The 56,767-nt window shown below is 72.9% G+C and carries 52 protein-coding genes and 1 tRNA gene (2 of these 53 running past the window's edge); 23 read left to right on the top strand and 30 right to left on the bottom strand.

The genetic code is table 11. The features are described from left to right. A protein-coding gene (locus tag AB0G11_RS04405) for a sensor histidine kinase (protein ID WP_219511238.1) crosses the window boundary here: on the bottom strand, positions 1-24 show its 5' portion. The gene continues 1,086 nt to the left of window position 1, outside the view; 24 of the gene's 1,110 nt are visible here — the first part of the coding sequence; it begins with the start codon at positions 22-24; its stop codon lies off the left edge, out of view. Positions 25-118: 94 nt separating this feature from the next. Between AB0G11_RS04405 and AB0G11_RS04400 the strand changes: the two genes are divergently transcribed. Then, positions 119-1,861 (top strand): gamma-glutamyltransferase family protein, encoded by a 1,743-nt coding sequence (locus AB0G11_RS04400; RefSeq protein WP_357583931.1) that lies wholly within the window; start codon positions 119-121, stop codon positions 1,859-1,861. Positions 1,862-1,930: 69 nt separating this feature from the next. On the opposite strand, the gene AB0G11_RS04395 is transcribed toward AB0G11_RS04400, so the two are convergent. After that, positions 1,931-2,101, bottom strand: coding sequence for a hypothetical protein (locus AB0G11_RS04395; RefSeq protein WP_219511226.1), 171 nt, complete (start codon positions 2,099-2,101; stop codon positions 1,931-1,933). A 103-nt stretch (positions 2,102-2,204) separates the two neighbouring features. Between AB0G11_RS04395 and AB0G11_RS04390 the strand changes: the two genes are divergently transcribed. Beyond that, entirely contained in the window at positions 2,205-2,990 is a 786-nt protein-coding gene (locus AB0G11_RS04390) for an SURF1 family protein (RefSeq protein WP_219511225.1), read from the top strand. A 2-nt stretch (positions 2,991-2,992) separates the two neighbouring features. Then, the gene (locus tag AB0G11_RS04385; RefSeq protein WP_357583929.1) at positions 2,993-3,310 is read left to right on the top strand and encodes a DUF3817 domain-containing protein; all 318 of its coding nucleotides are present in this window, start codon (positions 2,993-2,995) and stop codon (positions 3,308-3,310) included. A gap of 25 nt (positions 3,311-3,335) precedes the next feature. Here AB0G11_RS04385 and AB0G11_RS04380 read toward each other — a convergent pair whose 3' ends face one another. From AB0G11_RS04380 to AB0G11_RS04370, 3 genes are all read right to left on the bottom strand, one after another. Then, the gene (locus AB0G11_RS04380) at positions 3,336-3,530 is read right to left on the bottom strand and encodes a hypothetical protein (RefSeq protein WP_219511221.1); all 195 of its coding nucleotides are present in this window, start codon (positions 3,528-3,530) and stop codon (positions 3,336-3,338) included. Positions 3,531-3,635: 105 nt separating this feature from the next. Beyond that, complete coding sequence (locus AB0G11_RS04375; RefSeq protein ID WP_357583927.1) at positions 3,636-5,135, bottom strand: protein kinase; 1,500 nt, start codon at positions 5,133-5,135, stop codon at positions 3,636-3,638. 55 nt (positions 5,136-5,190) lie between these two features. After that, complete coding sequence (locus tag AB0G11_RS04370; RefSeq protein WP_357583925.1) at positions 5,191-6,030, bottom strand: arylamine N-acetyltransferase; 840 nt, start codon at positions 6,028-6,030, stop codon at positions 5,191-5,193. Between the two features lie 73 nt (positions 6,031-6,103). On the opposite strand from AB0G11_RS04370, the gene AB0G11_RS04365 reads away from it, so the two are divergent. The 6 genes from AB0G11_RS04365 to AB0G11_RS04340 are packed head-to-tail and all read left to right on the top strand — an operon-like array spanning position 6,104 to position 14,022. Further along, complete coding sequence (locus AB0G11_RS04365) at positions 6,104-6,790, top strand: response regulator transcription factor (protein WP_219508354.1); 687 nt, start codon at positions 6,104-6,106, stop codon at positions 6,788-6,790. Further along, the gene (locus AB0G11_RS04360) at positions 6,787-9,750 is read left to right on the top strand and encodes a DUF4153 domain-containing protein (RefSeq protein ID WP_357583923.1); all 2,964 of its coding nucleotides are present in this window, start codon (positions 6,787-6,789) and stop codon (positions 9,748-9,750) included. The genes AB0G11_RS04365 and AB0G11_RS04360 overlap by 4 nt, the downstream gene beginning before the upstream one ends. An 18-nt stretch (positions 9,751-9,768) precedes the next feature. Beyond that, entirely contained in the window at positions 9,769-11,295 is a 1,527-nt protein-coding gene (locus AB0G11_RS04355; protein ID WP_357583921.1) for an amidohydrolase family protein, read from the top strand. Between the two features lie 58 nt (positions 11,296-11,353). After that, entirely contained in the window at positions 11,354-12,433 is a 1,080-nt protein-coding gene (locus AB0G11_RS04350) for an alanine racemase (RefSeq protein WP_219508357.1), read from the top strand. Then, entirely contained in the window at positions 12,430-12,813 is a 384-nt protein-coding gene (locus AB0G11_RS04345; RefSeq protein ID WP_219508358.1) for a Rid family detoxifying hydrolase, read from the top strand. Before AB0G11_RS04350 ends, AB0G11_RS04345 begins: the two co-directional genes overlap by 4 nt. A gap of 9 nt (positions 12,814-12,822) precedes the next feature. Continuing rightward, complete coding sequence (locus AB0G11_RS04340) at positions 12,823-14,022, top strand: hypothetical protein (protein ID WP_357583919.1); 1,200 nt, start codon at positions 12,823-12,825, stop codon at positions 14,020-14,022. On the opposite strand, the gene AB0G11_RS04335 is transcribed toward AB0G11_RS04340, so the two are convergent. Next, positions 14,012-14,557: a TetR/AcrR family transcriptional regulator gene (locus AB0G11_RS04335; RefSeq protein ID WP_219508360.1), complete on the bottom strand. Its 546-nt coding sequence runs from the start codon at positions 14,555-14,557 to the stop codon at positions 14,012-14,014. The genes AB0G11_RS04340 and AB0G11_RS04335 overlap by 11 nt on opposite strands. A gap of 4 nt (positions 14,558-14,561) precedes the next feature. Beyond that, positions 14,562-15,179 (bottom strand): LysE family translocator, encoded by a 618-nt coding sequence (locus AB0G11_RS04330; protein WP_219508361.1) that lies wholly within the window; start codon positions 15,177-15,179, stop codon positions 14,562-14,564. Positions 15,180-15,270: 91 nt separating this feature from the next. On the opposite strand from AB0G11_RS04330, the gene AB0G11_RS04325 reads away from it, so the two are divergent. Next, a complete protein-coding gene (locus tag AB0G11_RS04325; RefSeq protein ID WP_357583917.1) occupies positions 15,271-18,021 on the top strand; it encodes an AAA family ATPase in 2,751 nt (916 codons plus the stop codon). On the opposite strand, the gene AB0G11_RS04320 is transcribed toward AB0G11_RS04325, so the two are convergent. Beyond that, entirely contained in the window at positions 18,018-18,398 is a 381-nt protein-coding gene (locus tag AB0G11_RS04320) for a response regulator (RefSeq protein WP_357583915.1), read from the bottom strand. The genes AB0G11_RS04325 and AB0G11_RS04320 overlap by 4 nt on opposite strands. A 115-nt stretch (positions 18,399-18,513) precedes the next feature. Here AB0G11_RS04320 and AB0G11_RS04315 point away from each other — a divergent pair. After that, a tRNA-Arg gene (locus tag AB0G11_RS04315) sits at positions 18,514-18,585 on the top strand. A 132-nt stretch (positions 18,586-18,717) separates the two neighbouring features. Here AB0G11_RS04315 and AB0G11_RS04310 read toward each other — a convergent pair. The 8 genes from AB0G11_RS04310 to AB0G11_RS04275 form a co-directional block, all read right to left on the bottom strand. Continuing rightward, a complete protein-coding gene (locus AB0G11_RS04310) occupies positions 18,718-18,930 on the bottom strand; it encodes a hypothetical protein (RefSeq protein WP_357583913.1) in 213 nt (70 codons plus the stop codon). A gap of 454 nt (positions 18,931-19,384) precedes the next feature. Beyond that, complete coding sequence (locus AB0G11_RS04305) at positions 19,385-20,068, bottom strand: hypothetical protein (RefSeq protein WP_357583911.1); 684 nt, start codon at positions 20,066-20,068, stop codon at positions 19,385-19,387. A gap of 223 nt (positions 20,069-20,291) precedes the next feature. Further along, positions 20,292-21,152: a polysaccharide deacetylase family protein gene (locus AB0G11_RS04300; RefSeq protein ID WP_357583909.1), complete on the bottom strand. Its 861-nt coding sequence runs from the start codon at positions 21,150-21,152 to the stop codon at positions 20,292-20,294. A 13-nt stretch (positions 21,153-21,165) separates the two neighbouring features. Continuing rightward, entirely contained in the window at positions 21,166-21,372 is a 207-nt protein-coding gene (locus AB0G11_RS04295) for a hypothetical protein (RefSeq protein ID WP_219508366.1), read from the bottom strand. Next, a complete protein-coding gene (locus AB0G11_RS04290; RefSeq protein ID WP_357583907.1) occupies positions 21,369-22,916 on the bottom strand; it encodes an MFS transporter in 1,548 nt (515 codons plus the stop codon). The genes AB0G11_RS04295 and AB0G11_RS04290 overlap by 4 nt, the downstream gene beginning before the upstream one ends. Before the next feature lie 48 nt (positions 22,917-22,964). Further along, positions 22,965-23,981: a helix-turn-helix domain-containing protein gene (locus AB0G11_RS04285; RefSeq protein ID WP_357583905.1), complete on the bottom strand. Its 1,017-nt coding sequence runs from the start codon at positions 23,979-23,981 to the stop codon at positions 22,965-22,967. A 362-nt stretch (positions 23,982-24,343) separates the two neighbouring features. Beyond that, the gene (locus AB0G11_RS04280) at positions 24,344-24,661 is read right to left on the bottom strand and encodes a hypothetical protein (RefSeq protein WP_219508369.1); all 318 of its coding nucleotides are present in this window, start codon (positions 24,659-24,661) and stop codon (positions 24,344-24,346) included. A 39-nt stretch (positions 24,662-24,700) separates the two neighbouring features. Next, the gene (locus AB0G11_RS04275) at positions 24,701-26,482 is read right to left on the bottom strand and encodes a SulP family inorganic anion transporter (RefSeq protein ID WP_357583903.1); all 1,782 of its coding nucleotides are present in this window, start codon (positions 26,480-26,482) and stop codon (positions 24,701-24,703) included. A 105-nt stretch (positions 26,483-26,587) separates the two neighbouring features. On the opposite strand from AB0G11_RS04275, the gene AB0G11_RS04270 reads away from it, so the two are divergent. Genes AB0G11_RS04270 through AB0G11_RS04260 form a run of 3 tightly spaced genes read left to right on the top strand, consistent with a single transcriptional unit; the run spans position 26,588 to position 30,095 of the window. Further along, the gene (locus tag AB0G11_RS04270; RefSeq protein ID WP_357583902.1) at positions 26,588-27,247 is read left to right on the top strand and encodes a GAP family protein; all 660 of its coding nucleotides are present in this window, start codon (positions 26,588-26,590) and stop codon (positions 27,245-27,247) included. After that, positions 27,244-28,884 (top strand): SulP family inorganic anion transporter, encoded by a 1,641-nt coding sequence (locus tag AB0G11_RS04265; protein WP_357583900.1) that lies wholly within the window; start codon positions 27,244-27,246, stop codon positions 28,882-28,884. Before AB0G11_RS04270 ends, AB0G11_RS04265 begins: the two co-directional genes overlap by 4 nt. Before the next feature lie 20 nt (positions 28,885-28,904). Further along, a complete protein-coding gene (locus AB0G11_RS04260; RefSeq protein WP_357583898.1) occupies positions 28,905-30,095 on the top strand; it encodes a DUF2254 family protein in 1,191 nt (396 codons plus the stop codon). 3 nt (positions 30,096-30,098) lie between these two features. Here AB0G11_RS04260 and AB0G11_RS04255 read toward each other — a convergent pair whose 3' ends face one another. From AB0G11_RS04255 to AB0G11_RS04245, 3 genes are all read right to left on the bottom strand, one after another. Then, positions 30,099-31,898, bottom strand: coding sequence for an alkyl sulfatase dimerization domain-containing protein (locus AB0G11_RS04255; RefSeq protein WP_357583896.1), 1,800 nt, complete (start codon positions 31,896-31,898; stop codon positions 30,099-30,101). A 51-nt stretch (positions 31,899-31,949) separates the two neighbouring features. Continuing rightward, complete coding sequence (locus AB0G11_RS04250; RefSeq protein WP_246645645.1) at positions 31,950-33,065, bottom strand: AI-2E family transporter; 1,116 nt, start codon at positions 33,063-33,065, stop codon at positions 31,950-31,952. 98 nt (positions 33,066-33,163) lie between these two features. Then, positions 33,164-34,171 (bottom strand): DUF389 domain-containing protein, encoded by a 1,008-nt coding sequence (locus AB0G11_RS04245; RefSeq protein ID WP_357583894.1) that lies wholly within the window; start codon positions 34,169-34,171, stop codon positions 33,164-33,166. A 63-nt stretch (positions 34,172-34,234) separates the two neighbouring features. Here AB0G11_RS04245 and AB0G11_RS04240 point away from each other — a divergent pair, with 63 nt between their 5' ends. Continuing rightward, complete coding sequence (locus AB0G11_RS04240) at positions 34,235-34,525, top strand: hypothetical protein (protein ID WP_357583892.1); 291 nt, start codon at positions 34,235-34,237, stop codon at positions 34,523-34,525. 47 nt (positions 34,526-34,572) lie between these two features. Next, on the top strand, positions 34,573-37,326 hold the full coding sequence (locus AB0G11_RS04235; RefSeq protein WP_357583890.1) for an FAD-binding and (Fe-S)-binding domain-containing protein: 2,754 nt from the start codon (positions 34,573-34,575) through the stop codon (positions 37,324-37,326). 160 nt (positions 37,327-37,486) lie between these two features. Here the strand turns inward: AB0G11_RS04235 and AB0G11_RS04230 are convergent, their stop codons facing one another. Both AB0G11_RS04230 and AB0G11_RS04225 read right to left on the bottom strand, forming a co-directional pair. Continuing rightward, a complete protein-coding gene (locus AB0G11_RS04230; protein WP_357583889.1) occupies positions 37,487-38,659 on the bottom strand; it encodes an alpha/beta hydrolase in 1,173 nt (390 codons plus the stop codon). Between the two features lie 96 nt (positions 38,660-38,755). After that, positions 38,756-39,397, bottom strand: coding sequence for a TetR-like C-terminal domain-containing protein (locus AB0G11_RS04225; protein WP_357583887.1), 642 nt, complete (start codon positions 39,395-39,397; stop codon positions 38,756-38,758). 83 nt (positions 39,398-39,480) lie between these two features. Between AB0G11_RS04225 and AB0G11_RS04220 the strand changes: the two genes are divergently transcribed. Continuing rightward, positions 39,481-40,659: a DUF418 domain-containing protein gene (locus AB0G11_RS04220; protein ID WP_357583885.1), complete on the top strand. Its 1,179-nt coding sequence runs from the start codon at positions 39,481-39,483 to the stop codon at positions 40,657-40,659. A gap of 56 nt (positions 40,660-40,715) precedes the next feature. Here AB0G11_RS04220 and AB0G11_RS04215 read toward each other — a convergent pair whose 3' ends face one another. Both AB0G11_RS04215 and AB0G11_RS04210 read right to left on the bottom strand, forming a co-directional pair. Continuing rightward, positions 40,716-42,257, bottom strand: a complete 1,542-nt coding sequence (locus AB0G11_RS04215; RefSeq protein WP_357583883.1) for a beta-N-acetylhexosaminidase — start codon at positions 42,255-42,257, stop codon at positions 40,716-40,718. Between the two features lie 98 nt (positions 42,258-42,355). Beyond that, positions 42,356-43,660 (bottom strand): MFS transporter, encoded by a 1,305-nt coding sequence (locus AB0G11_RS04210; protein WP_357583881.1) that lies wholly within the window; start codon positions 43,658-43,660, stop codon positions 42,356-42,358. A 69-nt stretch (positions 43,661-43,729) separates the two neighbouring features. Here AB0G11_RS04210 and AB0G11_RS04205 point away from each other — a divergent pair, with 69 nt between their 5' ends. Next, the gene (locus AB0G11_RS04205; RefSeq protein ID WP_357583879.1) at positions 43,730-44,962 is read left to right on the top strand and encodes a hypothetical protein; all 1,233 of its coding nucleotides are present in this window, start codon (positions 43,730-43,732) and stop codon (positions 44,960-44,962) included. Between the two features lie 48 nt (positions 44,963-45,010). Here the strand turns inward: AB0G11_RS04205 and AB0G11_RS04200 are convergent, their stop codons facing one another. Continuing rightward, positions 45,011-45,841 carry an MBL fold metallo-hydrolase gene (locus tag AB0G11_RS04200; RefSeq protein WP_357583877.1) on the bottom strand — a complete coding sequence of 277 codons (831 nt, stop codon included), beginning with the start codon at positions 45,839-45,841 and terminating at the stop codon, positions 45,011-45,013. A 46-nt stretch (positions 45,842-45,887) separates the two neighbouring features. Here AB0G11_RS04200 and AB0G11_RS04195 point away from each other — a divergent pair, with 46 nt between their 5' ends. After that, positions 45,888-46,316 carry a MerR family transcriptional regulator gene (locus AB0G11_RS04195; RefSeq protein WP_357583875.1) on the top strand — a complete coding sequence of 143 codons (429 nt, stop codon included), beginning with the start codon at positions 45,888-45,890 and terminating at the stop codon, positions 46,314-46,316. Here the strand turns inward: AB0G11_RS04195 and AB0G11_RS04190 are convergent. Continuing rightward, positions 46,283-47,407 (bottom strand): siderophore-interacting protein, encoded by a 1,125-nt coding sequence (locus AB0G11_RS04190; protein WP_357583873.1) that lies wholly within the window; start codon positions 47,405-47,407, stop codon positions 46,283-46,285. The genes AB0G11_RS04195 and AB0G11_RS04190 overlap by 34 nt on opposite strands. A gap of 267 nt (positions 47,408-47,674) precedes the next feature. Between AB0G11_RS04190 and AB0G11_RS04185 the strand changes: the two genes are divergently transcribed. Genes AB0G11_RS04185 through AB0G11_RS04170 form a run of 4 tightly spaced genes read left to right on the top strand, consistent with a single transcriptional unit; the run spans position 47,675 to position 51,052 of the window. Continuing rightward, positions 47,675-48,907 (top strand): serine hydrolase domain-containing protein, encoded by a 1,233-nt coding sequence (locus tag AB0G11_RS04185; protein WP_357583871.1) that lies wholly within the window; start codon positions 47,675-47,677, stop codon positions 48,905-48,907. 9 nt (positions 48,908-48,916) lie between these two features. Then, entirely contained in the window at positions 48,917-49,654 is a 738-nt protein-coding gene (locus AB0G11_RS04180) for a class I SAM-dependent methyltransferase (protein ID WP_357583869.1), read from the top strand. Positions 49,655-49,712: 58 nt separating this feature from the next. Next, on the top strand, positions 49,713-50,447 hold the full coding sequence (locus tag AB0G11_RS04175; protein WP_219508391.1) for a MerR family transcriptional regulator: 735 nt from the start codon (positions 49,713-49,715) through the stop codon (positions 50,445-50,447). Next, positions 50,447-51,052: a hypothetical protein gene (locus AB0G11_RS04170; RefSeq protein WP_219508392.1), complete on the top strand. Its 606-nt coding sequence runs from the start codon at positions 50,447-50,449 to the stop codon at positions 51,050-51,052. The genes AB0G11_RS04175 and AB0G11_RS04170 overlap by 1 nt, the downstream gene beginning before the upstream one ends. On the opposite strand, the gene AB0G11_RS04165 is transcribed toward AB0G11_RS04170, so the two are convergent. The 5 genes from AB0G11_RS04165 to AB0G11_RS04145 form a co-directional block, all read right to left on the bottom strand. Beyond that, positions 51,049-53,574: a glycoside hydrolase family 9 protein gene (locus tag AB0G11_RS04165; RefSeq protein WP_357583867.1), complete on the bottom strand. Its 2,526-nt coding sequence runs from the start codon at positions 53,572-53,574 to the stop codon at positions 51,049-51,051. The two genes, AB0G11_RS04170 and AB0G11_RS04165, sit on opposite strands and share 4 nt — an antisense overlap. 139 nt (positions 53,575-53,713) lie before the next feature. Next, positions 53,714-54,865 carry a macrolide family glycosyltransferase gene (locus tag AB0G11_RS04160; protein WP_357583865.1) on the bottom strand — a complete coding sequence of 384 codons (1,152 nt, stop codon included), beginning with the start codon at positions 54,863-54,865 and terminating at the stop codon, positions 53,714-53,716. 51 nt (positions 54,866-54,916) lie between these two features. Further along, complete coding sequence (locus tag AB0G11_RS04155; protein ID WP_219508394.1) at positions 54,917-55,417, bottom strand: hypothetical protein; 501 nt, start codon at positions 55,415-55,417, stop codon at positions 54,917-54,919. Between the two features lie 52 nt (positions 55,418-55,469). Further along, complete coding sequence (locus AB0G11_RS04150) at positions 55,470-56,693, bottom strand: acyl-CoA dehydrogenase family protein (RefSeq protein ID WP_219508395.1); 1,224 nt, start codon at positions 56,691-56,693, stop codon at positions 55,470-55,472. A gap of 9 nt (positions 56,694-56,702) precedes the next feature. Further along, positions 56,703-56,767 carry the 3' end of an oligopeptide/dipeptide ABC transporter ATP-binding protein gene (locus AB0G11_RS04145; protein WP_219508396.1) on the bottom strand. The gene runs 913 nt beyond the window's last position, so the window shows 65 of its 978 coding nt (coding positions 914-978); the start codon falls outside the window, past its right edge — the gene reads right to left on this strand; the stop codon is at positions 56,703-56,705.

Genomic DNA, 56,767 nt, shown 5'->3' with positions numbered 1-56,767 from the left:
ATCGAACCCGGACTTCTTGCCCACACCCCCACGCTAGGCCCCGCGCATGACCATCGCATCCTCCGGTTGTGGCACGGGGCCCTACCACGACAGGCGTAGCTGGGTCATCGTGGACACCATGCGCCGAGTGATCGTTCCCGCAGCAGCAGTCCTCGTCTCACTGGCCCCCGCCGCCCCGGCCGTGGCCGCGCACCACCCGCCCCCGCAGAAGGTCCCCGTCGCCGAAGGCCACGGCGGCGCCGTCGCCACCGTCGACCTCGACGCCAGCCGGGCGGCCGTCGCCGTGCTCAGGCGCGGCGGCAACGCCATGGACGCCGCCGTCGCCGCCGGCGCCGTGCTCGGCGTCACCGAGCCCTACTCCGCCGGGCTGGCCGGCGGCGGCTTCATGGTCTACTACGACGCCAGGAGACGCCAGGTCCACACCATCGACGGCCGCGAGACCGCCCCGCGCGCCATGACCTCGACCAGCCTCGAAGGCATCCCGTTCGAGGAGGCCGTCACCAGCGGCCTGTCGGCGGGCGTCCCCGGCGCCGTCGCCCAGTGGGACCTCGCGCTGCGCCGGTTCGGCACGCTCTCGCTGCGCCAGGCGCTCCAGCCCGCGATCGAGGTCGCGTCCAAGGGCTTCGTCGTCGACCAGACCTTCCACGACCAGACCGCCCAGAACGCCGCCCGGTTCAAGGACTTCACCTCCACCGCCGCCCTCTACCTGCCCGGCGGCGCGCCCCCGGCGGTCGGCTCCGTCTTCCGCAACCCCGACCTCGCCGCCACCTACCGCGAGCTGGCCCGGCGCGGCCCCGGCTGGCTGTACGGCGGGCGGCTCGGCAGCGAGATCGTGGAAACGGTCAAACGGCCCCCCGTGACCCCCGGCTCGACGCGCAACGTCCGGCCCGGCCTGATGGAGCTCGGCGACCTGCGCGCCTACCGGGCCCTCATGCGGGAGCCCACGCGCGTCGGCTACCGGGGCCTGACCGTCTACGGCATGGCGCCCCCGTCGTCCGGCGGCTCGACCGTGGGGGAGGCGCTCAACATCCTCGACGCGCTGCCCCGCGTCGGCGTGCACGAATACCTGGAGGCGTCCCGGCTCGCCTTCGCCGACCGCAACGCCTACGTCGGCGACATCCCCGGCGTCCCGCTGCGCGAGCTCCTGTCGGACGGCTTCGCCAAGGAACGCGCCTGCCTGATCGGCGAGCGCGCCGTCAAGCACCCGGCCCCGCCCGGCGCCCCCGACGGCGACTACGGGCCCTGCGCCCCGCCTTCGGACACCGCACCCGCCACCCCCACCGCCGCCGAAGGCCCCGAGACCACCCACCTCGTCGTCGCCGACCGGTGGGGCAACGTCGTCGCCTACAACCTCACCATCGAGTCCACGGGCGGCAACGGCATCGTCGTCCCCGGCCGGGGCTTCCTGCTCAACAACGAGCTGACCGACTTCACCTTCGGCCCCGCCCCCGGCGACCCGAACCTGCCCGCCCCCGGCAAGCGGCCCCGCTCGTCGATGGCGCCCACCCTCGTGTTCGACGACGGCAGGCCCGTGATGGCGCTCGGCTCGCCCGGCGGCTCCACGATCATCACGACCGTGCTGCAGATCCTGGTCAACCGGTACGAGTTCGGCATGCGGCTGCCGGAAGCGCTCGCCGCGCCGCGCGCCACCCAGCGCAACACCGCCCAGACGCAGGCCGAGCAGGCGTTCCTCGACGCGTACGAGACCGAACTGGAGGCGAGAGGGCACGACCTGGTGCTGAACCCGGAGATCGGGGCGGCCACGGCGCTGGAGTTCCTCGGCCGAGGCCGGATCCAGGCGGTCGCCGAGCCGGTCAGGCGCGGCGGCGGCAGCGCGATGGTGGCCGGCTCACACCGCTGAGCGGCGCGGCCCCGGGGCACGACGAGAACCCGCCACGGCGCGTGGCGGGGAGGGTCCGGCCCCGGGGCGCTAGCGCAGGAGCAGGAACGCGGCGACGCCGATGGCGGCGACCACCACGACGACGGCGACGATCGGCAGGACCGGCGACTTCTTCACCGTCTTGGACTCCTGCTCGGACCGCTGCGCGAACGCGCGGAACTGCTGAGTGTTGCCCGCAGGGTCGATATGCTGGTCAGACATGCGCAGCAGCCTAGCGGGATCGCCTGCCGCTTTTGCGCCTTTTCGCGTGATCCACGGGTGGGTTGGTTACGAGACCGGCCCCCCGGGCGGATAGCTTGGAACCATGCTCAAGACCCTGTTCTCGCTGCGCGTCATGGGGTTGCACCTGCTCACGATCGCGGTCGTCACCGCGTTCATCCTGCTCGGGCGCTGGCAACTCGGCGTGTTCCAGGACTCGGGCAAGCCGCAGGCCACCACCGACCCCGCGCCGGTGAGCGTAACCACGCTCTCCGACGTCGGCGGCCACATGCTCACCGCAGCGGTCGGGCGCAGGGTCACCGCCGAAGGCGTCTACGACGCCGACCGGCAGCTCCTCGTCGCCGACCGGCCGCCGCACGTCGACGCGCCCGGCGGCAACGTCTCACGCGGCGAGGGCTACTGGGTCCTCACACCGCTCCGGCTCGACGACGGCACCCTCATGCCCGTCGTCCGGGGCTGGGTCGCCCAGGCCGGCGACCCCGGCACCGCCGTGCCCGCCGGACGCGCCACCGTCGAAGGCAGGCTGCGCCCCCCGCAGGGCACCGACAGCGTCCAGCGCCGCCCCGAAGGCGTGCCCGCGGGCCAGGTGCAGACCGTGTCGACCGGCGAGCTGATCAACCTGTGGAGCGGGCAGAAGGTGCGCAACGGCTTCGTCGTCGCCCAGCCCGCCGCCGGCGCCGCCCTCACCCCCGTCGAGGTGTCACCGCCCGTGGTCGGAGGCACGCTCACGTGGCGTAACCTGGCTTACGCCGCCAACTGGTGGATCTTCGCCGGATTCGCCGTGTTCATGTGGTTCCACTTCGTACGCGACGCCGTACGGAGTGACCGGGACCGGGCAGCCGGGTCCCCCGAGATGGTTCTGGAAGGTTAACGGTGGAATCGGCTCTCAAGCCCTTCCGGGTGCTCGCCTACATTGTCGGCGTCATGCTCCTGATCCTCTGCGTCGCCATGGTGATGCGCTACGGCTTCGGCGTCGACGGGCTGTCGAAGGTCATCGCGCCCATCCACGGCGGCCTCTACATGCTCTACCTCGTCGCCGTGATGAACCTGGGCATGAAAGCCCGCTGGTCCTGGCCGTACATGCTGGGCGTGATGCTCGGCGGCACCGTGCCGTTCCTGTCGTTCTACGTCGAGCGCCGCGTCACCGTGCGCGTCGCCGTGCAGGTGGACGGCCGGACGGCGGAGGCCTGACGCCCCCGCCGCCCGCCGCGCCCCGTCAACGGCCGATGCCGCGCCTGCGCGCCCGCTTCAACCGCTCACGCTGCGACGGGTCCAGCATCATGTAGCCGACCACCGGGGCCGCGACCACGCCGAGGATGACGAGCAGGGTGATGAACCCGGGGCCGAAGAACCACAGCGAGAGCAAGACGGCGGCGCCTGCGCCGATGGCGTACTTCGTGATTGGCGACATCCTCAGCTTCCTCCGAACGCGGGGCCCACGCCCCGCCTCTCCCACATTGTGCGTCGCCCGTCCAACGATTGGAGCCACCGGCGTGGTTCCAATTCGCGACCTATCTCAACCGGCGTGCGCCAGCGCGGCCAGCAACTCCCGCCGCAGCACCCCGTGCGCCGGGCGCCGCGCCGGGTCCCCGGACAGCAAACCCACCAGGACCGGCGCCATCACCCCCGCCCTGGCGAGCGCCGCCCCCGGCACCGGCGGCCGCCCCTCCACGGCCGCGAACAGCACCGCCCCGAGCGACCACAGGTCCCCCGCGGCACTCACCACCCCCTCCGGCGGCGCGTACACACTGCCCTGAAACCCGCCGTACGGGGGCGCCCCCTGGGTTGGGGTATGCCCGTCACCCCGCTCCGCGGGCGCGCCTTCCCGGAGGGAGGCCGGGGGCGCCTGGGACGCGGCTTCCCCGGGGGCGCGGCTGCCGGCCCACCCGGGTGGGGCGGCTCCCGGTGGTACGGCCACCCCGCCGTACGGGGGTGCGCCTTCCCGGGGAGTTCCCTGCGCGGGGTCCCGCCCGTTGGGGACGGCCCCGCTGCCGTACGGGGGTGCGCCTTCCTGGAGGGAGGGCGAAGGGCTCTGGAGGGGCGTGCGCCCGTCCGGCGGGGCGGGTTGGGGCCAGTCGGGGGGCGCGGCGCCGGGGGGCGGGGTGGTGGGGCCGGACGGCGGGGCGGGTGGCGGAAGGGCGTGGCGGCCGAGGGCCGGGCCCGGGGGGAGCGCGTGGCGGGCGGGGGCGAGGCTGGGCATGAGCGTCGCCCGGCCGGCCGCGTCGAGGAGGATGGCGCCCGGGTGGACGGCCCCGTGGCAGGCGCCGCCGGTGTGCAGGGCGGTGAGCTGGTCGAGGACGGCGAGCCCGATGGCGGCGACCTCGCCGGGCGGCAGCGGCCCGCGGGCGGCGAGGACGTGGTCGAGCGGGGTGTCGACGGCCAGCCGGGCGAGCGTGGCGGCGACGAGCGGCGTGGGCGGTGTCCCGGCGGGCCGCAGCATGGCCCGGATGAGCGTCCGCAGCGGGTCGGCGCCGGTGGCGGGGGCCTGCCCGGGCGGGCGGCCTTCGACGGCGAAGTGCAGGGTGGCGGCGAGTGACCACAGGTCGGCCGACTCCCGCATGCCGGGCGCGGGCATCCCGAACCCGGTGAGCAGCGCCCGCCCGGTCCCGGTCAGCAGCACGTTGGCCGGGTTGACCCGCCCGTGCACGATCCCGGCCGCGTGCGCCGCCTCCAGCGCCGACAGGACGCACACCCCGATGCGCGCCGCCTGCTGGACGGCCAGCGGCCGCCGCGCCCGTACGCTCTGCTCCAGTGACGCCCCGGAGACGAACTCCATGACCAGCCACGCCTCGCCGGAGTCGACGAGCACGTCGAGCAGCGGCACCGCCGAGGGGTGGGCGAACCCGGCGGCCCGCCGCGCCTCGATCACGGCGAGTTCGCGGGACTCGGCGGGGACGCGCAGCATCCGCACGACGACGTCGCGGTGCTCGTGCTCGTCGAACGCCAGCAGCAGCGTTCCGCCGCCGAGGGGGTTCAGCAGCCGGTAGCGCCCGCCGAGCTTCCTGGTCTGTGTCATGGCCGGCTTCTCGCCTCCGGGACCGGGGGGCCGTTGCAGGGGATGGTGTACCCGGTCAGGTGCTCGTCAGCCACGCCTCGTGCGCCGCGTGCACCTTGATCCAGAGCTTCTCCTTCTCGGCCGCGCTCACGTCGTCGAGGGGCAGCTCGAAGATGTCGGCCAGGGCGGCGTAGTAGTCGCGGGCCGAGTCGAGCGTCACGGTGAGCACCTTGCCGCCGGTGCGCGACAGCACCAGCCCGCGCAGCGTGTCGACGCCGAGCGCGTCGCGCCGCTGCACGACGGCCGTCCGCACGAACCCGGAGTCGGGCGAGGTGGTCAGATGCCGGTGCATCGCCTCGAAGGCGCTCATCTCCGCCGGGGCGAGGCCGAAGTCCATGCCGATGAACGAACCGGCCGGGTCATGGTCGAACCGCCACCCGCCGGGCGCGACCTGCGACGGACGCAGCCCGTACGTGAAGGGTCCTTGCCGGTACGTGCTCGCGACCAGCGGGAGCGGCTCGTGCAGGCCGTCGCCGAGCCCGGCGTCGACCAGCCACGCGCCGCCGGGGTTGTCCGGCGCGGGAAGGCCGCGCACGGTGAGGACGAGGTGGTTGGCGGTGATGCCGGCCTCGCCGCCCCGGTTCTGGACGCCGCCCACGTGGCGGGTGACGTCGTAGCCGAGCGCCGCGAGCAGCGCCGCGAACGCGCCGTTGAGGTGGTAGCAGTAGCCGCCGCGCCCGGCCGCGATCCGCGCCGCCGACTCGTCCGGGTCGATCGTGGTCGGCCGGCCCAGCCAGACCTCCAGAGCCTCGTACGCGACCCGTTCGACGTGGGCGGCGTGCAGCGCGCGCAGGGCGTCGGCGGAGGGCGGGGCGGCGGGCTGGCGGAGGCGGTTCAGGTACGCGGGCACGTTCACCTGCCCAAGTCTGCACCGGATGTGCACGAATTGGGGAGTGCCCTCTGCACAGCCCCCTTCTAGGCTTTCCGGCGTGACAGAGCAGCGACGCATCCTCGTCGTCGAGGACGACGCCACCATCGCCCGCGCCGTGCGCGACCGGCTCGCCGCCGAGGGGTTCGACGTGCGGGTCGCCGCCGACGGGCACGCCGCGCTGGCCGAGTACGGCAGGGCGGAGCCGGAGCTGGTCATCCTGGACCGGCTGCTGCCGGGGCTCGACGGGCTGGAGGTGTGCCGCCGGATGCAGGCGGCCCGCCCGGTGCCGGTGCTCATGCTGACCGCGCTGGGCGAGGAGACAGACGTGCTCGTGGGGCTCGGCGTCGGCGCGGACGACTACCTGGCCAAGCCGTTCAGCATGCGGGAGCTGGTCGCCCGCATCCACGCGCTGCTGCGGCGGGTGGAGCGCGCCGGGCAGCTCGCCACCACGGAGGACGCCGTGGTCCGGGTCGGCGAGGTGGAGATCGACACGGCGGCGCGGCGGGTGTTCGTGGGCGGCACGGAGGCGCAGCTCACGCGGACCGAGTTCGACCTGCTGCGCCGGCTGGCGGAGCGGCCTGGCCAGGTGTTCGAGCGGGAGCGGCTGCTGTCGGACGTGTGGGGGTTCTCGGAGGCTGCCGCCACCAGGACCGTCGACAGTCACGTACGGGCGCTGCGCCGCAAGCTCGGCCCGGACGTGGTGCGCACCGTCCACGGCGTCGGCTACGCGCTGGTGCGCCGATGAGGCCGCTGGACTTCCTCGGCCGCATCAAGGTGAAGCTCGGCATCGTCATCGTGCTGGCCGTCGGCACGGCGTTCGTGGTGAACGAGGTCGGCATCAACGCCGGTTTCTCCAGGGACGTCCGGATCGCGGTCGCCGTGGTGCTCGCCCTCATCATGGTGCAGCTCCTGGCGATGGGCATGACCAAGCCGCTGCGCGAGATGGCCAGGGCGGCCCAGACGATCGCCCAGGGCCGCTACACGCTGCGCGTGCGGGCCACCTCCCGCGACGAGGTGGGCGAGCTGGCCAGGGCGTTCAACGCGATGGCCGACGACCTGGGCGAGGTCGACAGGCAGCGCCGCGAGCTCGTCGCCAACGTCAGCCACGAGCTGCGCACCCCCATCACCGGCCTGCGCGCCGTCCTGGAGAACGTCGTCGACGGCGTCTCCACGCCCGACCCCGTCACCATGCGCACCGCGCTCGCCCAGACCGAGCGGCTCGGGCGGCTGGTGGCGCAGCTCCTGGACCTGTCGCGGTTCGACTCGGGCTCACGGCTCATCGAGCCGGAGGTCGTCGAGCTCGCGCCGCTCGCCGAGCAGGCGGTGCTGGAGGCGTCGCTGGCGCGCGAGGACGTCCGGCTGCGCGCGGCGGTCCCCGCCGGGCTGGCGGTCAGCGCCGACCCCGACCTGCTGGCGCAGGTCCTGGCCAACCTGCTCGACAACGCCGTACGCCACAGCCCCTCCGGCGGGTCGGTCACCGTGACCGCCTCGGCGTCGGCGGCCGGGGTGACGCTCTCGGTCGCCGACCAGGGGCCGGGCATCCCACCGGACGCCCGGGGGCGGGTGTTCGAGCGTTTCTCCCGCCTCGACGCCGGCCGCACCGCCGACGCGGGCGGCGCGGGGCTGGGGCTGGCCATCGTCAAGGAGATCGTCGAACTGCACGGCGGCTCCATCCGCATCGACGACTGCGCGGGGTGCCGCATGGTCGTCGATCTGCCCGGGAGGATCACCATGCCCGCCGACCGTCCCTCGGACGCCGCCCCCGTGACCGCGAGGGAGGCCGGCGAGCGTCCCCCCGTCCCCGCCGCGCTCGTCGGGGCGTCGGTGACCGGCGACGCGGCAGCCGAGGCCCCTCAGGCCGCCCCTGCGGCGCCCGCCGAGGGCCCGCCGGTCGCCCCGACCCCGAAGGAGCCCGTACGCATGCCGGAGAGGCCCGCCGTGGCGAAGGGGATCGGGGCGGCGGAGGGGCTGGCGCGGGTCCTGGTGGGGCTCGTCCTCGGCGTGATGGCGGGGTTCGTCGGGGGTCTGTTCCTCGCCGTGTTCGCGTCCATGGTGTTCGGTGACGGGGCCGGGCTGCTGGTGTGGGTGGCGGGGACGACGCTGGTGCTCGGGGCGGCGGGCGCGTCGATGGGCGCCGCCTCGGCCCGCCGCGCCGCGGACAGGGCACGCGCCACGGCCGTCCCGTACCAGGGCGAGCGGGGTGCGCAGCCGCAGCACGGCGGCGGGCCGCCCGCGTACGTGCCGCCGCCCGTGTTCCCGAGGCCGGAGGTGCCGGAGACGCCGCGCTGGCTGCTGCCGGCGGCGGCGGGGGCGGGAGTGTTCGCGGCGGTGGCGCTGCCCGACGCGCACGTCGGGCTGGGGATCGTGCTGGTCGCGGTGATGATCGGGGCGGCGGCGCTGCCCGCGGTGATGCGGCGGATGACGCCGTGGACGGTCGCGTTCGGGCTGGCGGCGTACTGGCTGATCGCGATGGCGGCCGTGCGGGACGCCGACTGGCTGGTGGGTCTCCTGCTGGTGGCGGGCGCGGGGCTGGTGGCGCTGGCGGTGTCGGGGGCCGGGCTGGGCTGGCTGGGCGTGATCAGGGGCGGCGCGTCGGTGCTGCTGGCGCTGGGGCCGCTGCCGTGGTTCGTGGCCAGGCCGCTGAAGGGGCTGGCGGCGCGGCGGCGGGTGCTGCCGACGCTGGCGGGGCTGGGCATCACGGCGGTGCTGCTGCTGGTGTTCGGGCTGCTGTTCGCCTCGGCGGACCCGGTGTTCGCCGGTTACGTGGACCGGTTGACGGCGGCGCCGGAGTGGGCGGAGTCGCTGCCGTTGCGGATCTTCCTGGCCGGGGTGTTCGCGGTGCTGCTGGCGGCGGTGGTGCTGGTGGCGCTGCGGCCGGTGGTGGACCCGATCGCCCCTGAGGTGCGGGTGCGGGTCAGCAAGGCCGTCTGGCTGGTGCCGCTGACGGCGGTGAACCTGCTGTTCGCGGCGTTCGTCGCGGTCCAGATCACGGCGCTGTTCGGCGGCGACGCGTGGGTGCTGGAGACGGCCGGGCTCACCTACGCCGAGTACGCCAGGCAGGGCTTCTTCCAGCTCGTCGTGGCCAGCGTGGCGGTGCTGGGCATCGTGGCGTTCGCGGTGGGGACGGTCCGGGCCGAGCGGGGCGAGCGGTGGCTGCTGTCGGCGCCGCTCGGCCTGCTGTGCGGGCTGACGCTGGTGATCCTGGTCTCGGCGCTGCACCGGATGGAGCTCTACACGGACGCGTACGGGCTGTCGCGGCTGCGGCTGTCGGTGGAGGCGACGGTGTGGTGGCTGGGCGCGGTGTTCGCGCTGGTGCTGCTGGCCGGGGCGGTCCGGCTGGCGGGGCGCGGCACGGGCTGGCTGCCGCGCACGATCGTGCTGGTGACCGCGGTCGGGCTGGGCGTCTTCGGGATGGCGAACCCGGATCTGCGGGTCGCCGAGTCGCAGGCCACGCTGCGCGGCGTGCAGAACCTCGACGCCGACTACCTGGGCGATCTGGGCGCGGAGGCGGTCCCGGCGCTGGACCGGCTGCCCGAGCCGCAGCGCAGTTGCGTGCTCGCCGACGTGGTCAGGGCCAACGGCCTGGACGAGCCGGATTCGTGGAACGGCTGGAACCTGGACAGGTCACGGGCCCGCGCCCTGCTGGCGGAACGCCCGGTGATCGCGCAGTCGTCCTGTCAGGCCGTGTCCGGCCGCGGTTCCTGATGGTTGAATCTTGGGGTGATGTTCGACGTAGTCATCAGCGGCGGCCGGGTGCTCGACGGCACCGGAGCGCCGGCGTACCGGGCCGACGTGGCGATCTCCGGCGACAGGATCGCGGCGGTGGGCCGCCTCGACGGGGCCGGCGCGGCGGCGGTGATCGACGCGGCCGGGCGGCTGGTGGCGCCGGGGTTCGTCGACTGCCACGCGCACGGCGACGCCGTGGTGTTCGACCGGGGCGTGCAGCTCGCGGCGCTGCGGCAGGGCGTGACGACGTTCGTGCTGGGGCAGGACGGGCTGTCGTTCGCGCCGGGCTCCGCCGAGACCGTCGCCTACGCCTCGCGTTACTTCGCCGCCGTCAACGGGCTGCTCACCGAGGGGCCGCTGACGGTGGCCGAGCTGCTCGACGGCTACGACCGCTCGGTGGCGCTCAACACCGCCTACCTGCTGCCGCACGGCACGATCCGCTATGACGTGATGGGCGCCTCGCCGGAGGCCGCCTCGCCCGAGGACCTGGCGGGCATGCTGGCGCGCGTGGAGCGCGGGCTGTCGGAGGGCGCGGTGGGGCTGTCCAGCGGCCTGGAGTACCTGCCGGGCCGCTACGCCTCCGCCGGGGAGCTGGCCGAGCTCTGCCGGCCGCTGGCGGGCCTGCCGTACGTCACGCACATGCGGGCCTACGGCGCTCGCGCCGGGGTCGGCATGGCGGACGTGGTGGAGATCGCGCAGCTCTCGGGCGCCGCGGTGCACGTCTCCCACCTGCACGGCCCCGCCGACGTGCTGCTGCCGCTGATCGACGAGGCGCACGGCAAGGACGTCGACCTGACCTTCGACACCTACCCCTACCTGCGGGCCAGCACGATCCTGGCCATGGTGGTGCTGCCGCCGTCGGTGCCGGGCGCCGAGGTCGACAGGGCGCTGGAGATGATCGCCTCCACCGAGCTCGACGCCTGGTGGGCGGGGCTGGCGCCGACCTGGCCGAGGCTGACGATCTCGCACGCGCCCGGCCTGGAGTGGGCCGAGGGGCTGACGATGGTCGAGGCGGCCGAGCGGGCGGGCGTCGATCCCGCCGCGTTCTGCCGCCGCCTGCTCGTGGAGACCCGCCTGGAGGCCGGCTGCGTGGCCGCGCGCCCCGACGAGGGCCCGGCGGGCGAGGAGTCCGTACGGGCGGTTCTGCGGCATCCGTCGCAGACCGGCGGCTCCGACGGCATCTACGTGGGCGGTCATCCGCATCCGCGGGGGTTCGGGGCGTTCGCCCGGTTCCTCGGGCGGCACGTGCGTGAGCTGGGCGACTGGACGTGGGAGCAGGCCGTGGTGCACCTGGCCTCGCATCCGGCCAGGCGGTTCGGCATGCACGACCGCGGGCTGCTGCGGCCCGGGTTCGCGGCGGACGTGGTGGTGTTCGACCCGCTGACTGTGGGCGACCAGGCCACCTACGACGCGCCGCGCACGCTGGCCGCCGGCGTGGACGACGTGCTGGTGTCGGGTCAGCGGGTGCTGGCGGCCGGTGAGCTGACCGGTGCGACCCCCGGCCGGGCCCTGCGCCCGCGCTGACCGTACAAGATCCACAGGATAAGGTCAGAAGCGGACAAAAGGGGGAGATGTGCGGGAGATGCTTGGACACTCCGTGCTCGACGGCGAGCTCGGGTTCCCGCTCATGGTCGTGCATCGCGACGCGCTGGAGCACAACATCGCGACGATGGCCGCGTTCGCCCGCGACCACGGACTGGAGCTGGCGCCGCACGCCAAGACGCACCTGTCGCCGGAGATCGCCGCGATGCAGCTCGACGCCGGGGCGTGGGGGCTGACCGTGGCCACGCCGCGCCAGGCGATGACCGTGCGCGAGTTCGGCGTGAGCCGGATCATGGTGGCCAACCAGGTCGTGGACCCCGCCGGGCTGCGGTGGGCGGCCGGTGAGCTGGAGCGCGACCCGGAGTTCGAGTTCCTGTCGTTCGCCGACTCGGCGGCCGGGGTCGACATCCTGGCCGCGCACGCCGGGGCGCGGCCGTTCCGGGTGCTGGTCGAACTGGGGCACGCCGGGGGCCGGGCCGGATGCCGGAGCCTGGACGACCTGCTGACCCTGGCCGCGTACGTCCAGCAGACCGGCGGGGTCGAGCTGGCCGGGGTCGCCGGGTACGAGGGGTCGCTGAAGTCGGCGGAAGAGGTCCGGAAATATCTGGACCAGTTGCAGGAGGCCGCCGAGCACCTGCGCATCCGCACCCCGATCCTCAGCGTCGGCGGCAGCCAGTGGTTCGACGTGATCGGCCGCCACCTCGCCGCCACCCAGGCCCGCATCCTGCTGCGCAGCGGCGCCTACGTCACCCACGACGACGGCTACTACCGCGAGCGCACCCCGTTCAACCGGATCGACGGCGAGCTGTGGCCCGCCCTGGAGGTGTGGGCGCACGTGCTGTCCACCCCCGAGCCCGGCCTGGCGGTCGTCGGCATGGGCAAGCGCGACGCCCCGTACGACGAGGGCCTGCCCATTCCCAGGCGCGGCGGCGTCACCATCGTCAAGATGCAGGACCAGCACGCGGTGGTGCACGCCGACGGGCTCAGGCCCGGCGACCTGCTGGCCTTCGGCATCTCGCACCCGTGCACCGCCTTCGACAAGTGGCGGGCGCTTCCCCTCGTCGACCGCGAATACCGGGTCGTCGGCACCATCACCACCCGTTTCCAGGAGTTGACATGAAGAAAGAGCTCAGGACCACCGAAGGCGCCGCCCCGGTCGGCGCCTACTCGCAGGGTCTCGTGGTCGGCGACTTCGTCTACACCTCCGGCATGGGCCCGCTGGACCCGCAGACCGGTGAGATCGTCGGCGGCGACGACGTGGCCGCGCAGACCCATCAGGTCATGCGCAACCTCGGCGCGATCCTGGCGGCCCACGGCCTCGGCTTCGACGACGTGATCAAGGCGACCGTCCACCTCCAGGACCTGCACCGCGACTTCGCCGCCTACAACGAGGTCTACAAGTCCTACTTCACCGAGCCGTACCCGGTGCGCACCACCGTCGGGTCCGAGCTGATGAACATCCTGGTGGAGATCGACTTCGTCGCGCACAAGAGCGCGTAAGGTCGGCTCGTGGACAGTTCGGTGTACGTCTTCGTGGAGGACCTGCGAGGCGAAGGGGTCGAGCGGGTGCTCGACAGGATCAGCGCCTACGGCGTGGCGGGAGTCACCGTCGGCGCCGTCCACCACGCCTCCCGCGACGTCACCCCGCACGGGCTGTCCCGGCTGACCATCCGGCACGACGGGGCCCACCTGGTCCCGCCGGCCGACCTGTTCTCCGGCCTGCGGCTCACGCCGACGGCCGGGCACCAGGACGCGCTCGACGGCCTGCGCGCCGCCTGCACGGCGCGTGGGCTCAAGCTCCACGGCTGGACCGTCTTCCTGCGCAACGCCACCATCGGCGAGGCGCACCCGGACGTGAGCGTGCGCGACTGCTTCGGCGACCGGGGCGCGCTGGCCGACCTGTGCCCCGCCCACCCCGACGTGCGCGACTACGCGGTCGCCCTGGCCAGGGCCGTCGCCCGGCTCGGCGTCGACAGCGTGGTGGCCGAATCGCTGCACTTCAGGCCGCACAAGCCGCAGCGCTCGTTCGTGCCGCTCGGGCCGATGGACGCCTACCTGTTCGGCCTGTGCTTCTGCGACTACTGCATGCGCCGCGCCACCGACCTCGGGGTGAACGCCGAGGTGGCGCGGGACGAGTGCGCCAGGATCGTCGGCAGCGTGCTCGACGGCGACCCGCCCGCGCAGGGCGAGGTGACCAGGGCCGCGCTCACCGCCTACGCCGGCCCCGAGGTCGTCGCCTACGCCCGCGCCCGCTCCGAGACCGTCACCACGCTCGTCTCCGAGGTGGCGTCCGCCGTCGCCGACGAGGGCTCCAAGCTGGTGTTCATCGACTCGACCGGCGCGGTCAAGGGCTACACCGACGGCCTGCCCACGCCCGGCCTGGCCGCCCACGACGCCTGGCAGTTCGGGGTCGACCTGGTGGCGCTCGGCGACCTGGTGCCGGCCTTCGGCGTGCTCGCCTACGCCCGCGACGCCGCCCGGGTGGCCGACGACGTGGGCGCCTACCTGCGTTCCGTGGGCAAGGACCGGGAGGTGCGGGCCGTGCTTCGGCCCGGGTTTCCCGACAGCGACTCCGCCGACCGGCTGGTGGCCAAGGCGCGGGGGGCCAAGGCGGCGGGCGCGGCGGCCGTCGACTTCTACGCCTACGGGCTGGTGCCGCACCCCGTGCTGGAGCGCATCCCGGCCGCGCTGGCCGAGGTCAAGGGCTGACCCCGTCGAGGACCAGCGACACCGTGCGCTCGGCGAACCCGGGCCCGAGCGGCTGCCCGCGGAACACCGCCCGCACCCACACCGCCCCGGCCAGCAGGTCCACGATCAGCATCGGGTCGGCCGAGGCCGCCAGCTCGCCGCGCCGCGCCGCGCGTTCGAAGACCTGGCGCTCGCGGGCGAACCGGTCGGCGAAGAAGCGCCGTACATCCAGCTCCGGATGGTCGACGGCGGCGGCCAGCGCGGCCACGGCGACGTCGCGCGCCGGAGGCTCCGTCAGGAGCCGGCGCAGCCCCTCCACCAGCGCGACCAGGTCGCCGCGCAGGCTGCCCGTGTCGGGCGCCTCGAACGCCAGCAGATCGGCCTCCACCAGCGCGGCGCCGAGCAGCGCGGCCTTCGACGGCCACCAGCGGTAGATCGTCGTCTTGTTGACGCCCGACCGCTCGGCGACCCCTTCGACGGTCAGCCCCGCGTAGCCCTTCTCGGCCACCAGCCGCAACGTCGCATCGAAGATCTCCTGCTGCTTCCTCGGCGCCATGCGATCATTTTCTCCCGGTGAACGCCGTGGCCACGCCCAGCCCCAGGTAGACGACGCCGCTGAGACGGCGTAACGCCCTGGCCCGGCTCGTCAGGCGGTCGCTGAGCGCGCCGGCCGCGAACGCGTACACGATGTCCGACAGCGTGCCCAGCGCCAGCAGCGTCAGCCCGAGCACCACGATCTGCGCCGCCGGCGAGCCCGCCTCCGGCCGGACGAACTGGGGCAGGAAGGCCAGGAAGTAGAGCGTGACCTTGGGGTTCAGCAGGTTGACCACGACGCCTTCGAGGAACACCTTGCGCAGCGGCTGCCGCTCCGGGGTCCGCGCCGCCGCCCCGTCGCCGCCGGTGAAGGCGCGGATGCCCAGATAGACCAGGTACGCCACCCCCGCCCACTTGACGATCGCGAACAGCGTCGCCGAGCGCGCGATCACGTACGACAGCCCGGCGGCGGCCGCGGCGATGTGCACGAGCGTGGCCACCTCCACGCCGACCGCGCTCACCAGTGCCGCCGCACGGCCCTGGGAGAGCCCTCTGGCCATGATGTAGAGGTGATTGGGTCCCGGGATCAGCACCAGGGCCAGCGAGGCGCTCACGAAGAAGACGAACGTCGTCCAGGAGATCACCTGATGAGGGTAAAGGCGGCTTTGGTCCGGGCAGAAGGGCCAATGCACGGCCTGAAATACGGTCCATTGCGGTGCGTGGCATAGTAACTGCGTGAATGGAACTCTCGTCGGCCGCTCGATCGAGCTCGCCCGTCTTGTCCGGGTGCTCGACGCCGCCGCCGAGGGCACCGCCGGGGTCGCCCTCATCGGAGGCGACGCCGGGATCGGCAAGTCCCGCCTGGTCGGAGAGGTGGTCTCCGAGGCGCGCGAGCGCGGCTTCAACGTCCTCGTCGGCCAGTGCGCCGAGCTCGGCGACGCGCTGCCCTACCTGCCGCTGGCCGACGCGCTGCGAAGCGCCGACCCCGAGGTGCGCGAGGCCGCCGCCGCCCACCCCATGCTCAGCCAGCTCCTGCCCGGCACCGAGGGCACGCAGTCGGCCGCGCTGACCCAGCAGCGGCTGTTCGGCACGCTGCTCGGGCTGCTGTCGGAGCTGCAGCCGGTGCTGTTCGTGATCGAGGACCTGCACTGGGCCGACCGGTCCACGCGCGACCTGCTGGTGTTCCTGAGCCGGATGGTCCAGACCGAGCGCGTGTGCGTGGCCGGCACGTACCGTACCGACGACCTGCACCGGCGCCACCCGCTCCGGTCCGTGCTGGCCGAGCTCAAGCGGCTGCCCACGGTGACGAACGTGGAGCTGGGCCCGCTCGGCTCTGGCGACATGTCCGACTATGTCATGACGCTGGGCTCGCTGGACGCCCGCGAACTCGGCATGGTCGTCTCCCGCGCTGACGGCAACCCCTTCTACGCCGAGGAGCTCGCCGGCGCCGTCGCCGAGGGCGAAACCCTGCCCGACAGCCTGGCCAGCCTGCTCATGTCCCGCGTCGAAGTGCTCACGCCCGCCTCCCAGCAGGTGCTGCGCGCCGCCGCCGTGGCCGGCCGCCGCGTCGAGGACGAGCTGCTGCGCGAGGTCTCCGGCCTGCCCCTGCCCGACTTCGAGGAAGCCGTACGGGAGATCGTCTCGCGCGGCCTGCTGCGCGTCCACGGCCACGGCTACGCCTTCCGCCACGCCCTCCTCCAGGAAGCCGTCTACACCGACCTGCTGCCCGGCGAGCGCACCCGCCTGCACGCCGACTTCGCCCGCCTGCTCACCTCGCCCGCCGAGCTCGCCCACCACCACCTGGCCAGCCACAACCTGGCAGGCGCCGTCGCCGCCTCCGCCGAAGCCGGCCGCCTGGCCGAGCGCCTGGGCGCGCCCGCCGAGGCCCACCGCCACTACGACCAGGTGCTCAGCCTGTGGGACCGGGTCAGTGACGCCGCCGAACTCGCCGGCGAGAGCCGCATCGCGCTCGCCTTCCGCAGCGCCGTCATGGCCGCCGACAGCGGCGACAACCACCGCGCCGTGCACGCCCTGCGCGCCCTGCCGCCCACCTCCGAGGTCAGCGAACGGCTCGCCTACTACCTGTTCGAGATGGACGACACCGAAGGCGCCATCGCCGCCGCCGAACACGCCGTCAACACCGCCTTCGACCAGACCGCCCTGGCCCGGGCCCTCGCCACGTACGCCCGCGCCCTGCTGTGGACCCCGCGCCACGCCGAGGTCGAGCAGCTGGCTCACCGCGCGCTGGAGACCGCCCGCGCCGCCGGGGCCAAGGACGCCGAGGCCGGCGCCCTGCTCACGCTCGCCACGTTCACCGAGGTCCGCCACGACGTCATCCGCGCCCACGAGCTGATCGAGCTCGCCTCCGCCGAGAGCACCGGCGACCTCGCCATGGACCTGCGCGCCCACTTCCACCACGCCCGCGTCCACTACGAGCAGGGCCTGCTCCGCCAGGCCGCCGAGGTCGCCGACGAGGGCATCCGGCTCGCCGACGAGACCGGCCTGCGCTGGAGCACCTACGGCACCGACCTGCGCTTCCTGCGCTTCCTCATCCACTACGTGGCCGGCGAATGGGACGAGGCCGAAGCCGTCGCCTCCGGGTTCGGCGCCCGCGTCGGCACCGTGCCCGAGGCCACGCTGTCGTCCTTCGCCCTGTTCATCGAGGTCGCCCGCGGCCTGCCCGCCGTGGAGAGCCGGCTGGCCTGGCTGCGCCCGTTCTGGGACGACGCGCTCGTCGTCTACATGTCACGCGGGCTCGCCGCCGAACACGCCCTGTGGACCGGCGACCCCGCCGCCGCCCTCGACCACGTCGCCGCCGCCCTCGACTCCCTCCTGCCCGGCGAATCCGGCACCGTCCGCATCGCCGCCATCGGCCTGTGGGCGATGGCCTCGCTCGGCACCACCGAAGGCGCCGACGAACTCGCCGACCGCGCCCGCTTCGCCGTCGACTCCGGCCCGGTGGGCGAACGCGGCCCCATGGGCCCCGAAGGAAACGCGTGGGCGCTGCGCGTCGAGGCCGAATGGCACCGCGTCCACGGCCGCCTCGACGTCTCCCTGTGGCGCCAGGTCGTCGAAGCCTTCTCGTACGGGTTCGTCTACGAGGAGGCGCGGGCCCGCTGGCGGCTCGCCGAAGCCCTGCTGGCCGCCGGCGAACGCGACGAGGCCCAGGCCGAGTGGGAACGGGCGCGAGAGACGGCCCTGAAGCTCAAGGCGGCCCCCCTGGAGTCGGCCCTGGCCGAGTTCGGCAAACGAGCCCGCTTCGGCGCCGGCCAGGGCAACGGGCACGTGGACGGCGCCCTGACCGCCCGCGAACAGGAAGTGCTCCGGCTCGTCGCCGAAGGACTGACCAACCGGGAGATCGCCGAGCGGCTGTTCATCGCGCAGAAGACGGTCAGCGTGCACGTCTCGAACATCCTGGCCAAGCTCGGCGCCTCCACCCGCACCCAGGCCGCCGCCACCGCCCGCCGCCACGGCCTCCTCGGTTAGGACTTCGCCGCCAGCTCCCTGACCACCTGGATCAGCTCCGCCGGATCGAACGGCTTCGTCAGATAGGCGTCGACACCCAGGCCCCGGCCGCGCCGCTTGTCGTCATCCTGCGCCCTGGCCGTGATCAGCACCACCTTGATGTGGCTCGTGGCCTCCTCGGCACGCAACCGCTGAGCCGTCGTCCAGCCGTCGAGGCACGGCATCATCACGTCCAGCGTGATCACGTCCGGCATCACGTCCAGCACCTGATCCAGGCAGTCTTGCCCGTCGGTCGCCGTCGTCACCTCGAACCCCTCAAGGTTGAGATTGACCGCGATCAGCTGACGGATGACCTCGTCATCGTCCACGACCAGTACTTTGCCAAGAACCTCGCCCACGGCGGCAAAGCTACCCGTAGCGGGGCGCTCACGTGCGGTTTTCGCGGGATGTGTGCACGGACGGTTATCTGGTGCCGAGTGGTCGCGGGATACTGGTAGCCTTATCACTCGTCGAGCCCCCTTAGCTCAGGGGATAGAGCACCGGCCTCCGGAGCCGGGTGCGCAGGTTCGAATCCTGCAGGGGGCACCGCTCGACAGCCAGGTCAGACATCGTCTGACCTGGCTTTTTGCTTATCGGCCGATCGTTCGGCCGTGCCCTCTCGCGGCGCTTCCGCCCGCACGATGCGGCGAGTCTCGCGAGCCATTCGCGAGTCGGGAACTACTGGCGATGCTCCCGTGCGCGATTCACGCGTTCGATCCACACCTCGTCATGTCCGGTCACGCATCGGCGGCAGATCCGCTGCAGGACCTCCATGCCGTGCCCTGCCCACTCGGCCATCTGAGCCGCAGCAACGCCCATGGACAGCCGCCCGGTGATCCCGGCGCGGACGTGCTGACCCTTCCACAATCGTGAGTAGGTGGACTTCGGCACCGCCCGAACCGTCATCTCCGTGCGGCCCTCGAGGTTGAGCTCGCCGTGCAGGCCGCTGTTGGCGTTGTCCTTGCCACGTCGTTGTCAAGTTCGCGCGGCGCGCCGGGTCCGTCGACAACGAAGGTTCACGCCCCGCCGCCTGGGCGACCGCAAAAACGGAGCCAGGACCTGCGGGACTCAGGGTGGAGTCCGGTCGAGCTCGTGGAAGCCGTACACGCACTGATGGCTCCCCTGGTTCTGCTGAACATCGTGGCGGTCATCGCGATTAACGGGTCTAGCTCCCGCTGCCCACGGAACATGTCGCCACCAGTGCGAGGCCGCGCCAGTCGTGAGGATCAGGTGGACCCGCTCCGGTGTCCAGGAGGTCGGCGGCTGCGGCGGCGAGCTGAGCGTGCGTCGGCGGCTTGGCGAGAGCCACCGGGTGCACGAAGGCCACTCCCTTCGTGCGGACGGTTCAGGAGGCGAGGAAATCGAAGTGGAAGCCGACGAGGAATAGCCCGAACGCGAGCCATCGGGCAGGGTGAGCCGGCCGAGCGCGGTCCAGCAGGAAGGCCAGGCCGCGGCTTGCCGGCAGACACAAGCCATAGATGAAAATCACCCACGGCAGCATGAAGATTCCAACGGCTATCAGCGCCATCACGAGCACGGGCGCTATAAGCATTACCAAGTAGCCTTCGGATTTCAGCTCAGATTTGGATTTTCCTGTTGCGTCGGAGGAGCTGATATACCAGAAGGGCGCCGCAAATACTGCGATGAAGAAGATCGCGAGGAGGATGCCGATCGCGATCTTCCATCTGCCGTCGAGGGCGCCGATGGCCTCGTTGTAAGCCTTGGTAGCTGCTCGCGCAGGACCGAACGTGTCATCGAACAGGCCGATGACGGCGATGATTATCCAGGTGATCGCGGAAAGGACAGAGAGTATGGCTGCCGCCCGCTCGGCGCCTCGCGTGAACCGTGCTCGCCATGGAATTCTGGCCAGTTGCTTGCCGAACGCGCGGAGCGCGTCGGGGCCGATCAGGTCGAGGACGACTGTAAGCGCGGCGACAAACTGGAGCGCCTTCCCCCAGCGGGCCCAGTAGAAGAGGGGCTGCCCCCAGAGGATGGCGCCAGTGAGTTGCTGGCCGTCCCGCCAGCGCATCCATAAATCACAGAGTTCCCCCACGTGTACAGCGTGATCGAGCGGTCGGGGTACGTCCAGCGAGATGCCGATGTCTGAGGCGTCCTATCCGACGCTGATGGCGGACCCGGAGTTTCCATGGATCAGAGACCCTGTCACACGACAGGCATGGACGGGGTCACCAGGACGGCCAGGCCTCACCACTGCTTGGCCCCGGCTCGCGTTGCCGGGGCGTTCATGCTGCTCATGGCATCGTGCTCGCGTAGTGGTCGGCGATGTCGTCGCTGGTGGTCAGCCACACGCCGGGGTGTCCGGCGATGTAGGCCAGTGCCTGGTCGAGATACTTGGTGCGGAACGCCTGCCCGATCACGAACGGGTGCAGGGCCAGCGCCATGACCCGCCCGCTCGTGGCCGAGTCGGCGTAGAGCTGGTCGAACTGGTCCTTCACCAGCTGCAGGAAGTCGGGCCCCGTCATGCCGTGCATCGTGAACAGGCCGAGGTCGTTGAGCTCCACCGTGTACGGCACGCTCAGCATGCCGGGCACGTTCAGCCGGAACGGCTGGTCGTCGCAGGTCCAGTCGAGCACGTAGCTCAGGCCGAGCTCGGCCAGCAGGGCCGGGGTGCGCAGGGTCTCGTTGAGCGCGGGGCCCATCCAGCCGCGCGGCCGGCGGCCGGTGGCCTGCTCGATCGTGGCGATGATGGAGGTCAGCTCGGCGCGTTCCTCGTCCTCGGACATGCCCGCCGGGAGGACGGAGTTGGTACGGCCGTGGGCCACCCACGCCCAGTCACGGGCCAGGCCGGCCTGGACGATCTGCGGATAGTGGTCGCAGACGGACGAGTTGAGCAGCACGCTGGCCCGGATGCCGTGGCGGTCCAGGCTCTCCATCACCCGCCAGAAGCCGACCCGGGCTCCGTAGTCGCGCCAGCCGTGGTTGAGCGGGTCGGGCACCAGGGCCGAGGTGGCCTCGTTCAGGCTCGTCGACGGCCGGCCGAACAGGAAGTGCTCGACGTTCAGCCCGACGTAGAAGGCCACCCTGGCGTCGCCGGGCCAGTGGAGGGGCTGCCGGTCGACGATCGGGTCGTAGTCGTAGAGTTCGTTCTCCATGGTTCTCCCTTGTTCAGGCCGAGGCGAGGCGGACGAGCATCTTTCCGGTTCCGGCGCCGTGAAGCGTTCCGATGAGGGCGGCAGGCGCCCGGCCGAGTCCGTCGACGACGGCGTGGTCGCGCAGGACCGCGCCGTGCATGACCGTGACGCCGACGGGAACGGCCGCCGCGCGGGAGTCGACGACCTCGCCGGCGAGCAGCAGGATCTGGTGGCTGATCACGGGGCGGCCATCTCGGGTTCCGTCGCCTCGTCAGGGGCGCTCGCCGCGCGTACGTGCCGGAGGGTGATCAGTACGACGGCGATGACCAGTACGGCGAGGCCGGCACTTACGGCGGCGGCCGCAGAGAAGCCGCACAGGAAGGCGTCCTTGGCCGCGGCCACCAGCCGGCCCGCCAGGGGAGAGGGGAGGGCCTCGGCGACGCCGATGGCGCTGCCCAGCGAGTCGCGCGCGGCGTCAGGCACGCCCGGCGGGAGGGTCGTCGCGATCTCGTCGCGGTAGACGGCCACCGCGAAGCTGCCGGTGATCGCGATGCCCATGGCCAGGCCCAGGTCGTAGGCGGTCTGCCCGGCCGCGGCGGCGGAGCCGGCCTTCTGCGGCGGGGCCGCGCGGACCGCCAGCTCGGTGCCCAGCACGCTGATCGGCCCGACCCCGAGCATGATCACCGTGGCCGCGACAGCGGCGGCCAGCGGGCTGGCCGCCCCCACGGCCAGCAGATACCCGGCCAGCGACACCAGAGCGCCGAGCGTGATGACATACGCCGGCCGCAGCCGCCGTACCAGCAGCGGCGTGAGCTGCGAGCCGAGCAGGAAGGCCGCGGCCGACGGCAGCAACCACAATCCGGCCGCCACCGGGTCGAGCCCGCCGAACAACTGCAGGAACTGCGGGATCAGGTACTCCACGCTGTTGAGCGCCATCATGGCCAGGAACAGCATGGTCAGCGCTCCGGTGAAGGACCGGTCGGCGAACAGCCGCAGGTCCAGCAGCGGCGAGCGGAGCCGGTTCTGCCGCCGGACGAACAGGACGAAGAACACCACCCCGGCCAGCCCGGCCAGCACCACCGCGGGCCGCCAGCCGTGTTCGGCGATGCGCTTGACCGCGTAGACGATCGGCAGGATGCCCAGCAGGAACATCGCCACGCTGGTCAGGTCCAGCCGCCCGGCCGCCCGGTCGCGGTACTCCGGCAGCAGCACCGGCCCGGCCGCCAGCACCAGCAGCATGACCGGCGCGCCGATCAGGAACACCAGCCCCCACCACAGGTTCGCCAGCAGCAGCCCGCCGAACACCGGGCCCAGCCCGACCCCCAGCGCCAGCGCCGTCGCCCACAGCGAGATCGCCCGCGTCCGCTGGCGGGGATCGGTGAACATGGTGCTGATCAGCGACAGCGTCGAGGGCAGGATCGCGGCCCCGGCCACACCCAGCACCGCCCGCGCCCCGATCAGCAGCCCCGGGCTGGCGGCGTACGCGGACGCCACCATGACGAGCTCCACCACCAGGTACGTCGCGGCCCCGGCGAGCAACAGCCGGCGGCGCCCGATCCGATCGCCCAGCGTGCCCATCACCACCAGGAACCCGGCGGTCATGAAGCCGTAGATGTCGATGATCCACAGGAATTCGGCACTCGACGGCCGCAGGTCAGCGGTCAGGAACGGGGTGGCCAGCCACAGAACGCCCAGATCGGCGGTGAGCATCATGGTCGGCAGCAACAAGACCGCCAGCCCGAGCCACTGCCGGGGCCCGGCCTTGTGTTCAGTGCGAACGTTCATGCCGGGACCGTACGGATCAGGCCGGGCCCACCAGGAGGGCCGGGCGCGTCAGGAAGGGGACCGGACCCGCCGCAGCGCCGCGGGCCCGGAGCCGTACCAGCGATGGATCGCCCGGCGCAGCGCGCGCTGGTCGGCATAGCCGGTGCGGGCGGCGATCGAGGCCACCGTCATGGGCGTGTTCAGCAGCAGATGCTCCACCCGTGCTCGCCTGACCCGTTCGACCTCCTCGCGCCAGCTCGTCCCCTCCTCGCGCAGGCGGCGCTGCAAGGTGCGCGGCGCCAGGCGCAGCCGGCGCGCGACGGCGGCCAGGTCCCCGTCGGGCAGGCTCAGCTCGACCTCGACCCGGAAGCGGTCCAGCCAGCCCAGCACCGGCCGGGCGCCGGCCAGCGTGGTGCGCGCGTGCTCGCGCAAGATCCTGGCCAGCGCCGGATCCGCCCGCGGCAGCCGCGCCCACGCATCGGCGGCCGAGAAGGTGACCGAAGGCAGCTCGGCGCCGAACTCCAGCCGGTCGGTGCCGTACGCCTCGATCAGGTACGCGTGGCGGCGGGGCGGCGCGCAGGGCAGCGTCACCCGCACCGGGGTCAGCGGCCGTCCGGCGCCCGACCGCGCCGAGGTCAGGATCAGCCCGGCCGCGAACTCGGAAATGATCGGGAACACCGGATGGCCGGCGAACACGCCACGGAACCCGACCGTCAGCCGGCCATCGGCCTCGACGGTGACGGCGAAGGACTCCGCCGGATCGGTGATCGCCGCCGCGTGCCGGTCGCCCTCGCCGAACGCGTCGACGAGCGTGTCGGCGGCGGCGAAAAGGTAGTCCCACACCCCGAGCAGGCCGGGCCGCCACAACTTCCACGGCAGCGTGCCGCCGCCTCGCTCGCGCAGCGCCGTCTCCCACTCCTGCCAGATGCGCACCAGCGAGGCGGACGGCAGCCGGATGCCGTCGTCGCCGACCACGTCCAGCCCGGGAACCCGCGACAGCCGGCGCCGATCGAGCCCGGCCGTCTCACCCGCCAACAGGACCAGTCTCGTGATGTGCGGCGGGCAGGTGTGCTCCATCCCCGTCATGCCTACCCCCGGTGATCAATGTGACCGGCCCTCCGGACCGTGACGCTAGCGATCAAGCTTCGCGCAGGGCAATGACGGTCATCACAGTGGATCCCGGTCAGACGCACCAGGCCGGGTCGTTGCGCTGGAAATGGGACGTTCGCGGTGCCGGCCCGATCCGGACGGCGGCGAGGCGGCACGACGCTGAGACCTTCGGCGTGACTGCCCCGGGGAGCGTCAGAGGGCTCGACGGCGCCCACATAAGGTGGTGTCGACGCCGCCCGTAGCTGGACGTCTGGTGGCCGAGCTACGACGCGATCTCCATGTTCTACGGCCTGTGCCGGCCAGGTTCGGTGGGAGGGGTGGCCAGGGGCCGGGCGGGGTCAGCGGGGGCGGTTGTGGGCGGCTTCGGCGAGGTCGGTCCACTGGTCGGCGAAGGCGTGGGGGACGACGACCCAGTCCTTGACCACCTTGCCCTGCCCGGTCGGGTCGAAGAGGGAAGCGCCGTCCAACTGGAGCGCGGCCGCGTGCTCGGGGGTGTCGCGGACCAGGCGGAAGACCATGGCGCCGTCTCGTTGCAGGCTGGCGAACACCTTCCCGGCCTGGTCCTTGAGCGCCGGTCTGCCCATCATGCTGGAGACCAGCACGCCCAGGTCGGCCAGTTCGGCGCCGACCTGCTTGAAGTCCTCTTCCGCGCTCACCGGTGCCCCCAAGACTCGTCAGGCAGAACGGCGATCAGGCTAGCCGTCCCGGGAGGTGCTGATCAAACGGCGCCGGAGCCAGGCGCGCAACCATCGAACCGGGCTCCGCCAGATCCGGCTTCGCCCGAGGCCGCCCCGGTGTGGCCGGGTGGAGCGTACGGCGGGGCGGTGTCCGGGGTGTTCGGCGCGGTAGGCGGCGACGGCGTCGGCCACCCGGTGGAAGAAGCGGACGCGCTCGTCCAGCCCCGTTTCGCGCATGAGGGTCCGTACGGGCACGCGGGTGCGGGCGAAGGACAGCCGCACCCCGGCGCGGTCGCAGTCGTCGGCGATGCGGTGCAGGGCTTCGACGCCGGTGGTGTCCAGGTCGTAGACGGCTTCGGCGTCGATGACGATCTCGCGGAGCGGGGGTTCGGCGTCGGCGATGAGGCGGCGCAGGTCGGCGCGGAGGACGTCGGCGTTGGCGAAGAACAGCGGCGCGTCGAAGCGGTAGACGACGAGGCCGGGCAGCGTCTCGGCGTCGCGGTAGTTGACGACGTCGCGGTAGGCGCGCTCGTCACCGGTGCGGCCGAGCACGGCGGTGTAGGGCATGACGGCGCGGCGCAGCACTTCCAGGAGGGAGACGGCGACGCCGACGACGATGCCTTCGAGCACGCCGAAGACGAGGACGCCGGCGGCGGTGACGGCGGCGAGGACGAAGTCGGTGCGGCGGAGGCGCCAGAGCCTGCGGAAGGCGGGCAGGTCGATGAGCCGGGCGGCGGTGAGGATGATGACGGCGCCGAGCGCGGCCTGGGGGAGGTCGCGGATGAGCGGCATGAGGGCCAGCAGGGTGATGATGACGGCGAGGGCGGCGCCGAGGCCGGCCAGGCGGGTGCGGGCGCCGGAGCCGGACAGCAGGGCGCTGCGGGAGTCGCTGCCGTTGGCGGGGAAGCCGCCGAGCAGGGCCGATCCGGCGTTGGCGGCGGCCAGGCCGAGGAACTCCTGCTGCGGATCGGCGTCCTCGCCTTCCTTGGCGGCCAGGGAGCGGGCGGTCAGGACGCTGCTCGCGTACACGAGCAGGGCGAGGCTGAGCGCGGGCCCGATCAGGCGCATGGTGTCGGCGAGGCCGGTCCAGGGCAGGCGCGGCACGGGCAGGCCGCCGGTGGCGGGGCCGAGGACGGCGAGCCGGTCGTCGAGCCCGGCGAGGGCGACGACGGCGGTGGCGGCGACGAGGGCGATGAGCGGGCCGGGCAGGCGCCGGGCGTAGCGGCCGATGAGCAGGACGGCGGCGGCGGTGAGGAGGGCGCAGCCGAGCGCCCACGGGTTCAGGTCGCCGAGGTTGCGCAGGACGGCGCCGATCTTGGTCAGGTGGTGGCCCCGGGGTTCGATGCCGGTGACCTTGCGGAGCTGGCTGACGATGATGACGACGCCGGAGCCGGCGAGGTAGCCGGTCAGGACGGGCGTGGACAGCAGGCGCATCAGCACGCCGGCGCGGATCGCGTACCCGATCGTGAGGAAGGCGGCGATCAGCAGGGCGAGCTGGGCGGACACGAGGGCGGGGTCGCCGCCGGGCACGGTGGCGAGCGCGCCGGCGACGACGATGGCGACGGACGACTCGGGGCCGACGTTCAGGAAGCGGGCGCCGCCGAAGAGCGCGTAGCCGATCATCGCGCCGAGCGCGGTGTAGAGGCCGGCGGCGGCGGGCAGGCCGGCGAGCTGGGCGTAGGCGAACGCCTGCGGCACGAGCACCGCCCACAGCGACAGGGCAGCGAGCAGGTCCGGGCGCAGCCAGGCCCGCCGGTAGCCGCGCAGGGCGGCCCAGCCGGGCATGATGGACAGGTTCACCCGGTTCCTCCCCCTGGTCGGGCTCCCCTGGTTCCTTGCCAACGGCGGGGCAAGGGAAAGCCTGGGAGAGCATCAGTCCTGCTCAAAAGGGGTACGCCAGGCCGCATGGGTGGGGTGCTGGGGGAGTTGCTGCCACTCGCGCTGGCCGTGGCGATCAGCCCGGTGCCGATCATGACGGTGATCCTGATGCTGCTGGCGCCGCGCGCGGGCGGCACGAGCGCGGGGTTCCTGGCGGGCTGGGTGGGCGGGATCGCGGTGGCGACGGGGGTGTTCGTCGTGCTGGCGCGCACGGTGGGGCTGTCGGCGGGCTCGGGGGAGCCGTCGGCGGCGGTCTCGTGGATCAAGCTGGTGCTCGGCGTGCTCATGCTGGGACTGGCCGGCAAGCAGTGGCGCTCGCGCGGGCGGCCCGGCCTGCCGGGCTGGATGAAGGCCGTCGACAGGCTCACGCCGGTGAAGGCGGCAGGGCTGGCCGCCGCGCTGGCGGCGGTCAACCCGAAGAACCTGATGATGTGCGTGGCCGCCGGCGTCACCATCGCGCAGGGTGCGGTCCATGAGATCGCGCTGCTCGTCGTGTTCACGCTGCTGGCCGCGTGCAGCGTGGCGGTCCCGGTCGTCGTGTACGCGGTCGCGGCCGAGCGGATGCGGGCGCCGCTGGACCGGCTCAAGAGCTGGCTGGAGCGGGACAACGCGACGGTGATGTTCGTGCTGCTGCTGGTCATCGGCGTGGTGCTGATCGGCAAGGGCCTGGGCGGGCTGCTGCCGTGACGTGGTTCGCCGCGGGCATCAGCAGGCCGCTGGACTGGCCGAAGGAGATCACCGCCGGGGTCACGCTGGCGGCGCTGGCCATCCCGCTCAACATCGGCTACGCGCAGATCGCGGGACTGCCGCCGGTCGTCGGCCTGTACGCGGCGATCGTGCCGATGCTGGTGTTCGCGCTGTTCTGCTCCTCGCGGCAGCTCGTGGCCAGCCCGGACGCGCCGATCGCGGCGCTCATCGCGTCGCTGCTGGCGGCGATGGCGGTCCGGCCGGGCAGCGCGCAGTACGTCGAGCTGGCCTACGCCCAGGCGCTCGTGTGCGCCGGGGTGTTCCTGCTGTTCTTCGTGTTCAGGCTCGGGTTCCTGGCCGACTTCCTGTCCGAGCCGGTGCTGGTCGGGTTCATCGCCGGGCTGGCCGTGGAGATCCTCACCAGCCAGGTCGAGAAGATCCTCGGCGTCCACACCACGGCCGACCGGTTCTTCCCGGAGCTGTGGGAGATCATCACGAGGATTCCGCAGGCCGAGAAGTGGAGCGTGGTCATCGGCCTGGCGACGGTGGCGGTGATCGTCGTGCTGCGCAGGTTCGCGCCGGCGCTGCCCGGGCCGCTGGTCGCGCTGGTGGCAGCGACGGCGGTGGTGGCCTGGGCCGGGCTGGACAAGCGCGGCGTGTCGGTGCTCGGCGACGTGCCGTCCGGGCTGCCGGTGCCGCACTGGCCGTCGATCACGCTCGGGCAGTGGGCGGGGCTCGTCCCCGGCGCCATCGCGATCGCCGCCGTCACCCTGGCCGACGGCCTGCTCACCGCCCGCCGCTACGCCGAACAGCGCGGCTACCGGCTCGACGCCAACCAGGAGCTGCGCGCGTTCGGCCTGGCCAACGTCGCCGCCGGGCTCACCCAGTCGATGACGGTCGGCTCCAGCGCCTCGCGCACCGCCGCCATGGACGCCACCGGCTCCCGTTCCCAGGTGCCCAGCGTGGTGTGCGCGCTCGTGGTGGCCGTCCTGGTCGCGTTCTTCTCCGGGGTGCTCGCGTACCTGCCCAACACCGCCCTGGCGGGCATCGTGGCCGTCGCCGTCGTCCGGCTCATCGACGTGCGCAAGCTGGCCGAGCTGTGGCGGCTGCGCCGCTCGGAGTTCTGGATCGCCGTCGTCTGCCTGCTCGGCGTCCCGGTGCTCGGCTCGCTCACCGCCGTCGTCATCGCCTTCCTGCTGTCGGCCGTGGACGTCGTACGGCGGGCCGCCCGCCCCAGCACGGCCGTCCTGCGTCCCGGCGAGCAGGGCCGGTACGTGCGAGAGGAGGATCACCGGGACGGGGACGGCGAGGCCGGGCCGCTGACCGTCTACCGGTTCGAGAGCCAGCTCTTCTTCGCCAACGCCGCCACCTTCAAGGCCGACGTCGAACGCCTCGCCGAGCGGGGCGCCCGGTGGATCGTGCTGGACGCCGAGGCCATCCCCGACGTCGACACCACCGGCGCGCAGGCCCTGCGGGACACCGTCGCCCTGCTGGGCGAGCGCGGCGTCACCTTCGCCGTCTCCCGCGCCACCGCCGGGCTGCGCCGCCTGCTCACCCACTACGGCCTGACCGAGCTGACCTACTACGACTCCAACGAGGCCGCGGCCGACGCCTTCCGGGAGAGCTCAGCCCCATGAGGTCGCCGGAGAGTCCCGCAGTGCTCACACGCAAGGGGGAACGCGTGCCCCCGGCCCTCTTCCGGCGTCCCCGGCGGCGGCTGCGGGCCGGCGTGGTCCAGGTCGGCTGCGCAGGGGCCGGGCTCGCCGCCGGGCTGATCCTGCCGAACCTGCCCCCCACGGTGCCACTGCCCACCAAGGACGCCACCGGGGCGCTGTTCACCATCGGGTTCGGCGTGCTCGGCCTGGCCAGCGTGATCTTCTCGCTGCTGTTCCTGGTCATGCAGTTCGCCGCGGGCACCTTCAGCCTGCGGCTCACCCTGTTCCGCGACGATCCGACCGTCTGGCGCACCTTCGCCTTCGCCGTCGGCGTCTTCGTCTACACGATCACCGCGGCCCTCGCCGTCGCTCACCGAGGCGCGGTCTCGCTCAGCGTGCCCCTGCTGGCCGTGCTGCTCGCGCTCGTCGCCGCGCTGCTCATGCGCACGGTGCAGATCCGCGCCTTCATCTCCATCCAGCTCGCCCCCTGCCTGAACGTGATCAACCGGCGTACGCGCCGGGTCGTCGACGTCGTCTACCGCAGCCCCTACCGGGCAGACCGCGAGCCGCTCGACCTGCCCGCCCCGGTGTCGTCGATCCTCTGGCGGGGCAGGCCGGCCCGGCTCCAGGAGGTCGACGTGGCCGCGCTCGTCGCCCTCGCCGCCCGGCGCGAGGCCGTCATCGTGCTGCGTGCCCCCATCGGCGCGCAGCTCTTCGACGGCGACCCGCTCGCCGACGTGCACCACCACGCCGTGCCCGAACGGCTGCTGCTGCGCCACGTGCTCACCGGGCCCGAACGCGCCTTCGCGCAGGACGCCGCGTTCGGGTTCCGGCTGCTGGCCGACATCGCGCTCCGGGCGCTCTCGGCGGCGGTCAACGACCCGGTCACCGCCGTGCAGGCCCTCGACCACGCCGAGGACCTGCTGCGCCGCATCGTGGGCAAGGCGCTCGACGTGGGGTCGGCGGCCGACGCCCGCGGCCGGGTCCGCGTGGTGATCCCGCTGCCCTCCTGGGAGGACTACCTGCGGATCACGTTCGACGAGCTCATCGCCACCGCGCGCAGCCCCATGGTCCTGCTGCGGCTGCGCGAGCTGCTGCGCGGGCTGCAAGAGGAGGCGCCGCGCCCCCGCAGGGACGCGGTCGCCGCCCGCCTGAGCCGCGTCGAGGCGCGCCTCAGGCGGCGGAGCGGCTGACGCTCACGGCGTCACGATCGCGAACGCCGGAGTCGGGTCGTCCAGTACGGCGGTCAGGCGGTTCAGCGCGTTCAGGTCGCCCTCGTGCCGGATGCCGTCGGCCGGCCCGCCGGTCAGCAGGCCCAGCAGGTCCCGCTTGGTGAGCGTGAGCGTCAGGTCCACCGGCCGGGACGGCGGATCGGCCTGGTGGATGAGCACGCCGTTGGACAGCGCGGTCCGGTGCCGCCGGTCCAGGTCCGTCAGGTGCCAGTCGATCGCCAGGCTCTCGTTCCACGCCTTCGGCCCGTCGACGCGGATGGCGATGGAGTCGAAGACCTGTTCCAGCGACAGGGCCTGGAGCATCTCCGGCGAGGTGGTGTCGAGGTCGGGCGGCACCACGCCGGAGGTCAGCTCCCGGGCGGCGACCAGGTAGAAGTTTCGCCAGGTGCCGTTCTCGGAGCCGTGGCCGAGCCGGGTGTAGACCTCGGCGAGCAGCTCGCGCGCCTGCCGGTCGCCGTCGTCGGCGAACACCGCGTGGTTGAGCAGCGTGGCAGCGAAGCGCAGGTCGCCCTCGTCGACGTAGCGGCGGGCGTACGACAGGACGCCCTCGCGCCCGCCCATGCACTCGACGTAGCGGCGGGCCTGCTCGACCGGCGGGTGCTCCCACAGGTGGGCCGGGTTGCCGTCGAACCAGCCGAGATAGCGCTGGTAGATGGCCTTGACGTTGTGGCTGACCGAGCCGTAGTAGCCGTGGGTGTGCCACGCCTGCTCCAGGGCCGGCGGCATCCGGATCGCCTCGGCGATCTCGATGCCCGTCATGCCCTGGTTCATCATGCGCAACGTCTGGTCATGCATGTAGGCGTACATGTCGCGCTGCTGGGACAGGAACGTGACGATGTTCTCGCTGCCCCACGTCGGCCAGTGGTGCGAGGCGAAGACCACGTCGGCGTCGCCGGCGAACAGCGTGATCGCCTCGTCGAGGTAGCGCGCCCACACCCGGGTGTCGCGGACCAGCGCGCCGCGCAGCGTCAGGATGTTGTGCTGGTTGTGGGTCGCGTTCTCGGCCATGCAGAGCGCCCGGCGGTCCGGGACGTAGAAGTTCATCTCGGACGGGGCCTCGGTGCCCGGCGTGAGCTGGAAGACCAGCCGCACGCCGTCGATCGTCTCCTCCTGGCCGGTGCGCGTGATGTCGAGCGTGGGCGGGATGAGGGAGATGGTGCCGGTCGAGGTAGTCATCCCGAGCCCGGTGCCGATCTGGCCCTCCGGCGAGCGGGGCAGGTCGGGGCCGTACATGTAGACCGCGCGGCGGTTCATCGCGGTGCCCGCGTAGACGTTCTCCGACACCGCGTGCTCCATGAACCCGGCGGGGGCCAGGATCGGCACGTCGCCGTCGGTGACGCCGCGCACGCCACCGAAGTGGTCGGCGTGCGAGTGCGTGTAGATGACGGCGGTGACCGGCCGGTCGCCGCGCTGCTCGCGGTAGAGCTTCAGGCCCGCCGCCGCGCACTCGTCGGACAGCAGCGGGTCGACCACGATGACGCCCTCGTCGCCCTCGATCAGCGTCATGTTCGACAGGTCCAGCCCGCGTATCTGGTAGATGCCGTCCGTGACCTCGTACAGGCCCTGTTTGACGCAGAGCTGGCCCTGCCGCCACAGGCTGGGATGCGCGGTGTCCGGGCACTCCCCGTCGAGGAAGCCGTACGCGTCGGAGTCCCAGACGACGCGGCCGTCGGCCGTTCTGATCACCGCGGGGTCGAGCGCGGCCAGGAACCCGCGGTCGGCGGCCTCGAAGTCCGCCCGGTCATGAAAGGGAAGGTCAGCCATGAAAGCGACCTTCCCCCCGGGCGTCCGGTTGCCCGGCCGGAGCCGGTACCTTCACCCACCCGTGGCCATCTCTTGCACCGGCTCTGGCCGGGTCGCCGCGTACGTGTCGACGAGCGCGAACAGCATCGCCACCACGGGGATGGACAGCAGCGCGCCCACCGGCCCGAACAGCGCCGCACCCAGGAGCACGGCCGTGAACGAGGCCGCCGGGTGCAGGTCGACCGAGCGGGCGCTGATCCTCGGCTCCAGCGTCAGGTTCTCCACCTGCTGATACAGGATCGCCCAGCCCAGCGCCACCGCCCCCACCCACGGCTGCGGCGAGGCGAACCCCACCACCGCGGGCAGCGCGATCGAGATGTACGTGCCGATCGTCGGCACGAACTGGGCCACCACCCCCGTCCACACGCCGAGCGCCAGCCACGACGGCATGCCGATCAGCAGGAACACCGCGGCCGACAGGCACCCGTTGATCGTGGCCAGGATGAGCCGGGCCGACACGTACCCGCCGGTCTTCTCGATCGACAGGTCCCAGACGCGGCCGAAGAGCTGCTGCGGCCGGCGCGGCAGCAGGCGCGCGATCCAGTGGCGCAGGCGCGGGCCGTCGGCCGACAGGTAGAAGGCCAGCAGCAGGATGGTGATCAGGTTGAACACGGTCTTCGTCACCGCGCCCAGCAGGCTCAGCACGCCGCCGAGCACCCCCTGGGCGTACTCGGCGGCCTGCTGCGGGGTGAGGTGGATGGAGGCGAGGATGTCGTGCACCCGGTACTGGGTGCCGAGCCGGGCGTTGATCCACGAGATCACGGCCTCGGCGACGGTGGGCAGGTGGCGCAGGAGCTGCGCGGCCTGCTCCAGGAACAGGTTGCCGAACAGCGCCAGGAAGATCAGCGCCGCCAGGATGAGCGCCACCATCATCACCATCGTGGCCCGGCCTCTCGGCATCCATCTCGACAGCCTGCGCACCCCCGGCTCCATCGCCAGCGACACGAACCAGGCCAGCACCACCAGGACGACCAGCCAGCCCGCGTCGGTCAGCACGAAGTGCAGGAAGAACGCCCCCGCGACGAGGACGGCCAGCGCGAGCCCGGCCCGCGCCACGTTCGCGGGCGACAGCACCACCCGCACCGGTCGCGCCCGGTCGGTCCGCGCCGCCCTGCCCGGCTTGATCATGGGTTCCTCCTGGTCGGCTCGCCGCCGTCCAGCCTTTCAAGCGGCGTCGCGGCAGGCGGGCGTGGCGCGTCAGCGGCCCAGCAAGAACGGGTAAATCCTCACGAGTCACCGCCAACCCGGCCGGCCTGGATCGTGCTCCCGCGCGTTGTCTCCACCACGACCGGCACCCCGTCCGGGATCTGCCCGCGCAGCGCCCCGAGCAGGCCGGAGACCGGCGGCAGCTCACCCGGCGTCTGCACCCGGACGCGCAGCTCCCGGGAGACCACGTCCACGCCCGCAATCGACGAACCCGGCACGCCGGAGATCCACTCCGCGGCCACCGCCTTCGCCCGCGCGCTCCACGTCGACAGCAGCCAGCTCACCACGGTGTTCGCCGACAGCGGGACGACCACCAGGACCAGCAGCGACGCCAGCACCAGCCGGGCCCGGCGGCGGCTGCGCCCCGACTCCGCGACGGCCTCGGCCCCGTACCCCGTCGCCGTGAACACCACGATGCCGCCGAGGATCAGCGCCAGCAGGTTCGACAGGAAGAGCACCAGCGCGCCCAGCGCCAGCCAGCCCGCCCCCCGGCCCAGGCACACCCCCACGACCGCCAGCGGCGGCACCAGCGAGATCGCGATCGCCACCCCCGGCAGCACCGCCGCCACGTCCCGCCGCGCGTGCGCCACCGCCCCGGCCAGCCCCGTCGCCAGCGCCGCCACCAGATCCATCAGCTTCGGCGACGTACGCCCCGCGATCTGACTGTTGGTCAGCAGCTCGTACGAGGCCGGCAGCAACGCCGAGAACACCACTCCGATCCCGACCACCAGCAGCCCGCCGAAGAACACGAACCCGACCGCGCCCTGCCCGCTGTGCCGCACCGTCGCCAGCGCGGTCCCCATGATCGGCGTGGCCAGCGGCGCGATGATCATCGCCCCGATCACGGTGGCCGTCGAGTCCGTCAGCACCCCGGCCGACGCGATCACCGCTGACAGCGTGAGCATCGTCCAGAACGCCGACCGCTTGGCCCCGCTGTCACCCGCCGACAGATCCAGGCTCTCGACCAGATCCTCCAGCGGGCGGCGCTGCGTGTCGGGCAGCACGCGCTCTCGAAGTCCGCTCAGCATGCCCCCGAGTATCCGAGCAGGTCACGCCGGGAACCGACAGCGACACGGCCCTGGACATTGGCCGTGTCCGGTCTGATTCTCGTTCCAGTCGGCTCGTGCGGCCTCGGAGGGCTGTCGGCCGCCTACCTGGCCGACCTGGCGCTGAACGCGGTCTTCGCCGCCGTCGCGTACGGGGTGTGGCGGCTGGTCAGGAACGCGCCGCCGGTCCTCGGCCACCTGTCCGGCATCGCCGCCGTGCTGACGGCCGCGTGGACGTCCCTCATGCTCGGCCTGGCCGCCGCCGGGCTCTCAACCGCCTCTCCGACGCCCGGCAGCTCCGCCGCAGCGGGTACGGCTACTGATCGGCCGGGATAGCGTGTCCCGTTGTGGATCGACATCCGCGCCGATGAGAGAGTACGAACGTGATCGACAGCACCGCCCTCGCCGCAGTGGAGAACGCCGTTCCGGGGATCACCCGCACACGGGCGAGCGACCGGCTGGGCATGGCCCACGACGCCTCCCACTACCTGCTGACCCCGCAGGCCGTTCTCGTGCCGGAGAGCGCCGACCAGGTGGCGGCGCTGCTGCGGACCGGGCTGCCGCTGACGTTCCGGTCGGGCGGGACGAGCCTGAGCGGGCAGGCGGTGAGCGAGCACCTGCTGGTCGACACGCGCAGGCACTTCCGTTCGATCGAGGTGCTCGACGGCGGGGCTCGGGTGCGGGTCCAGCCCGGCGCGGTGCTGCGGCAGGTGAACGCCCGCCTGGCGCCCTACGGCCGCAAGCTCGGCCCCGACCCGGCCAGCGAGTCGGCGTGCACAATCGGCGGCGTCGTCGCCAACAACTCCAGCGGCATGACCTGCGGCACCCACGCGAACACGTACCGGACGCTGGAGTCGATGACGCTGGTCCTGGCGAGCGGCACGGTCGTCGACACCGGCGCGCCCGACGCCACGCAGCGGCTGCGCGCGCTCGAACCCGAGCTGGCGGCCGGGCTGGAACGGCTGCGCGACCGGATCCGCGGCAACCCGGACTCGGTGCGGCGCATCGAGGTGCAGTTCGCGCTGAAGAACACGATGGGCTACGGCCTCAACAGCTTCCTCGACCACGATGACCCGGTGGACATCCTCGCGCACCTGATCGTCGGCAGCGAGGGCACGCTCGGGTTCGTGGCCGAGGCGGTGCTGCGCACGGTGCCCGCCCACCCGCTCGCCGCCACCGGGCTGCTCGTCTTCCCCAGCCTGCACCAGGCGATGGCCGCGATGCCCGGCCTGGTCGCCGCCGAGCCCGCCGCCGTCGAGCTGCTGGACGCCGAGTCGCTGCGGGTGGCACAGACCGACCCCAAGGCCGACGACCTCCTGCGTACGCTGACCGTACGCGATCATGCGGCGCTGCTGGTGGAGTGGCAGGAGTCCGACGCCGGCGCGCTCGGCGAGCGCGAGGGCGCGGCCGCCACCGTGTTCGGCGAGCTGGAGCTGTCCGCGCCCGCGCGGCTGAGCAGGGACGCGGGCGGCCGGGCCGCGCTGTGGCACATCCGCAAGGGACTGTACGCGTCCGTCGCCGGGGCCAGGCCGAGCGGCACCACGGCGCTCTTGGAGGACGTGGCCGTCCCGGTGACCGCGCTGGCCGACCTGTGCGACGACCTGGGCGCGCTGTTCGCCAAGCACCACTACGAGCGCAGCGTGATTTTCGGGCATGCGAAGGACGGCAACCTGCACTTCATGCTGAACGAGCGCTTCGCCACCGACCTGCGGCGTTACGCCGAGTTCACCGAGGACATGGTGGAGGCGGTGCTGGGCCGGGGCGGCACGCTCAAGGCCGAGCACGGCACCGGCCGGGTCATGGCGCCGTTCGTGCGCCGGCAGTACGGCGACGAGCTGTACGAGGTGATGCGCGAGGTCAAGCGGCTGTGCGACCCCGCGGGCACGCTCAACCCCGGCGTGCTGCTGACCGACCGGGAGGACGCCCACCTGCGCGACCTCAAGACCGTCGTCACCGTCGAGCCCGAGGTCGACCGGTGCGTGGAGTGCGGCTACTGCGAGCCCGTCTGCCCCAGCCGCGACCTGACCACCACCCCGCGCCAGCGCATCGTGCTGCGCCGCGAGCTCGCCGCCGCCCAGGCCGCCGGTGACCACGCGCTCGCCCGCGAGCTGGAGGAGGAGTACGCCTACGACGCCGTCGACACGTGCGCCGTCGACGGCATGTGCGCCACCGCCTGCCCCGTCCAGATCAACACCGGCGACCTGACCCGGCGCCTGCGCGCCGAACGCCACGGCCGCGCCGCGCGCACGGGCTGGAAGAGCGCCGCCAAGCACTGGGACGGCGTCACCCGCGCCATGAACCTGGCCCTCGACACGGCGGCGAGCCTCCCGCCCGCGCTGCCCGAAGCTGCCAGCGGGCTGGGCCGCGACCTGATCGGCGCCGAGACCGTGCCCCGATGGAGCCGCGACCTGCCGCGCGGCGGGACCCGCCGCCGCGCCGCCCCGGCCGCCTCGCCCGACGCCGTCTACCTGCCGTCCTGCCTCAACACGCTGTTCGCCCCCGCCGACGGCGGCCCCGGCGTCATGGCCGCCTTCCGCCGCCTGGCCGGGCGTGCCGGCATCCGCCTGCACGTCCCCGAACAGATCGCCGGCCTGTGCTGCGGCACCCCGTGGTCGTCCAAGGGCTTCACCGACGGCCACGACACGATGGCCCGCCGCGTCGCGGACGTGCTCACCGAGGCCACCGACGGCGGCCGCCTGCCCGTCGTCACCGACGCCGCCTCCTGCACCGAAGGGTTCGACAAGCTCGGCTTCCAGGTCGTCGACGCAATCGCGTTCACCGCCGAGCGCATCCTGCCCCACCTGCCCGAGGCCCGCCGCCTGCCGTCGCTCGCCCTGCACCCCACCTGCTCCTCGACCCGCCTGGGCCTCGACGCCGCCATCACCCGCATCGCCGAGGCCGTCGCCGAACGGGTCGTCGTCCCCGACGGCTGGCAGTGCTGCGCCTTCGCCGGCGACCGCGGCCTGCTCCACCCCGAGCTGACCGCCTCCGCCACCCGCGCCGAGGCCGCCTCCGTCACCGCCGGCGACTTCACCGCCCACGCCTCGGTCAACCGCACCTGCGAGCTCGGCCTCACCCGCGCCACCGGCAAGCCGTACCACCACCTGCTCGAACTCCTCGACCGCGTCACCAGATGACAACGCCGATTGTCACACCCCCGTGAGAGAGGCGGTGCCGTGTCAGAGCCCGGGTGACCGACCGCGACGTGTGGGCCGACGAGCGGTTGCGGCGGGTCGCCCGGCGTGCGCTGGAGCGGGGCGGGGGCCGCTCTGACGCCCTGGTGGGAGGTGCAGGTCGTCAGGACGGGTTCTGGAAGGTGACTTCCGGGTTGGCCGGGGTGGGGCCGTCGAGGAGGGGGCGCTGCTTGCCGCGCAGGTGCTGGTCGAAGAACGCGCCCACGTACGCGCGGGTGATCTCGCCCGAACGCTTGCCCGACAGCGGCGCCGAGGGGTCGCTGTGGCCGGCCTGGCCGCCGAGGATGGGCAGGTCGATGAAGGTGAAGTGGCCGGAGTCCGCGACGGTGAGCCAGCGCTTCCAGCCGTCCAGCCGCTTCCAGTCGCGCGGCCAGCTCGTGTCGCGTGCGGTGGGGGAGTGGCCGGCCTGGGTGCCGAGCATGAGGAACGGACGCCCGCCGAGGCCCCGCTCGGGGACCGGGGCGAAGAACGTCCCGTCCATGTTCACCCCGGCGCGGACGCGGCGGTCGGCGGCCATGACGCTCGCCGAGGCGTTGCCGCCGAGCGAGTGGCCGGCCGCGCCGATGCGCCGCGGGTCGATCGAGCGCTTCCACGCGGGCAGGCTCGTCAGCCGGTCGACGACGAAGGAGAGGTCGGCGGCCCGGCCGGTGGCGGCCTTGGCCAGCAACTTCTTCTCCGCGGCGTCAGAGCCGGCCCCCTCGATGGTGTCGCAGGCGACGCAGGTCAGCGTGCGGCCGCCGGGGAACGTGGTGCCGAACGACTCGTAGGCGTGATCCACGAGCGCGACCACGTACCCGGTGGAGGCGAGCTCCTCGGCGAGCGAGGTGAGGGTGGCGCGGTTGAGCGTGAAGCCGGGGGAGAGCAGGACGAGCGGGTGCCTGCCGGGGGCGGGGCGCGCGCCGGTGCGGGCGTTGGTGCGGGTGGCGGCGAGGATCTTCGGCGGGAAGCGCTTGTCGAGGTTCTGGCCGCGCAGGAGGAGCTCGGCCTCCTTGAGGGACATGTACGGGGCGGGCTTCCCGCCGTCGCGGGCCGGATAGTACATCGAGACCATGAGCTGCCGGGCTCCCGCCGAGGGCACCCACGGGTCGCGCCGATCCCGGTCGACCAGGTGCAGCGTGTCGCGGCCGACCGCGTACGAGCCGGTGGGCGCGGGGATGGCCAGGCGCACGTCGTCGGCGGCGGGCGCGGCCTGCGCGGCCTGCGCGGTCTGCACCAGGGGCGTCGCGACGGCCAGGGAGAGGAGGAGAGCGGTGGCGTTGCGCCGGATCGTGTTCATGGAAGGGAGCGTACGAAGGCGCACGTCAGCGCCGACATGCGCGAAAGTCCAGAGCGACCCCTGACGAAAGTCAGGGAGTGCTGGGCGTGGGGCTGATCATGCTGGCGGTCGTGGTGTGGCGGCGTCAGCTCGATCACTATCAGAGCTCGGGGCACTGAGGCCGAGCGCGGGCAGGATCGCCTGGTCGACGAAGTCGATCAGGTCGGAGTCGCTCGGCGGCATGCCGTCGAGCAGCCGTTTGACGACGAGCGCCTCGCCGATGTCGGCGACCACCGGGGTGAGGCGGCCGGCGGGGAAGGCGCCGCGCTCGGCGTAGTGGCGCAGCACGGTGCTGGTGAACGTGCCGCCCCGGTGGGCGAACACCCGCTCCTGCAGCGCCTCGGACATTTTCGTCGCGCTCAACGGGTCGGTGAGGATGGCCGCCACGGCGCGTCCGGCGGGGCTCAGCGTCCAGGTGACCATGAGCTTGAGCGCTCGGATCAGGTCGCCGCGCAGGTCGTCGGCGCCGGGGGTCGGCTCCTCGACCGGGTGGGCGTGGTAGAGCGCGTCGAGCAGCACTTCGACGGGGTCGGACCAGCGCCGGTAGAGGGTGCTGCGCGGGGTGGCGGCGCGCTTGCCGATGCCGTCCATGGTGAGCCTGCCGACGCCGACCTCGACCACCTCTTCCAGCACGGCAGTGTGGATGGCGTGGATCAGGTCGTCGCCGCGCCGCCGGGTCCGCCCGCTTCGATCGCTCACGTTTGCCCCTTGCTCAGCTACAAGGCTGTATCTTACTGTCCAACATAAGCTACAGTCGTGTATCTAATGCTGAGGGGACACCCATGTCCATCACCGCCCCACCCCCCGTCCAGCAGGCCGTGCCGCTGAGCCGGCGGTCCCTGGCCCCCGACCTCGCGCGCGGCCTCATGCTGCTGCTCATCGCGGTGGCGCACGCGCACATGTACCTGTCCGGCCACCCCGCCGGCTTCCGCGGCTACACCCTCGACGGCGGCCTCCTCGACCGGCTGGTGGCCGGGATCCAGATCCTGCTCGTCGACGGGCGGGCGCTGCCGATGTTCGCCGGGCTGTTCGGCTACGGCCTCGTCCAGCTCGCCGACCGCCAGCTCGCCGCCGGGCGCACCTGGCCGCAGGTGCGGAAGGTGCTGCGCGCACGGAGCCTGTGGCTGCTGGCCTTCGGGTTCTGCCACGCCCTGCTGCTCTTCTTCGGCGACATCCTCGGCGCGTACGGCCTGGTCGGGCTGGTGCTCGTCGGGTTCATCCGGCGCAGCGACCGGGCCCTGTTCTGGGCCGCCGGGGTCAGCACCGTGCTGCACGTCGCCGTGCTCGGCCTGTTCGGACTGCTCACCGTCAGCGCCGAGAAGGGCGACACGCCCGCCGCCATGGCCGACCCGATGGAGGCCGCCGTGATGCGAATGATCGGCTGGTCCGGGATGACGCCGACGTACTTCGCCGTCAGTGTCGTGCCCGCCTTCCTGCTCGGCATCTGGGCGGCCCGCCGCCGCCTGCTGGAGCAGCCCGCGGAGCACCGGGCGCTGCTCCGCCGGGTCGGCGTCATCGGCACGCTGATCGCCGTCGTCGGCGCCGTGCCGCTCACGCTGATCGACACCCGGATCTGGGACGCCACGGACGCCATCGGCATCACCGCGTACGCGCTGCACAGCGTCACCGGCATCGCGGGCGGGCTCGCGTACGCCGCCCTCATCGGGCTCGCCGTCGCCGGCCGGGAACGCCACGCGCGCCCGGGGGCGGTCACCCGCGCGCTCGCCGCGTGCGGCCAGTGGTCGCTGACCTGCTACCTGCTGCAGTCGGTAGTCTTCGTCGCGCTCTTCGCACCCTACTTCGGCGGGCTCGGCACCCAGCTCGGCGACGCCGCCGCCTCCGGTGTCGCCGTCGTCACCTGGCTGTTCACCGTCGTGCTCGCCGCCACCCTGTCGCGTACGGGCCGCCGCGGTCCCGCCGAGACGCTGCTGCGCCGCCTGACGTACCGCCGCGTGAGGTAGCCGGCTCAGAGCCCGGGGCGCCAGGCGAACGCGTCACCCCTGTGAGTCTGCCGTGGTCAGGCGCGCCACGGGACCTGGGGCGAGCGGTGGAAGCCGATGCCCAGGGTCTGCCATCTCGGGGCCTGGGCGGCCAGGCGCTCGCGGAAGCTCGCCCAGTCGTGTGTGGACCGGGGGGACCAGGCCAGCTCGGCCACGGCGGGCAGCCTGGGGAAGGCCATGTACTCCAGGTCCTCCTCGGTCGCGAGCGTCTCGGTCCACAGCGGCGCCTCGACGCCGAGCACCGCCGACTCGGGGACGCCCGCCAGGTGCGTCCCCGGGTCCCAGTCATAGGCGTCACGCACCTCGATGAGGGCCGCCCAGGTCGTCCCGAGCTTGGTCGTGGCGTCGTACTTCATGTCCAGGTACGTCTTGTTCGCCGGGGACATGATGACCTTGGCGCCGCCCGCGACGGCCCGGGTGACGGTCGCGTCGTCGCTCGTCAGGCCCCAGTACTGCAGGACGCGGCCGGGGGAGTGGCGCACGTCGGGCGCGGCGATCTGGTGCCAGCCCACGACCTTCTTGCCGAGGGACACGGCCATGGGGTGGACCCGGTTGACGAAGGTGGCGAAGTCGGCGTCGGAGGTCGCGTCGGCCTCGTCGCCGCCGAGGTGCACGTACGGGCCGGGGGTGAGCTCGGCCAGCTCTCTCAGGACGTCGCGGACGAAGGTGTAGGTGATCTCCTTGGACGTGCACAGCGAGCTGAAGCCGACCTTGACGCCGGTGTAGAGAGGCGGGGCGACGCCGTCGCAGTTGAGCTCGGCGTAGGAGGCGAGGGCGGCGTTGGTGTGGCCGGGGACGTCGATCTCCGGCACGATCGTGATGTGCCGCCGGGCGGCGTGCGCGACGATCTCCCGGTAGTCGGCCTTGGTGTAGTAGCCGCCGGGGCCGCCGCCCACCTGGGTGCTTCCGCCGTGGGTGGTCAGCCGGGGCCAGGAGTCGATGGCGATGCGCCAGCCCTGGTCGTCCGACAGGTGCAGATGCAGGTGGTTGATCTTGTAGAGGGCGATCCGGTCGAGGTAGCGCTTGACCGTCTCGACCGGGTGGAAGTGGCGGGCCACGTCGAGCATCGCGCCCCTGTAGGCGAAGCGCGGGTGGTCCACGATGCGCCCGGCGGGCACCTGCCACGGCCCCGGCCGCACGCTCGGGCTCTCCACGCTCGCGGGCAGCAACTGCCGGAGCGTCTGGACGCCGTTGAACAGCCCGGCCGGCGTCCGCGCCCTGATCGTCACGCCGCGGGGCGTGACGTCGAGCTGGTAGCCCTCCGGTCCGACGGACGCGGGCGCGCCCTCCAGCCGGAGCGAGATCGCGCCCTTGGGGCGGATCGGCAGGGCGTAGCCGGTGGCCGGGCGCAGGACCCCGGCCAGGTAGGCGGCCACGCCGGCGTCGTCGGATGCGATGGCCGTGCCGGGCCGCAGCGTGAACGCGCCGCGCGCGGGCCGCACCGAGACCGGGGCAGGCACCAGGTCGTGCATCGCCGTGCGCCCGTGGGCGACGATGGCCGGTGGCGGCGCGACGACCGCGAAGGCCAGCAGCAGGGTCCCGAGAGCGAACAGCCTCACCGTGCACCGCCTTGTCAGTAGGGTTAGTCAATAGGAAGCTTTACTAACCGATTCGCTCTGTCAAGACCCTGTTTCGCCTCGTGGCCCCCCGTCGCCCGTCAGGCCTTCGCGCGGTCGAGCGGGTGGGCGAGCTCGTCGGCGGGCATGCGGGCCAGCAGGACCGCCGCGACCGCGATCGGCAACGGCAGCAGACCGGCGATCACGAAGGTCGTCGTCAGGCCGATCGCCTCGCTGAGCGGGCCGGCCAGCGCCATCGACACCGGCATGAACACCAGCGACACGAAGAAGTCGAGGCTCGACACCCGCCCCAGCAGCTCGGGCGGGACGCGGCGCTGCAACAGCGTGCCCCAGATCACCATCGGCGCGCTGAACAGCGCCCCGATCACGAACGCGCCCAGCGCGATCAGCCACACGTCATGGGCGACGCCGATCAGCACGAACGGCAGACAGGCCAGGCCCCACATGACGTTCATCGCGGTCAGGTAGCGCCGGGGCAGCCTGCGCGAGGCCATCGCCAGCGAGGCCAGCGCCCCGCTGACGCCGAAGGCCGCCATCACCAGCGCGTGATCCTCGGGGCCGCCGCCCGCGCCGTCCTTGACCGCGAACGGGATCAGCACCTCCATCGGGCCCATCACCACGAGGATCATCAGCGAGGCGAAGACCAGCGTGGCCAGCAGCCACGGAGTCCGGATCATGTACGCGAAGCCCTCGCGCAGGTCGATCAGCATCGAGCGCACAGGGTGACGGGGCTCCTCGTCGGTGCGGTCGCGGCGGATCGGGACCGGCTTCATCAGCAGCAGGAACACCGTCGCCGCCACCTGCGACGCGGCGCCCACGGCCAGCGCGGCGCCGGGGGAGTAGCTGGCCACCAGGATGCCCGCGAGCGCCGGGCCGCCGGCCTGCAGCACGATCGGGCGCAGCGTGCCCTCGATGCCGTTGGCCGCCAGCAGGTGCTCGGCGGGCACGATCGAGGGCAGCATCGCCGAGTAGGCCGGATAGTAGAAGCCGCTGCACAGGCCGCGGACCAGCGCGACCACGGCGAGCTGCCAGACCTGGACGGCGCCGAGCAGCGCCAGCGCGGCGATCGCGGTGGCGGAGACGGCCAGCAGCAGCTCGGTCGTCAGCAGCACCCGGCGCTGCGGCACCCGGTCGGCGATCACGCCACCGAGCAGCACCGTCGCGACCATGCCCAAGGCCGTGCAGGTCGAGACGAGCGACAGCGCGCCCGCGCCGCCGCCCAGCTCGATCACCTGCCACACCATGGCCATCAGCCACAGGCCCTCACCCAGCATGGACGCCGTGAGCGAGCCGGTCAGCAGCCCGTACTGGCCGTGCTGGAAGGGGCGGAGCGGGCCACGCAGCCAGCGCGAGGCCCGCGTGCCGGTGGTGGTCGGTTCCGTCATGGGTCCGACGCTAGCGGGGGCTGCCGACATAATTCCTCGCCGCGCCGCTGCGGCCCTCAAAATAGGGATATGTCGTATCCTCCGCCGCCCCAGCCCGAAGGCGGCACCCCGCCCCACCACGCCCACGGCCCGTCCGGCCCACCCCCCGCCGCCGGCCCGGGCCAGCACGGCACCGCACCGGGGCAAGGACAGCCCGGCCCGTACGGCGGCGCCCCCCAGGGCCAGTCCCCGTACGCGCCCCCGCCCGGCCAGGCCCCCTACGGCGGCTCCCCAGGCCAGTACCCCCCACCGCCGAACCAGGGCCAGAGCCAGGGGCACTACGGCGGGCAGCAGGGCCAGGGGCAGGGGCACTACGGCGGGCAGCACAACCCCGGCCAGTACGGCGGACCGCAGGGCCCGTACGGGACGCCGCCCGGCCAGCCACCGCACGGGCAGCCACCGCACGGGCAGCCCCCTTATGGTCAGCCACCGCACGGGCAGCCTCCGTACGGCCAGCCCGCCTATGGTCAGCCCCCGTACGGCCAGCCTCCGTACGGCGCGCCGCAGCCGCCGAAGCGCGGGAAGGGCCTGGTGATCGCGCTGGTCGCGGGCCTGGCGGTGCTGATCCTGGGCGGTGCGGCGACGGCGGTCGTCTACGTGGTGAACAACCGGCCGGACGACCGCGTCGTCGCCCAGCCGCCCGCCGCCTCCGACACCCCCACGGCCCCGGAGACCACCCCGCCCGGCACCCCGGACCCGGCCACGTCCGTCCCAGCGACTCCCGACCCCTCGGCGTCCGCGGCCGAGACCCCGGCCCCGTCCCCCAGCGACACGGCCCGGGCCGAGCCGGGCGCGAAGCTCAACCATGACGAGTTCAAGGACTGGAACTTCAAGCTGAGCGGCGTCTCGTACCAGGCGAAGAAGGTGGGCGGCTGGAACTACTCCTCCTGCGACCCGGTCGACGGCGCCGGCGTGCTGGCCAAGACCAACTGCGACCACGCCGTGCAGGTGGCGTACACGGCGTACGGCGGCGCGCTCAAGGGTGTGCGGATCGTCATGGCGTTCCCGACCGAGGCGGACGCCGAGGAAGCCTCGACGAAGCTGGGCAAGCTGTCGTCGGACGCGGTGCTGTGGCGCAAGGACAGGACGCACGCGAGCTACGCGTACGGCAAGATCCGCATGGGTGACGCCCGGAACGTCGTGGTCGTCACGATCGTCACGGCGACCAAGGCGGCCGAATCCAAGGCGACGAAGTTCCACAACTACTTCCAGGCGGACGCCGCCGGATATTTCCTCTTCCGGGATGACGTATCGGTCGCTTGAGGTCGGGGTGAGGCCGGGGTGAGGCTGGGGTGCGACCGGTGAGACCGGTCAGTGGCCCCCGCCGGACGTGGCGCGGGCGAACTCCCACGGGTCGTGCGCGCTGATGAGCGTCACCTGGTCGCCGTGGTGGCGCACCAGCTCGCGGAGCCGGGCCTGGGTGCCCAGCCGCAGGTCGTGGTGGACCTCCGAGCTGGTCTGGACGAGGTTCAGGACGGGGTGCGGGTGCGGGTCGGCGTCCAGCTCGCGGTGGTAGTAGTACGCGTCGCCGCAGTGCAGGAGCCAGCGGTCCCCGTCGTGCAGGGCCACGCCGGTGTGCCCCTCGGTGTGGCCGCCGAGCGGGACCAGCCGGATCTCCGGGGGCAGGCCCTCGGCCTGCACGGAGGTGAAGCCGAACCAGTCGTCACCTGAGCCGTCCGGAACCGGGCCGCCGCCCGCATACGTCACCCAGTCCGGGCCGTGCGCCCAGTGGGCCGGGCGGTAGCGGAAGCTGGGCGCCTGGTGGGTCGCCGCGTCGAGCTCGGCGGCCAGGACGTGCACCTTGGCGGCCGGGAAGTCGGGCAGCCCGCCGCAGTGGTCCACGTCGAGGTGGGTGACGATGACGTGCCGCACGTCGCGGGGGTCGTGGCCGAGCGCGGCGACCTGGCGCACGGCGGTCTCCCGCTCGTCCAGCAAGGGCTCGGCCAGCTCTATCCAGTCGGCGCCGAGGCTGCCGGCGGGGTCGCGCACGTCGGCCAGGCCGAGGCCGGTCTCGACGAGGACCAGCCCGGCGGACTCGGTCTCGGCCAGCAGGCAGTGGTTGACGGCGTGCGCGCCGGGCGGGCCCTGGTAGGTGGGTTCGATGCGGCGTACGGATCCGCAGTTGAGGTGATGGATCTTCATGCCGCTAGGGTCTTACTTGAAGCGCGGTTCAAGTCAAGGAGGCGGGATGGACGGCGAACTGCTGGACATCGGCGAGGTGGCCCGAAGGACCGGGCTGGCGGCGTCGGCGCTGCGCTACTACGAGAAGCAGGGCTTCATCGCCCCGGCCGGGCGTAACGGGCTGCGCCGCAGCTACCGCCCGGACGTGCTCGACCGCCTGGCGCTGATCGTCTGCGCGCGTGACGCCGGGTTCACCATCGCCGAGATCGCGGGGTTCCTGCGGGCGGCCCCCGGTGATCCGGAGCTGCGCGCCCGGCTGGCGGACAAGGCCGTGCGGCTGGAGGACGACATCGCCCGCCTGGAACGCATGCGCGACGCCCTGCGGCACGCCTCGGCCTGCGCGCACGAGCCCCTGGTGGAATGCCCTGACTTCAAGCGCCACTTCCGGCCGGACGGCGGTGGTCAGCCGGTCTCGGAGCGGCCCTCGCGCCAGTAGCCCATGAACGCGACCGCGCGCCGGTCCATGCCACGGTCGGCCACCAGGTGCCGCCGCAGCCCCTTGATCACCCCGGCCTCGCCGGCCAGCCAGGCGTACAGGGGGCCGGGAGGCCGCTCGTCCTCGGGGACCTCCCACAGGTCGTCGACGTCCACGTCCTCGACGGAGTCGTTGGCGGCCAGCGGGGGCAGCAGCCGGTCGGCGGCGGCGACGACGGCCGGGTGGAGCAGGCTGCCGCGCGGGACGCCGGACCTCGCCAGCCAGGTGATCTTGACCTGGCTGGGCGTCTCGATGTCGAGGGCGTCGGCCTCGTACGGGACCTCCATCAGCGCCTCGCCGGTGCACCCGGCGGGGAGCCGTTCGAGGGTGGCGGCGATCGCGGGGACGGCGGTCTCGTCGCCGGCGAGCAGCACCGGGCCGTTCTCGGCGTGCGGGCGGAAGGCCATGCCGGCGCTGGGGCCGTCGAAGCCGGCGTTCGGGCCGAACAGGAGGGCGGGCGCGCCGGGCCGCACGGTCGCGGCCCAGCGGGCGACGGGGCCGCTGTGGCCGTCGTCGTCGTGCAGCGCGATGTCCACGTCGACCTCGCACAGGTGCGGCCGGGCCAGCCGTACGGTGAGCGTGCGGATGGGGTTGCGCAGCTCGCCGGGCAGCTCGCGCCAGCGCTGATACCAGCCGGGGCCCTGGGGCATGGGAGCCAGGCCGTGCCCGGGCAGCGGCAGGATGAGCTTGATCCGCTGGTCGTAGCCGATGTCGGCGAAGTGTGCCAGGTCGCCACCGCTGAAGGTCACGCGCAGGAACGACGGGCTGAGCCGTTCGGTCCTGCTCACCTCGACCTCGAACATACCAAAAGGCTCCGTCATATTAGGTGAGCCTAACCTAAAACGCTTTCCGGGCAAGCCGGTGAGCAGCGCGCTGTCGCGCCACAGGGCCGCGGCCACGTCCCGGTCGCGGGCCGGTTCGGACGGCTGCGGCCAGGTCAGCTTCCCCCGGACCAGCGACGCGTACCCCTGGCCGGTCGGCGGGCGTACGGCGCCGAGCGCCAGGTCGGCGAGGGTCGCGCCGGCGGCCTGCCGGGTGTTCGTGCGCGGCACCAGGCGCCGAGCGGCGAGCCGAGCATCGCCCAGGCCGGCCGGACCGCCGGGCTGAAGTTGCGCGACAGGCCGGTGCCCGGCACGGCCCGGGCCGCCGAGCACACCCGGCACGACCCCGCCGTGCACGCCCGCACGCTCGCGGTCGTGCTGGACGGCCTGCGCGCGGCATGACATCCGTCATGTCAGGTCCATGACGGAGCGGACTGGTAGCCCCGTACGCCATCCATAAGGATCAAATCAACACAAAACATCGATCTTGGAGGTGGCATGCGACGCGTGATCGTGGGAGTCGGGCTGGGCGCGCTGCTGGTCGCGGGCGCGGGGACGCCGGCGGCCGCCGAGCGGGCCGGCCTGGACCGGGACGCGCTCGACCGGACGCTGACGGCGATCGAAGCAGCCGGCATGTACGGGACGTACTCGGCGGCACAGGACGGGCGGCAGGCGTGGAAGGGCGCCGCCGGGGTGGCCGACGTCGAGACCCGCAGGCCGGTCCGCGCCGACATGCGGCACCGGGTCGGCAGCGTCACCAAGACCTTCACCGCGGTCGCCGTCATGCAGCAGGTGGCGCGCGGCACGATCGAGCTGGACGCGCCGGTGGCCCGCTACCTGCCCGGCCTCGTCACCGACGAGCGCGTCACCGTCCGGATGCTGCTCAACCACACCAGCCACATCGCCGACCACGTGGCGTACGCGTTCCCGTCGCTGTTGCAGGGCTCGACGGCCAGCCTCGACGACAACCGGTTCCGCTCGTTCACCGACGAGGAGCTGGCCCGCCTCGGCCTGGCCGCGCCGCCCACCGGGGAGCCGGGCGCGCTGCCCGGTTCGTACTCCAACACCAACTACGTGCTCGCCGGGATGGTGCTGGAGAAGGTCACCGGCCAGGACGCCGAGCGCTACATCACCCGCCACGTGATCCGCAAGGCCGGGCTGCGCCACACCTCGTTCCCGCGCTCCCCGCACATCCCCGGGCCGCACTCCAAGCTGTACGAGTCGTGGTACGGCTTCATCGACCCGCCGCGCGACTACAGCGTCTACGACATGTCGTGGATCGGCACCGCCGGGGCCGTCGTGTCCACGATGGACGACCTCAACCAGTTCTACCGCGCCCTGCTCGGCGGCCGGCTGCTCGGGGCCGAGCAACTCGCCGAGATGAAGCGCACGGTGCCGGTCGCGGTCGGCGGCGGGGCCTTCGCGTACGGGCTCGGCATCTACCCCGCCGACCTGCCCTGCGGCCGGTTCTGGGGGCACGACGGCGCCGTGTTCGGGTCGATCACCCAGTCGCTGACCAGCGAGGACGGCAAGCGGCAGGTGTCGATCGGGCTGAACCTGGCCAAGTACCAGCGGATCGAGAACGGCACCATCCCGATCCACCCGATCGACGTGGCCGCGGGCAATCACCTGTTCACCGCCCTGTGTGGCGGCGAGGGCGCCACGGCCCGCAGCGCCCAGGCCCCGTTCGTCCCCTTCCAGGCCGACCGGACGCTGATCAAGCGCCAGTAGGTTGGGCGCATGCTCGACTATGACCGTGAGGCGGCCTCGTACGACGCGACACGCGGCGGCGAGGCCAGGGCCGGGGCCGCGGCGGAGGCGATCGAGCGGCTGCTGCCGCCCGGCGCGCGGGTCGTGGTGGACGTGGCGTGCGGCACCGGGATCGTCACCACGCGACTGCGGCGGGCCGGCCGGCTCGTCGCGGGCGTGGACCGGGCGGCCGGGATGGCGGCGGTCGCCGCCTCGCGGCTGCCCGGCGGCGTCGTGCGGGGCGACGCGGCGCGGCTGCCGTTCGCCGGGGGCTCGGCCGACGCGCTCACCATGATCTGGCTGCTGCACCTGCTCGACCACGACACGTCGGCGGCGGTGCTGGCCGGGGCGGCGCGGGTGCTGCGGCCGGGCGGCACGCTGATCACCACCGTCGACAAGACCGACGCCGTCTACCGGGCCGGTGACAAGCGGCTCAGCCGGGCCCGTGACGCGCACGCGCCGCAGGCGAGCGACGCGCTGGACCGGGTGCTCGACGTGGGCGCCGGGTGCGGGCTGGCGATGGCGGGCCGCACCACGTTCGCGGGGGTGGGACAGGGGCGCAGCCCGCGCGCGTGGGGCGACCTCCTCGGCGGGACCGGCCTCGGCTGGACCCGGCACGCCGACCCGGCCGTCGTCGCCGGGCTGCGCGAGCACCTGGCCGGGCTCCCCGGCCAGGACGTCCCGGGACCCGACCCGGTCTACACGCTGCTCGCGCTGGTCAAGGCATAGGAGGCCGGCGGCCGGGCCGGCTTGACCTTGACGCTACGTCAACGTCTCTAATGGAGGCATGCTGATCGGCGAGCTCGCCGCGCTGGTCGGGGTGTCGACCCGGACCGTGCGCCACTACCACCACCTCGGCCTGCTGCCCGAGCCCGAACGCACCTCGGGCGGCTATCGCGCGTACCGGATGCGCGACGCCGTGCTGCTGGCGCGGGTGCGGCGGCTGGCCGAGCTCGGGCTGTCCCTGGACGAGATCCGCGACGTGCTGGCCGACGACCAGGGCAAGGACCTGCGCGAGGTGCTGCGCGAGCTGGACGACGACCTCGCCAGGCAGCAGGAGGCGATCGGGACGCGGCGGGCGCGGCTGGCGGCGCTGCTGGAGGAGCCCGAGCTGGGCGCCGACTCGGCCGTGTCGCCCGAGATGGGCGAGGTGCTGCGCGACCTCGCACCCGACGGGTCGGCCTTCGCCCAGCTCGACCAGGGGATGCTCGCGCTGCTCGACACCGTGGCCGACCCGGAGGACCGGGAGTGGGCGCTGCGGGCGCTGCGGCCCTTCACCGAGCCCGGGGTGGTCGAGCGGGTCCACGAGATGTACGCCAGGCTCGACGAGATCGCCGGGGCCGACCCCGGCGACTCCCGGCTGCCGGCGCTGGCCGCCGACCTGGCCGCGCACATCCCGGCCGAGCTGGCCGGGGCGATGAGCGGCAGCGAGGAGTGGATGGACCTGGTGTTCGCCGAGCTGACCCCGGCGCAGGCAGTGGTTTTCAGGCAGGTCGTGGCGTTGCTGAAGAAGGAGGGCTGATGGACCGGGTGCGCCGGATCATGGACTTCGACCGGAAGGGGATGGCCAGCCTGGTGCTGTGGGCGCGGCGGCGGCGCGACGGGGTGCCGCCCGGCGCCGTCGAGGTCTCCTACTCGCGGGAGCAGTCGACCACCATGATGGTCTTCGCGTTCGCCATGGCCGTGGAGCTGATCGCCGTCGAGGTGCTGCTCCAGGCCATGGACGTGGACCTGTGGGTGCGGCTGGTCGTGCTGGTGCTGGACGCGTACTCGCTGCTGTTCGTGCTCGCGATGATCGCCGCCTGCGTCACCCGGCCGCACGTCGTCACCGGCGGCGAGCTGCGGATCCGCTACGGCGCGTTCCTCGACGTCCGCGTCCCGCGCGAGCTCGTCGCCTCGGTCCGCCTCGTGCGCAGCTACAACGAGACGGGCCTGGTCACGGTCGCGGACGGGCGGCTCGGCGTGGCCGTGTCGTCGCAGACGAACGTGGTCGTCCAGCTCACCGAGCCGATCACCGTGACCCGGCCGCTGGGGCAGCGGGCCGAGGTCACGGTGATCCGGTTCTTCGCCGACAGTCCCGGCGACCTGGTGGCCGCGCTGAAGTCGGCCGAGCCGAGCCCCGCCTAGCGGCAGCGGCCGCCGTTCAGGTGGAAGACCTCCGGGGCCGGGTTCGGGCCCGGGGTCGCGGCGCCGACGAAGCCGAACGTCACCGAACCGCCCGGCTTGATCCGCGCGTTCCAGCCGAGGCCCTTCGCCGTCACCACCGGGCCCGCCTGCGTGACCTCGGCCGCCCAGGCGTGCTTGACCTCCTGCGCGCCCGGGAACGACCAGCGCAGCGTCCAGCCGTCGATCGCCCGGTCACCGGTGTTCTCGATGACGACCTGGCTGGTGAAGCCGCGCGGCCACGAGCCGTGCGCGGTGTAGCGGACCTCGCAGGAGGCCCGCGCCGAGCGGTCGGCCAGGAAGGACGAGATCCAGGCCAGCGGCGAGTTCCAGTTGATCGTCAGCTCGTTGGTGGCCCAGGACTCGATGTGGTCGATGTAGCAGAACTGCGGCTTGCAGCCCTGGAGCAGCCGCTGCGCCAGCGGGTCCTGGATGGCCGAGTTGGGGCCGCCCGAGAGGGTGCCGCGCGGCGGGTTGGGCAGTGCGGGGTCGAGCTGGCGGGCGTACCAGCGGCTGTGCTGGTTCTTCGACGCCACCTCGCCGTAGCCGGTGACGTACGACTGGTTGAGCGCGTTGCGGCCGAGGATGTAGTCCATGCTCTCGCGGACGGCCGCGCGATACTTCTCCTGCCCGGTCAGGTCGTACGCGGTCGCCAGCACCACCATGTTGTTGAGGATCAGGTTGTTGGACCCCCAGTCGAACGACGGCGGGTCGTACGGCATGCCGTACGGGTGCTCGCGCTGGATCTCCAGATACTTGTCGGCGCCCTCGACGACCGAGGCGCGCACCCGCTCGCGGTCCGGCAGCGCGTTGGGCACGGTCGCCAGGTCGAGGCGGCCGAGCGGCGCGGTGAAGCCCCAGTCGAAGCCGCGCTCGCGCCAGATGTCGCCGGTGTGGTGCGGCGAGGCGAGCACGTACTCCTGGAACGCCTTCTCTCCCGTCGTGATGAACAGCTCGGCGGCGGCCCAGTAGAACTCGTCGCTGACGTCGCCGTCGGCGTAGGAGCCGCCGCCGACGCCGTCGTTCGGGTCGGCGTACTTGTCGGGGTTCGCCACGGCGGCGGCCCAGGCGGCGCGCGCGGCCTTCAGGTTGCGGGCGGCGAAGGCGGCGTCGTACGGGGCGAACAGGCGGGCGGCCTGCGCGGCGGTGGCGGCCAGGTTCAGCGTGGCCGCGGTGGACGGCGGGTGCAGCTCGCGGGGCTGCGGGTCCAGGTGCGGCATCAGCGGCAGCCCGGTCCAGGCCCGGTCGTGGATCTTGTGGTGGGCCATCCCGGCCAGCGTCTCGCCCTCGGGCACCTGCATGCTGAGCAGGAACTCCTGCTCCCAGCGGACCTCGTCGAGCACGTCGGGGACGCCGTTGCCGCTCTCGGGGAGGGTGAGCTGGCCGTCGGTGAAGGCGGCCTTGTCCCGCTCGTAGGCGGCCATCAGCTGGTAGGCGGAGATGCCGCCGTTGACCACGTACTTGCCGTGGTCGCCCGCGTCGTACCAGCCGCCCTTGACGTCGAGCGTGTAGTCGCAGACGCCGGGCTGGCAGGGGACCTTCGTGTCGCCCTGGTTGGGCTCGACGCCCGCGTGACCGGCGGGGCGGCCGTAGCCGGGGCGCAGCTCGTCCAGGATCTCGACGCCGCTGCGCTGGGTGTAGTAGAACTTCAGCGCGTCCACCCGCATGTCGTCATACAGGCCGGGGGCCAGGTCGAACGGGCGGCTGGTCTCGCCGTCGGCCGTGAGCGTGTAGCCCTGGCCGGGCTTGGCGTAGGCGGTGAAGTCGATCGTGTGGACGTTCTGGCCGGAGCTGGCGTCCATGCCGCGCGGGGTGCTCGCGCCGGTGGCGACGGTCTCGCCGGCGGCGTCCTTGAGCTGCCAGTCCACCGCGTCGGTCTTCTCGGTGACGACGGTGGCCTTCTTGGGGCCATCGGGCAGGTAGCCGACCATGTTCACCCGGACGCGCGGGCCGGTGTCGGGCTCGTACTCCTCCGGCTCGGCGCCGCCCTTCAGCGACACGTCGTCCATGCAGAACCTCCAGGGCTCGGCGCTGCCGCCCAGCTGGAAGACGACCTGGGCGTTCGGCAGCGAGACGGGGGCGGTGAAGGTGTAGGAGTAGTCGTTGCCCGACACGCTCAGCTCGGGGGCCGCCGAAAGATACTGCGTCCACGGGTCCACGGGGAGCTGGATGAGGGCCCGGCCGACCTTGGCGGGGGTGGCGGAGGCGGTGAACGAGTAGGCGTACGTCTCGCCCTCGACGAGCGGCAGGTCGTTCTGGCCGATGATCACGTCCCACGGGTTGGCGGTGCCGCCGGGGATGTCGGCGCACAGGCGGCCGGTGTCGAGCTCGGGGGTGACGTTGGCGGTGCCCCACCAGGGGGCGGTGGAGGAGTCGAAGGTGCCGTTGACGATCTGCTCCGGGCCCTCGTCGGCGTGGGCCGGCGTGGCGGCGGCCAAGGGGAGCAGGAGGAAGAGGGCCGCTGCCGCGGCCCGGCGTAGGGTCATGGGGGGTGTCCTTCGGGAGGTTGGGAGCGCTCCCAGGATCTTGCGGCCGAGGCCGCCGCCCCGTCAACGGCCCCTTCTCACCGCCTGTGAAACTTTCCCGCCGCCTGCCTGGCCATCGCCGCGGACGAGCGTGAAACTTTCATCCGGCCATCGCTTCCAGCAGGTCGGCGGCCCGGACGGTGCCGCCCTCGGCGCGCGTCTCCTCACGCAGCAGCGCCGAACGCCGCGCCACCGCCGGGTCGGTCGTCAGCGCGGCCAGCGCCTCGCGCAACGCCTCCGGAGTCGCCTCGGCCGTGTCGAGTCGCCGGGCCACCCCCAGCTCCACCAGCCGGTCGGCGTTCATGAACTGGTCGACCGCCTGCGGCACGGCGATCATCGGGACGCCCGTGAACAGCCCCTCGCTGCTCCCGCCCATGCCCGCGTGCGTGACGAACGCGTCGGCCTGCTCCAGGATCGCCAGCTGCGGCACCCAGGAATGCACCTCCACGTTGCCCGGGATCGGCCCCAGCTCCGCCGGATCGGTGCGCTTGCCGATCTGCAGCACGACATGCCAGCCCGGCAGGTCACCGAAGGCGGCCAGGCAGTTGCGGTAGAACTCCGGCTGCTGCGTGTAGGCCGACCCGAGCGACACCAGCAGCACCCGCTCCGCGCCCGCCGGCTTCGTCCAGCTCTCCCGCGCCCCCAGGCACGGGCCGACGAACGTCACCACGTCCGTGTCGACCTCGTCCGCGTGCGGCTGCATGGCGCGCGGGATCGTCGCGACGCAGCGCGGCGGATGGCCGGAGAAGTCGTCCATGTCGGTCGTCGTCGCCCCGTTGCCGGCCAGCCAGCCGGTGAACTTCGCCCGGTAGGCGTCGGCGCCGGGAAGCTGCCAGATCTGCGCGGCCACGTCGTTGTCGTACTGCTTCCAGGCCACCATCGCCGGGGAGAGCTGCACGATCGGACGGCCCTGCGACTCGGCCAGCGCGCGGGCCGCGTAGGAGCCGATGTCGTACAGGTAGAGGTCGGCGGGATCGCGGCCGTAGACCTCGCGGAGCTGCGGCAGCATCTGGATGTTGTCATCCAGGAACACGCCCATCGCCTCGATCGGGTCGTCCGGCCAGTCGTAGTCGGCCACCGGCAGCGTCGACCGGTAGGCGACCAGCTCGGCGCCGGTCGCCGTGACCACCTCGCGCACCGACGGGTCGTTGGCGTAGGTCACCCGGTGGCCGCGCGAGGCGAGCTCCCGGATGATCTCCAGGCTGGGCAGGACGTGGCTGATCGCGGGGATGCCGACCATCGCGATGTGCATCCGCCGATCTTATCGGCCTGCCGCCCGGTAGTCCGGCCCGCGCGGCCCGTGTCAGGCGCGCCCGTCACACGCCCGGGGCTTGCGGGGCCGCTCCGGCTTGCCCAGGGCCTTCATCAGCTCCGCCGTGAGCGGCCCCATCCCGTACGTCCTGTCCGACAGGCGCAACGGCTTGTCCCCGGGCGGCAGGACCCGGTTGCCCGAGCACAGCCCCGTGGTCAGCCCCTTCTTCCCCTTCCTGGCGAACACCAGGTAGCGGGTGCCCTTGGCGAACTGGTAGCCGCAGGCCGCGCTCTGCGCCCTGGTGCGCACCTGGGTCCTGACGCCCGGCGACCCCTTGTACACGTGGTCGACGCGGAGCGTGGCCACCACCTCACCGCCGTCCAGCATCGGCTCCACCACGCGCACGCCCGTGGCCGTCGCCGTGAACACGGCCGACGACCCGCGCACCAGCTCCTTCGGCTTCGCCACCGCGCAACTGCACGCGGCGGCCGGACCGGCGACGCCCACCAGGAAGCCCGCCACCATCACGAGCACGACGAGAACACGACTCATGCCCTCACACACGTACGCCGGCCCGCCCCGGTTCACCCCGGGACGCGCCGCGTCACAGGGGGAGGCCGCCGGTGGCCGCGTTGGTGGAGCCGGTGGAGCGGTAGGCGTCGATGGTGCGCTCGGCGATGCGCATCTGGTGGATCTCGTCGGCGCCGTCGGCGAAGCGGGCCCAGCGGGCGTGCTGGAACATGTGGGCCAGCGGGGTGTCCGTGGAGTAGCCGAGGGCGCCGTGGACCTGGATGGCCCGGTCGACGATGCGGTTGAGGCTGCCCGCGACGAAGTGCTTGGCCATGGACACCTCGGTGCGGAAGTCCTCGCCCTTGTCGATCTTGGAGGCGGCGTGCAGGACCATGAGCTTGCACTGGTAGAGCTCCATGGCGGAGTCGGCGATGAGCCACTGGACGCCCTGCTTGTCGGCCAGCAGCGAGCCGTGGCTGTAGCGGTTGAGCGCCCGGTCGACCATCATGTCGAGCGCGGTCTCCGCCTGGGAGATCCAGCGCATGCAGTGGGCGAGCCGGGCGGGGCCGAGACGATACTGGCCCAGGCGGTGGCCGTTGCCGCGTCCGCCGAGGATCTGCCCGGAGGGCACGCGCAGGTCCTTGATGACGATCTCGCTGTGGCCGGTCGAGCCGTGCATGGTCTCGATCTCGCGGACGTCGTTCCAGCCGTCCTGGGGCAGGTCGATGAGGAAGGCGGTGTTGGCGCCGCGGGCGCCTTCGGGGACGTCGGGCTCGGTCCTGGCGATGAGGATGGCGAAGCTGGCCCGCCGGGCGTTGGAGATGAACCACTTGTGCCCGTTGATGACCCATTCGTCGCCGTCCTGGACGGCGTTGGTGCGGATGAGCGTCGGGTCCGAGCCGGCGACCTCGGGCTCGGTCATGGCGAAGCACGACATCTTGACGCCGTCGAGCAGGGGCCGCAGGTACTTGTCCTTCTGCTCGTCGGTGGCCCAGTGCAGCAGGGTGTGCATGTTGCCCTCGTCGGGGGCCTGGCAGTTGAGCACCCACGGCCCGAGCCGGGTCTTGGCCGCCTCCGACTGCACCATGGCGAGCTCCACGTGGCCCAGGCCCATGCCGCCCCACTCCTTGGGCATGTGCGGCAGCCACAGCCCTTCGGCCTTGGCCTTCTCGCGCAGCTTGAAGATGCCGCGCAGGTAGGCGTCGCGGTCGCTCTCGCGCAGCTCCTCACTGGCGGGGATCACGACCTCCTGGATGAAGGCGCGCACCCGCTTGCGGATCTCCTCGTGCTCGGGGGCGAGGGTGAAGTCGATGGCCATGTCGTTCTCCTATTGGTCGGGATAGTGGCAGGCGACGAAGTGGTCGCCGCCGTTCAGCGAGCGGATCTCGGGCT

The sequence above is a fragment of the Nonomuraea sp. NPDC023979 genome, from assembly GCF_040639085.1.
GTDB lineage: Bacteria > Actinomycetota > Actinomycetes > Streptosporangiales > Streptosporangiaceae > Nonomuraea > Nonomuraea ceibae.
Note: the sequence above shows the minus strand (reverse complement) of the source record. Positions and strands in the feature narration are given on the sequence as shown.

Coding starts and splice junctions, on each gene's coding strand:
- AB0G11_RS04400 (WP_357583931.1), top strand. CDS start 119: ATGCGCCGAGTGATCGTTCCCGCAGCAGCAGTCCTCGTCTCACTGGCC.
- AB0G11_RS04395 (WP_219511226.1), bottom strand. CDS start 2,101: ATGTCTGACCAGCATATCGACCCTGCGGGCAACACTCAGCAGTTCCGC.
- AB0G11_RS04390 (WP_219511225.1), top strand. CDS start 2,205: ATGCTCAAGACCCTGTTCTCGCTGCGCGTCATGGGGTTGCACCTGCTC.
- AB0G11_RS04380 (WP_219511221.1), bottom strand. CDS start 3,530: ATGTCGCCAATCACGAAGTACGCCATCGGCGCAGGCGCCGCCGTCTTG.
- AB0G11_RS04375 (WP_357583927.1), bottom strand. CDS start 5,135: ATGACACAGACCAGGAAGCTCGGCGGGCGCTACCGGCTGCTGAACCCC.
- AB0G11_RS04360 (WP_357583923.1), top strand. CDS start 6,787: ATGAGGCCGCTGGACTTCCTCGGCCGCATCAAGGTGAAGCTCGGCATC.
- AB0G11_RS04355 (WP_357583921.1), top strand. CDS start 9,769: ATGTTCGACGTAGTCATCAGCGGCGGCCGGGTGCTCGACGGCACCGGA.
- AB0G11_RS04350 (WP_219508357.1), top strand. CDS start 11,354: ATGCTTGGACACTCCGTGCTCGACGGCGAGCTCGGGTTCCCGCTCATG.
- AB0G11_RS04345 (WP_219508358.1), top strand. CDS start 12,430: ATGAAGAAAGAGCTCAGGACCACCGAAGGCGCCGCCCCGGTCGGCGCC.
- AB0G11_RS04335 (WP_219508360.1), bottom strand. CDS start 14,557: ATGGCGCCGAGGAAGCAGCAGGAGATCTTCGATGCGACGTTGCGGCTG.
- AB0G11_RS04305 (WP_357583911.1), bottom strand. CDS start 20,068: ATGCGCTGGCGGGACGGCCAGCAACTCACTGGCGCCATCCTCTGGGGG.
- AB0G11_RS04300 (WP_357583909.1), bottom strand. CDS start 21,152: ATGGAGAACGAACTCTACGACTACGACCCGATCGTCGACCGGCAGCCC.
- AB0G11_RS04290 (WP_357583907.1), bottom strand. CDS start 22,916: ATGAACGTTCGCACTGAACACAAGGCCGGGCCCCGGCAGTGGCTCGGG.
- AB0G11_RS04285 (WP_357583905.1), bottom strand. CDS start 23,981: ATGACGGGGATGGAGCACACCTGCCCGCCGCACATCACGAGACTGGTC.
- AB0G11_RS04270 (WP_357583902.1), top strand. CDS start 26,588: ATGGGTGGGGTGCTGGGGGAGTTGCTGCCACTCGCGCTGGCCGTGGCG.
- AB0G11_RS04255 (WP_357583896.1), bottom strand. CDS start 31,898: ATGGCTGACCTTCCCTTTCATGACCGGGCGGACTTCGAGGCCGCCGAC.
- AB0G11_RS04250 (WP_246645645.1), bottom strand. CDS start 33,065: ATGATCAAGCCGGGCAGGGCGGCGCGGACCGACCGGGCGCGACCGGTG.
- AB0G11_RS04245 (WP_357583894.1), bottom strand. CDS start 34,171: ATGCTGAGCGGACTTCGAGAGCGCGTGCTGCCCGACACGCAGCGCCGC.
- AB0G11_RS04230 (WP_357583889.1), bottom strand. CDS start 38,659: ATGAACACGATCCGGCGCAACGCCACCGCTCTCCTCCTCTCCCTGGCC.
- AB0G11_RS04220 (WP_357583885.1), top strand. CDS start 39,481: ATGTCCATCACCGCCCCACCCCCCGTCCAGCAGGCCGTGCCGCTGAGC.
- AB0G11_RS04210 (WP_357583881.1), bottom strand. CDS start 43,660: ATGACGGAACCGACCACCACCGGCACGCGGGCCTCGCGCTGGCTGCGT.
- AB0G11_RS04205 (WP_357583879.1), top strand. CDS start 43,730: ATGTCGTATCCTCCGCCGCCCCAGCCCGAAGGCGGCACCCCGCCCCAC.
- AB0G11_RS04200 (WP_357583877.1), bottom strand. CDS start 45,841: ATGAAGATCCATCACCTCAACTGCGGATCCGTACGCCGCATCGAACCC.
- AB0G11_RS04195 (WP_357583875.1), top strand. CDS start 45,888: ATGGACGGCGAACTGCTGGACATCGGCGAGGTGGCCCGAAGGACCGGG.
- AB0G11_RS04185 (WP_357583871.1), top strand. CDS start 47,675: ATGCGACGCGTGATCGTGGGAGTCGGGCTGGGCGCGCTGCTGGTCGCG.
- AB0G11_RS04180 (WP_357583869.1), top strand. CDS start 48,917: ATGCTCGACTATGACCGTGAGGCGGCCTCGTACGACGCGACACGCGGC.
- AB0G11_RS04175 (WP_219508391.1), top strand. CDS start 49,713: ATGCTGATCGGCGAGCTCGCCGCGCTGGTCGGGGTGTCGACCCGGACC.
- AB0G11_RS04170 (WP_219508392.1), top strand. CDS start 50,447: ATGGACCGGGTGCGCCGGATCATGGACTTCGACCGGAAGGGGATGGCC.
- AB0G11_RS04165 (WP_357583867.1), bottom strand. CDS start 53,574: ATGACCCTACGCCGGGCCGCGGCAGCGGCCCTCTTCCTCCTGCTCCCC.
- AB0G11_RS04160 (WP_357583865.1), bottom strand. CDS start 54,865: ATGCACATCGCGATGGTCGGCATCCCCGCGATCAGCCACGTCCTGCCC.
- AB0G11_RS04155 (WP_219508394.1), bottom strand. CDS start 55,417: ATGAGTCGTGTTCTCGTCGTGCTCGTGATGGTGGCGGGCTTCCTGGTG.
- AB0G11_RS04150 (WP_219508395.1), bottom strand. CDS start 56,693: ATGGCCATCGACTTCACCCTCGCCCCCGAGCACGAGGAGATCCGCAAG.